The organism is Streptomyces sp. NPDC090741, assembly GCF_044769045.1.
GTDB lineage: Bacteria > Actinomycetota > Actinomycetes > Streptomycetales > Streptomycetaceae > Streptomyces.
The window spans coordinates 55,974-111,902 of record NZ_JBIVXF010000007.1; the positions used below are offsets into that span (position 1 = coordinate 55,974).

At 72.5% G+C, this 55,929-nt stretch carries 49 protein-coding genes (2 of these 49 running past the window's edge); 27 read left to right on the forward strand and 22 right to left on the reverse strand.

From position 1 onward, the window contains the following. Positions 1–2,071, reverse strand: partial view of a discoidin domain-containing protein gene (locus tag ACIQU4_RS20145; protein WP_403732262.1) — the 5' portion only. It extends 461 nt beyond the left edge of the window; the window shows 2,071 of its 2,532 coding nt (coding positions 1–2,071); the start codon lies at positions 2,069–2,071; the stop codon falls past the left edge of the window. 297 nt (positions 2,072–2,368) lie between these two features. Between ACIQU4_RS20145 and ACIQU4_RS20150 the strand changes: the two genes are divergently transcribed. The 5 genes from ACIQU4_RS20150 to ACIQU4_RS20170 all read left to right on the forward strand — a co-directional run bounded on the left by ACIQU4_RS20150 (position 2,369) and on the right by ACIQU4_RS20170 (position 6,443). Beyond that, positions 2,369–3,202: a hypothetical protein gene (locus ACIQU4_RS20150; protein WP_403732265.1), complete on the forward strand. Its 834-nt coding sequence runs from the start codon at positions 2,369–2,371 to the stop codon at positions 3,200–3,202. Further along, positions 3,199–3,870, forward strand: a complete 672-nt coding sequence (locus ACIQU4_RS20155) for a class F sortase (RefSeq protein ID WP_403732268.1) — start codon at positions 3,199–3,201, stop codon at positions 3,868–3,870. The genes ACIQU4_RS20150 and ACIQU4_RS20155 overlap by 4 nt, the downstream gene beginning before the upstream one ends. Before the next feature lie 170 nt (positions 3,871–4,040). Beyond that, positions 4,041–4,844 (forward strand): hypothetical protein, encoded by an 804-nt coding sequence (locus tag ACIQU4_RS20160; protein WP_403732271.1) that lies wholly within the window; start codon positions 4,041–4,043, stop codon positions 4,842–4,844. A gap of 262 nt (positions 4,845–5,106) precedes the next feature. Beyond that, the gene (gene thpR / locus ACIQU4_RS20165; RefSeq protein WP_403732274.1) at positions 5,107–5,703 is read left to right on the forward strand and encodes an RNA 2',3'-cyclic phosphodiesterase; all 597 of its coding nucleotides are present in this window, start codon (positions 5,107–5,109) and stop codon (positions 5,701–5,703) included. Positions 5,704–6,011: 308 nt separating this feature from the next. Continuing rightward, on the forward strand, positions 6,012–6,443 hold the full coding sequence (locus ACIQU4_RS20170) for a C40 family peptidase (protein ID WP_403733087.1): 432 nt from the start codon (positions 6,012–6,014) through the stop codon (positions 6,441–6,443). Between the two features lie 10 nt (positions 6,444–6,453). Here the strand turns inward: ACIQU4_RS20170 and ACIQU4_RS20175 are convergent, their stop codons facing one another. Next, positions 6,454–7,296, reverse strand: coding sequence for a DUF3626 domain-containing protein (locus tag ACIQU4_RS20175; protein ID WP_403733090.1), 843 nt, complete (start codon positions 7,294–7,296; stop codon positions 6,454–6,456). Between the two features lie 119 nt (positions 7,297–7,415). Here ACIQU4_RS20175 and ACIQU4_RS20180 point away from each other — a divergent pair, with 119 nt between their 5' ends. Next, positions 7,416–7,964: a DinB family protein gene (locus ACIQU4_RS20180; protein ID WP_403732277.1), complete on the forward strand. Its 549-nt coding sequence runs from the start codon at positions 7,416–7,418 to the stop codon at positions 7,962–7,964. A gap of 22 nt (positions 7,965–7,986) precedes the next feature. Here ACIQU4_RS20180 and ACIQU4_RS20185 read toward each other — a convergent pair whose 3' ends face one another. Further along, positions 7,987–8,424 carry a nuclear transport factor 2 family protein gene (locus ACIQU4_RS20185; RefSeq protein WP_403732280.1) on the reverse strand — a complete coding sequence of 146 codons (438 nt, stop codon included), beginning with the start codon at positions 8,422–8,424 and terminating at the stop codon, positions 7,987–7,989. After that, a complete protein-coding gene (locus ACIQU4_RS20190) occupies positions 8,421–9,281 on the reverse strand; it encodes an NmrA family NAD(P)-binding protein (protein ID WP_403732283.1) in 861 nt (286 codons plus the stop codon). The genes ACIQU4_RS20185 and ACIQU4_RS20190 overlap by 4 nt, the downstream gene beginning before the upstream one ends. A gap of 114 nt (positions 9,282–9,395) precedes the next feature. On the opposite strand from ACIQU4_RS20190, the gene ACIQU4_RS20195 reads away from it, so the two are divergent. Next, entirely contained in the window at positions 9,396–10,361 is a 966-nt protein-coding gene (locus ACIQU4_RS20195; RefSeq protein ID WP_403732286.1) for an AraC family transcriptional regulator, read from the forward strand. Between the two features lie 151 nt (positions 10,362–10,512). Here the strand turns inward: ACIQU4_RS20195 and ACIQU4_RS20200 are convergent, their stop codons facing one another. Further along, complete coding sequence (locus ACIQU4_RS20200) at positions 10,513–11,301, reverse strand: SDR family oxidoreductase (RefSeq protein ID WP_403732289.1); 789 nt, start codon at positions 11,299–11,301, stop codon at positions 10,513–10,515. 217 nt (positions 11,302–11,518) lie between these two features. Between ACIQU4_RS20200 and ACIQU4_RS20205 the strand changes: the two genes are divergently transcribed. After that, the gene (locus ACIQU4_RS20205; protein ID WP_403732292.1) at positions 11,519–12,121 is read left to right on the forward strand and encodes a TetR/AcrR family transcriptional regulator; all 603 of its coding nucleotides are present in this window, start codon (positions 11,519–11,521) and stop codon (positions 12,119–12,121) included. A gap of 61 nt (positions 12,122–12,182) precedes the next feature. Here ACIQU4_RS20205 and ACIQU4_RS20210 read toward each other — a convergent pair whose 3' ends face one another. Further along, complete coding sequence (locus ACIQU4_RS20210; RefSeq protein WP_403732294.1) at positions 12,183–13,535, reverse strand: M14 family metallocarboxypeptidase; 1,353 nt, start codon at positions 13,533–13,535, stop codon at positions 12,183–12,185. Between the two features lie 195 nt (positions 13,536–13,730). Between ACIQU4_RS20210 and ACIQU4_RS20215 the strand changes: the two genes are divergently transcribed. The 3 genes from ACIQU4_RS20215 (at position 13,731) to ACIQU4_RS20225 (ending at position 20,902) form a co-directional block, all read left to right on the forward strand. Continuing rightward, positions 13,731–15,341: an FAD-dependent monooxygenase gene (locus ACIQU4_RS20215; protein WP_403732297.1), complete on the forward strand. Its 1,611-nt coding sequence runs from the start codon at positions 13,731–13,733 to the stop codon at positions 15,339–15,341. Positions 15,342–15,543: 202 nt separating this feature from the next. Continuing rightward, positions 15,544–19,452, forward strand: a complete 3,909-nt coding sequence (locus tag ACIQU4_RS20220) for a Pls/PosA family non-ribosomal peptide synthetase (RefSeq protein ID WP_403732300.1) — start codon at positions 15,544–15,546, stop codon at positions 19,450–19,452. Positions 19,453–19,489: 37 nt separating this feature from the next. Then, on the forward strand, positions 19,490–20,902 hold the full coding sequence (locus ACIQU4_RS20225) for a M1 family metallopeptidase (protein ID WP_403732303.1): 1,413 nt from the start codon (positions 19,490–19,492) through the stop codon (positions 20,900–20,902). A 48-nt stretch (positions 20,903–20,950) separates the two neighbouring features. On the opposite strand, the gene ACIQU4_RS20230 is transcribed toward ACIQU4_RS20225, so the two are convergent. Further along, positions 20,951–22,012, reverse strand: a complete 1,062-nt coding sequence (locus tag ACIQU4_RS20230) for a saccharopine dehydrogenase family protein (protein ID WP_403732306.1) — start codon at positions 22,010–22,012, stop codon at positions 20,951–20,953. A 98-nt stretch (positions 22,013–22,110) separates the two neighbouring features. Here ACIQU4_RS20230 and ACIQU4_RS20235 point away from each other — a divergent pair, with 98 nt between their 5' ends. Continuing rightward, positions 22,111–23,058 (forward strand): helix-turn-helix domain-containing protein, encoded by a 948-nt coding sequence (locus tag ACIQU4_RS20235; protein WP_403732308.1) that lies wholly within the window; start codon positions 22,111–22,113, stop codon positions 23,056–23,058. Here ACIQU4_RS20235 and ACIQU4_RS20240 read toward each other — a convergent pair. From ACIQU4_RS20240 to argG, 3 genes are all read right to left on the reverse strand, one after another. Beyond that, the gene (locus tag ACIQU4_RS20240; protein ID WP_403732311.1) at positions 23,025–24,212 is read right to left on the reverse strand and encodes an epoxide hydrolase family protein; all 1,188 of its coding nucleotides are present in this window, start codon (positions 24,210–24,212) and stop codon (positions 23,025–23,027) included. The two genes, ACIQU4_RS20235 and ACIQU4_RS20240, sit on opposite strands and share 34 nt — an antisense overlap. 27 nt (positions 24,213–24,239) lie before the next feature. Beyond that, positions 24,240–25,958 (reverse strand): protein kinase, encoded by a 1,719-nt coding sequence (locus ACIQU4_RS20245; protein ID WP_403732313.1) that lies wholly within the window; start codon positions 25,956–25,958, stop codon positions 24,240–24,242. Between the two features lie 157 nt (positions 25,959–26,115). After that, complete coding sequence (gene argG, locus ACIQU4_RS20250; RefSeq protein WP_403732316.1) at positions 26,116–27,564, reverse strand: argininosuccinate synthase; 1,449 nt, start codon at positions 27,562–27,564, stop codon at positions 26,116–26,118. Positions 27,565–27,639: 75 nt separating this feature from the next. Between argG and ACIQU4_RS20255 the strand changes: the two genes are divergently transcribed. Then, positions 27,640–28,368, forward strand: a complete 729-nt coding sequence (locus ACIQU4_RS20255; RefSeq protein WP_403732319.1) for a TetR/AcrR family transcriptional regulator — start codon at positions 27,640–27,642, stop codon at positions 28,366–28,368. Between the two features lie 240 nt (positions 28,369–28,608). Further along, the gene (locus ACIQU4_RS20260) at positions 28,609–29,076 is read left to right on the forward strand and encodes a helix-turn-helix domain-containing protein (protein WP_403732322.1); all 468 of its coding nucleotides are present in this window, start codon (positions 28,609–28,611) and stop codon (positions 29,074–29,076) included. Positions 29,077–29,102: 26 nt separating this feature from the next. Here the strand turns inward: ACIQU4_RS20260 and ACIQU4_RS20265 are convergent, their stop codons facing one another. Further along, on the reverse strand, positions 29,103–30,044 hold the full coding sequence (locus ACIQU4_RS20265) for an NAD-dependent epimerase/dehydratase family protein (RefSeq protein WP_403732324.1): 942 nt from the start codon (positions 30,042–30,044) through the stop codon (positions 29,103–29,105). A gap of 59 nt (positions 30,045–30,103) precedes the next feature. On the opposite strand from ACIQU4_RS20265, the gene ACIQU4_RS20270 reads away from it, so the two are divergent. Both ACIQU4_RS20270 and ACIQU4_RS20275 read left to right on the forward strand, forming a co-directional pair. Beyond that, on the forward strand, positions 30,104–30,688 hold the full coding sequence (locus ACIQU4_RS20270) for a TetR/AcrR family transcriptional regulator (RefSeq protein WP_403732326.1): 585 nt from the start codon (positions 30,104–30,106) through the stop codon (positions 30,686–30,688). An 84-nt stretch (positions 30,689–30,772) separates the two neighbouring features. Further along, a complete protein-coding gene (locus ACIQU4_RS20275; protein ID WP_403732329.1) occupies positions 30,773–31,564 on the forward strand; it encodes an SDR family NAD(P)-dependent oxidoreductase in 792 nt (263 codons plus the stop codon). Between the two features lie 51 nt (positions 31,565–31,615). Here ACIQU4_RS20275 and ACIQU4_RS20280 read toward each other — a convergent pair whose 3' ends face one another. Both ACIQU4_RS20280 and ACIQU4_RS20285 read right to left on the reverse strand, forming a co-directional pair. Further along, positions 31,616–32,410: a DUF2993 domain-containing protein gene (locus tag ACIQU4_RS20280; RefSeq protein WP_403732332.1), complete on the reverse strand. Its 795-nt coding sequence runs from the start codon at positions 32,408–32,410 to the stop codon at positions 31,616–31,618. Further along, entirely contained in the window at positions 32,407–34,650 is a 2,244-nt protein-coding gene (locus ACIQU4_RS20285) for an MMPL family transporter (RefSeq protein WP_403732334.1), read from the reverse strand. The genes ACIQU4_RS20280 and ACIQU4_RS20285 overlap by 4 nt, the downstream gene beginning before the upstream one ends. Positions 34,651–34,726: 76 nt before the next feature. Between ACIQU4_RS20285 and ACIQU4_RS20290 the strand changes: the two genes are divergently transcribed. Further along, positions 34,727–35,365 (forward strand): TetR/AcrR family transcriptional regulator, encoded by a 639-nt coding sequence (locus ACIQU4_RS20290; RefSeq protein ID WP_403732337.1) that lies wholly within the window; start codon positions 34,727–34,729, stop codon positions 35,363–35,365. 28 nt (positions 35,366–35,393) lie between these two features. On the opposite strand, the gene ACIQU4_RS20295 is transcribed toward ACIQU4_RS20290, so the two are convergent. Beyond that, the gene (locus tag ACIQU4_RS20295; RefSeq protein WP_403732340.1) at positions 35,394–35,831 is read right to left on the reverse strand and encodes a hypothetical protein; all 438 of its coding nucleotides are present in this window, start codon (positions 35,829–35,831) and stop codon (positions 35,394–35,396) included. Between the two features lie 172 nt (positions 35,832–36,003). Here ACIQU4_RS20295 and nadE point away from each other — a divergent pair, with 172 nt between their 5' ends. The 4 genes from nadE (at position 36,004) to ACIQU4_RS20315 (ending at position 39,907) form a co-directional block, all read left to right on the forward strand. Beyond that, a complete protein-coding gene (nadE, locus tag ACIQU4_RS20300; RefSeq protein WP_403732343.1) occupies positions 36,004–36,834 on the forward strand; it encodes an ammonia-dependent NAD(+) synthetase in 831 nt (276 codons plus the stop codon). A 407-nt stretch (positions 36,835–37,241) separates the two neighbouring features. Further along, positions 37,242–38,408 (forward strand): serine hydrolase domain-containing protein, encoded by a 1,167-nt coding sequence (locus ACIQU4_RS20305; protein WP_403732346.1) that lies wholly within the window; start codon positions 37,242–37,244, stop codon positions 38,406–38,408. A gap of 123 nt (positions 38,409–38,531) precedes the next feature. Beyond that, a complete protein-coding gene (locus ACIQU4_RS20310; protein ID WP_403732348.1) occupies positions 38,532–39,251 on the forward strand; it encodes a hypothetical protein in 720 nt (239 codons plus the stop codon). 170 nt (positions 39,252–39,421) lie between these two features. Beyond that, the gene (locus ACIQU4_RS20315; RefSeq protein WP_403732351.1) at positions 39,422–39,907 is read left to right on the forward strand and encodes a hypothetical protein; all 486 of its coding nucleotides are present in this window, start codon (positions 39,422–39,424) and stop codon (positions 39,905–39,907) included. Positions 39,908–39,975: 68 nt separating this feature from the next. Here ACIQU4_RS20315 and ACIQU4_RS20320 read toward each other — a convergent pair whose 3' ends face one another. Continuing rightward, the gene (locus tag ACIQU4_RS20320; RefSeq protein ID WP_403732353.1) at positions 39,976–40,422 is read right to left on the reverse strand and encodes a MarR family winged helix-turn-helix transcriptional regulator; all 447 of its coding nucleotides are present in this window, start codon (positions 40,420–40,422) and stop codon (positions 39,976–39,978) included. A gap of 125 nt (positions 40,423–40,547) precedes the next feature. Between ACIQU4_RS20320 and ACIQU4_RS20325 the strand changes: the two genes are divergently transcribed. Then, the gene (locus ACIQU4_RS20325; RefSeq protein WP_403732358.1) at positions 40,548–42,110 is read left to right on the forward strand and encodes an MFS transporter; all 1,563 of its coding nucleotides are present in this window, start codon (positions 40,548–40,550) and stop codon (positions 42,108–42,110) included. Between the two features lie 55 nt (positions 42,111–42,165). On the opposite strand, the gene ACIQU4_RS20330 is transcribed toward ACIQU4_RS20325, so the two are convergent. The 3 genes from ACIQU4_RS20330 to ACIQU4_RS20340 all read right to left on the reverse strand — a co-directional run bounded on the left by ACIQU4_RS20330 (position 42,166) and on the right by ACIQU4_RS20340 (position 46,713). Then, a complete protein-coding gene (locus ACIQU4_RS20330) occupies positions 42,166–42,699 on the reverse strand; it encodes a hypothetical protein (protein WP_403732362.1) in 534 nt (177 codons plus the stop codon). Between the two features lie 101 nt (positions 42,700–42,800). Then, entirely contained in the window at positions 42,801–43,343 is a 543-nt protein-coding gene (locus ACIQU4_RS20335; RefSeq protein ID WP_403732365.1) for a DUF4232 domain-containing protein, read from the reverse strand. A 64-nt stretch (positions 43,344–43,407) separates the two neighbouring features. Next, entirely contained in the window at positions 43,408–46,713 is a 3,306-nt protein-coding gene (locus tag ACIQU4_RS20340; protein WP_403732369.1) for a CHAT domain-containing protein, read from the reverse strand. Positions 46,714–46,922: 209 nt separating this feature from the next. Between ACIQU4_RS20340 and ACIQU4_RS20345 the strand changes: the two genes are divergently transcribed. Next, on the forward strand, positions 46,923–47,318 hold the full coding sequence (locus tag ACIQU4_RS20345; RefSeq protein WP_403732372.1) for a hypothetical protein: 396 nt from the start codon (positions 46,923–46,925) through the stop codon (positions 47,316–47,318). A 2-nt stretch (positions 47,319–47,320) separates the two neighbouring features. Further along, positions 47,321–48,268, forward strand: a complete 948-nt coding sequence (locus ACIQU4_RS20350) for a hypothetical protein (protein WP_403732375.1) — start codon at positions 47,321–47,323, stop codon at positions 48,266–48,268. Positions 48,269–48,284: 16 nt separating this feature from the next. On the opposite strand, the gene ACIQU4_RS20355 is transcribed toward ACIQU4_RS20350, so the two are convergent. From ACIQU4_RS20355 to ACIQU4_RS20365, 3 genes are all read right to left on the reverse strand, one after another. Continuing rightward, complete coding sequence (locus ACIQU4_RS20355) at positions 48,285–49,301, reverse strand: zinc-binding alcohol dehydrogenase family protein (protein ID WP_403732378.1); 1,017 nt, start codon at positions 49,299–49,301, stop codon at positions 48,285–48,287. A 96-nt stretch (positions 49,302–49,397) separates the two neighbouring features. Next, complete coding sequence (locus tag ACIQU4_RS20360) at positions 49,398–50,378, reverse strand: hypothetical protein (RefSeq protein WP_403732382.1); 981 nt, start codon at positions 50,376–50,378, stop codon at positions 49,398–49,400. Further along, positions 50,375–51,685: an FAD-dependent monooxygenase gene (locus ACIQU4_RS20365; protein WP_403732390.1), complete on the reverse strand. Its 1,311-nt coding sequence runs from the start codon at positions 51,683–51,685 to the stop codon at positions 50,375–50,377. Before ACIQU4_RS20365 ends, ACIQU4_RS20360 begins: the two co-directional genes overlap by 4 nt. A gap of 444 nt (positions 51,686–52,129) precedes the next feature. Between ACIQU4_RS20365 and ACIQU4_RS20370 the strand changes: the two genes are divergently transcribed. From ACIQU4_RS20370 to ACIQU4_RS20380, 3 genes are all read left to right on the forward strand, one after another. Continuing rightward, positions 52,130–52,660 carry a hypothetical protein gene (locus ACIQU4_RS20370; protein WP_403732394.1) on the forward strand — a complete coding sequence of 177 codons (531 nt, stop codon included), beginning with the start codon at positions 52,130–52,132 and terminating at the stop codon, positions 52,658–52,660. A gap of 150 nt (positions 52,661–52,810) precedes the next feature. Beyond that, entirely contained in the window at positions 52,811–53,239 is a 429-nt protein-coding gene (locus tag ACIQU4_RS20375) for a tyrosinase family oxidase copper chaperone (RefSeq protein ID WP_403732397.1), read from the forward strand. Further along, positions 53,236–54,063, forward strand: coding sequence for a tyrosinase family protein (locus tag ACIQU4_RS20380; RefSeq protein WP_403732400.1), 828 nt, complete (start codon positions 53,236–53,238; stop codon positions 54,061–54,063). The genes ACIQU4_RS20375 and ACIQU4_RS20380 overlap by 4 nt, the downstream gene beginning before the upstream one ends. 69 nt (positions 54,064–54,132) lie before the next feature. Here ACIQU4_RS20380 and ACIQU4_RS20385 read toward each other — a convergent pair whose 3' ends face one another. Next, positions 54,133–55,929: the 3' portion of a protein kinase gene (locus ACIQU4_RS20385; protein WP_403732404.1), read on the reverse strand. It continues 33 nt past the right edge of the window; 1,797 of the gene's 1,830 nt are visible here — the last part of the coding sequence; the start codon falls outside the window, past its right edge; the stop codon is at positions 54,133–54,135.

Genomic DNA, 55,929 nt, shown 5'->3' on the forward strand with positions numbered 1-55,929 from the left:
GCGGGGTGAAGCGGCCGGTCGCCGGATCCCACAGCTCGGGCGCCAGCACCGACGTCGCGTCGCTGAAGGGCACCGGATAGGCCTGTCCGCCGAAGACGGCCACCTTGCCGTCGGGCAGGACGACGCTGTTGCTGAAGGCGCGGGCGTGCTCCATGTCCCCGGTACGGGCTGCCTGCACCTCCTGGCCCCCCGAGACGTTCACGGTGTAGGCGCGCCGGGTGGCCGGGGTCTTCTCGTAGGCGGGCGAGCCGCCGAGGGTGAGCAGTTTGCCGATGTCGTACGCGACGGCGTTGCCGGTCATGGCGTCCTGGCTGTCGGCCCGGGTACCGGCGGCCGTGATGCTGCCCTGGCCGCTGGTGGAGATCCAGTTCATCTGCTTGCTGGGGCCCAGCTGCAGTACCTTGCCGCCCGAAGTGGCGTACAGCCACATGTGGTTGTCGGCCCGGTAGGGTCCGGCCGGGTCGGCGGTCAGCGCCGGGACGGCCGAGACCCCGGGGAGCTTTCGCCACGTACGGGTGTCCGGAGACCAGGCCTCACCGGCCTTGTCGGTGTTCACGGTTCCGCTCCAGGAGCCGCCCAGGACGAAGGCCTCGCCGGTGGAGAGCAGGGTCATGGCCTGGTAGCCGCGGGCGATGTTCATACTGGTGGTGGCGGACCAGTCGTCGGTGGCCGGGTCGTAGATGCTCGCCTTCTCGGCGTTGCTCCCGCCGGTGACGAGCACGCGGCCGTCGGCCAGCATCGCTATGCCGGGACAGAACATGTCGTGGCCGGTGTTGTCGATGCGGCGCTGCGTGACCTTACCCGTCTTGAGGTCCAGGATCGCGGTCTGGGTGTAGCCGTTGCTGCCGCCGAAGCGGTCGGCCGCGTACGCGGACCAGGCGAGCAGCTTGTCGCCGGGCAGGGCGGCGGTGGCGACGGGTACCAGGGGGAAGCCGGTGATCCGGTCCCAGGAGCCGTGGACGGCCGGGCCGGCCGGTCCGCTGAGGCGTATCTCCCCGGCCGAGGTCCACGGGCCGCGGGCGCCGGCCTCGGTGGTCACGGTCAGCCGTATGTAGCGCGCCGTCTCGGTACGGATGAAGGTGGCGGTCTTGACGGTGTCGTCGTCGCGCCAGGTGCCGGCGGCGACCGGCGTGCCGAAGGCCGTGCCGTCGGTGCTGGTGGTGATGGTGTAGGCGCCGGCCCGGCCGTTGGCCCAGTCCGGACGGGGATGGTAGACGAGGGCGGAGACGGCCGTCGTGCGGTGCATGTCGATGGTGATGCTGTGCGGCAGGGGGGCGGGGGTGGCCGACCACTTGCTGTGCCAGATGGTGCCTGCGTTGCCGTCGAGCACGTTGGCCGCACGGCCGTCCTCGCCGCCGGTCTCCTCGTCACTCGCCGTGGCCGTCCAGCCGGTGCGGGGGAGGTCGACGGTGGCGGCGGGCGTGCCGGGGTCGCCGAGCAGGTTGATCTCGGCGGCGGAGGTCCAGGGGCCGCGGCCGCCGGCCTCGGTGAGCGCGGTCAGCCGTACGAACCGGGCCCCTTGCGGGGCGAACCCGAGCGTCTTGGCGCTGCCGTCGTCCGCGAGCGTGCCCGTGGCGACGGGGCTCGCCGCCGCCCAGTTCTGTCCGTCCGTGCTGACGCTGATGCTGTACTCGCCGACGCGGCCGTTGGCTCCGTCTGCGCGGGGGAGGTAGACGAGTGCGGAGACGACGGCGGTGCGGTGCATGTCGATGGTGATGGCATGGGGCAGGGGGGCGGGGGTGCCCGCCCACTTGCTGTGCCAGATGGTGCCGGTGTTGCCGTCGAGCACGTTGGCCGCACGGCCGTTCTCGCCGCTGGTCTCCTCGTCACCGGCGGTTGCCGTCCAGCCGGTCCGGTCGAGCACCGGAGCCGTGGGTTCCATGGCGTTCGCGGGCGCGATGCCGTGGTGCGGTGACTGCTGCGCGGTCTGCTGGTCGAACGGTACGGGCGCGGGCCGCGGCCCGGGCCCCCGCCCGGCCGCCGCCGGACCGCCGACCCCGAGCCACGGCATCAGACCGATCAGCAGCGATCCGAGGCCGAAGGCGATGAGCAGGTGGGAGCGGCGTAACACGCGGGAAAAGGCGAGGAAGCGTCGCCTGTGCTGCAATCTGACCTCCTGGGGTGAACTGGCGCATACCCCACAGAACATAGGCCAGAAGGGTGATAACTCACCGCAAAATAGGGAGAGTTGGCGCGAAGCCGCATACGCGGCGACCCTCCGCGCCACCCCTTCTCCAAGTTTTTCAAAGTGGCACCCATCCATGGGCGCCGGCGCTCCGAAGTAGCAGCGAGACCCTCTCCGGGAGCTCGCTTCACCACCGTACGATCTGCGGTTCCCTCTCCCGGGAGCCGCGGAACAGGAGCGAATGTGATAGCCAAGCGCACTGGTCGCCTCGTGGTGCTCGCCGCCGGGCCCGCCGCCGTGTTCCTGACCCTCGGGCTCTCCGGCCCGGCTCTCGCCGCGGAGGGCGGGAAGGCGTACCAGATCGACCTCGCGCAGCTCAACGACTCAGGATCCCGGGGTACCGCCATGCTGAGCATCAAGGGCAACCAGCTGACCGTGCAGATCGAGTCCGAGGGCATGGTGCCCGGACAGCCCTCGGCCCAGCACCTGCACGGCTCGACCAAGGGGCACGACTTCCAGTGCCCGGACGCCAGTGACGACACCGACCACGACGGAGTCCTCAGCAACACCGAGGCCACCGTCGACTACGGCGACATCAACATCTCGCTCACCACCTCCGGGGACACCAAGGCGGCCAGCGGTCTCGCCGTGGACCGGATGCCCGTCGCCGACAAGCAGGGCAAGGTCTCGTACAAGCGGACGATCACGGTCGCGCAGGACGTGGTCGACCACATCAAGGACCTGCACATCGTGCAGCACGGTATCGACCGCAACCACAACGGCACGTACGACGTCCAAGGGGCCGGCAAGAGCGAGCTCGACCCGAAGCTGCCCCAGGAGGCGACGGCTCCGACCAACTGCGGAATGGTCATGGGCGCGTCAGTGGGCTCCCTTCCGGTCGGCGGCATCGAGACCGGCGGCGGTATCGATACGGGCGGCGGCGCGCCGGAGAGCGCGGCGATGCCGGCCGGGGCGGCCCTCGCCGGATCCGCGGCGGTGGCCGGCGTGGTGTTCCTCGCACGGCGGCGCACCGCGTCTGCCCCGATCCGTACGGAAACCAAGGGTGCCGCCGCATGAATGCCGGCCGGACCTCCGCGGGGACCGCGCGCCGCGCCCTGGCCGCCGCCGCCCTGACCCTCGCCACGCTCCTCCTCGCGGGGTGCGGGGGCCAGGGCACGGCGGCGCCCCCCGCGCCGGCGCACAACGACGCGGGAGTCGTTCCCGCCCCGGCGGCATCCGCGAGCGGCCACCAAACGCCGCCGAAGGGCGGGGCGCAGGCCCAGCCCGCCCTGGCCCGCTCGGAACCGCAGAAGATCGCCATCCCGTCCCTCGGCCTCTCCAGCACCCTGGAGACGCTGCGCCAGAACACCGACGGCACGATGCAGACCCCGAAGAACCCCGGCCTCGCGGGCTGGTACGAGCCTGGCCCCACACCCGGCTCCCAGGGCCCGGCCGTGATCGCCGGCCATGTCACATGGAACGGAGCGGCGGCCGTGTTCGAAAAGCTGAAGACGATGAAGGCCGGTGACACCATCCAGGTGACCAGGCAGGACGCCAAGACGGCCACGTTCACGGTGGAACGCGTCGCCGAGTACCCGAAGGCCGAGTTCCCCACCCTCGAGGTCTACAAGAACCTCGACTACGCGGGCCTCCGCCTGATCACCTGCGGCGGCGACTTCGACCCGAAGAAGCACTACTACGACAGCAACGTGGTCGTCTTCGCCCGCATGACGAGCACCACGTAGGCACCACACAGGCACCACACGGGCACCTGGCACGCGCATCCGCTCTCAGGTCGTACGCCGCGAAGGACGGCACGCCCCGTGTCGTCCCGATCGGCTCTTCCGGAACGGCTCCGAAATCGTCATGTGCACCCCGAATGGCCCCATGGGCCGTGCTCGCGCACCCTGGAGGGGTGAAGACCGAAGGGCCCGCCACGGCCCGCGGTGCTGTCGCGGGATTCCTGGAGAATCCCGTCATCGGCATGGCGCCGTGGATCATCTTCTCGCTCGTGGTCGGGCCGGGCAGGTTCGAGATCGCGGTGGTACTCGCCCTCGCGACGACGATCGTTCTGGTCGCGGCCGGACGGATCATCAACAGGGGCAGTTCGTGGAAGCTCCTGGAAATCGCCGACCTGGTCTTCTTCACGATCCTCGCCGTCGTCGGCATCCTCGCGAGCGACGACACCCGCCGATGGCTGGAGACGTACGCCGGCGAGGTGTCCAACATCGCCCTCGTCGTGATCGCGTTCGGCTCCATGGCGGTCCGCATGCCGTTCACCCTCCAGTACGCGCGGGAGCGGGTCGATCCGGCGTACTGGCACAAGCCCACGTTCCTTCGGACCAACTACCTCATCACCGGGGTGTGGGGGCTGGCGTTCCTGGTGGCCGCCGTCGCGGGCGCGTACGGGGACCTGGTGCTGCACAATCCGAACAACATCTGGACCGGATGGATCATCCAGATCCTGGCCATCGTGGCGGCCGTGCGCTTCACCGCCTGGTACCCGGACGTCGCACGCGCCCGGGCCCTGCGCGAGGCGGGCCAGCCAGGCCCGGAGCCACCGCACCTCGCCGGGATGTTCGTACCCCTGGCCGGACTGCTGGTGCCGATCGGGATTGCCGTCCTGATCTTCGACGGAAACATGTGGTGGCTCGGCGTGGCGCTGATCGTCGGTGGAGGCGTGCTCACGAAGCGCTTGACGGCGACCGCACATCACTGACCCCCGGGCGCGGACACGGACACGTCAGATGTAGGCGATCAGCGCGTACCTCTCGTCGGTAACCGGTACGCCCCACAACTCGGGGTAACCACCGAGCGGTACGACGTGCAGGCGTGCAGCAAGGGGACGGACCGCGGCAGCGAGGCCCGCGGCAGTGACGCCGCCGTCCCACGGCGCCCGCCGCACGCGGGGCGGGGGGCGCGGGGCGCGGGGCAGGGGGCGGAAGATGACTGGATCGCCGGGGTGCGGTACGAAGTCCCTCGTGAACGATCAGATCCAGCCCCCGTCCGCCGCCGCGACCGTCCGCGTGTTCGTCGCCCTCGCCCCGCCCGACGACGCCAAGGAGGAACTGGCACGGGAGCTGCGGCCCTCCTACCGCGCCTACCCGGGCATGCGGTGGAACCGCATCGAGGACTGGCACATCACGCTGGCCTTCCTCGGCGAACTCCCCGTCGCCACGGTCCCGCTCCTGCAGCCGCCGCTCGCCGCCCTCGCGGCAGCGCACCGGCCCCTTGAACTGGCACTGCGCGGCAGCGGACACTTCGACCAGCGGGTCCTCTGGAGCGGTATCGACGGGGAGATCGAAGGGCTGCACCTGCTCACTTCCCAGGTCCGTACCGCCGTCAAGGAATGCGGCATCGTCTTCGAAGACCGGCCGCTGCGCCCGCACTTGACGCTGGCCCGCTCCCGCCGCAGCGACCCGTCCAGCACCTTGGAAGTCGCGGCCACGCTCACCGAGTTCACCGGCCGCACCTGGCCGGCCGAACGCCTGCACCTGGTCGGCAGCAACATAGGCCGCGGCCCCGGCCCGATCCACTACCGCGACATCCGGTCCTGGGAATTCACCGGCCGGAACTGATCCCCGGACAAGGGCGGTACGCCGAACGCCCCGCATGGAGTACTCCCCCGCCCGCCAATCCGGAAAATAACTCATGCGTATAAACTCGGACGATTTTACTCAACCGAGATCCTTGAAGGCGTGTCCGATGGCAGCAACTTCGCGCCGGTCGGACAAAACTGGTCCGCCATCGAGAGCCAAAACGCAATGTCACCGACACAGAACCTCACTCGGGGCTGTTTCAGCAACACAATGCGGAGGTATCACGATTGAGCTACATCAGGACGGACAACCGAAAACGCTCCACCGACCTGTTGACGACCCGCCGTATCGCGACAGTGCTCACGTTCTCCGTCATAATCTCCCTGGCCAGCTTCACCGGCCCCGCCGCCGAGGCCCAGGCGGCCTCGCCCTACGGCGCCAAGGCCGTCGTGATCGCCGCGTCCAAGCGGGGTGCGCCGTACGTGTACGGAGCGTCGGGGCCGGGGGAATTCGATTGCTCGGGCCTCACGCTCTACGCCTTCCGAAAGGCCGGCCGGGTGCTTCCCCGCACCGCCGACGAACAGTACGAACACACTCGCCACATCGGGCGCGTTCAGCGTGCACCGGGCGATCTCGTGTTCTTCCCCGCAGGCGCGACCATAGGGCACGTGGGTATCTACGCCGGTCACGACAAGATCTGGCACGCCCCGAGGCCGGGCACGCGCGTACGGCTCGAACGCATCTGGAGCGGAAACGTCCGCTACACCCGCGCCACCTGAGCGGCAGCGACTAATCCCAGGCCGCTCCGAAACGCGCGAGACAGTGCCACACCCGCTTGATCGCCTGCGGATCGTGGTCACCCGCCCGAGCGGCATCTCCGAGGATGCGGGGATCAAGGAAGCCGTCCACCGCGATCCGGGTGCCCAGATCGACGTACTCCTGGCCCCGGTAGTCGGGATGGACGCGGAGTTCGTCGACCGTGAGCCGGAAGCCGACGTGCCACTCCAAGGGGCAGGCAAGACGCCGGGCGCCCTCCTCCACGGCCGTGCCCCGGAAACAGGGGTCCAGGACCAGCGCCTCCACATCGCGGTCCAGCCGGACCGGCCCGTGCACCTGCGCCTCGACGTAGTCGTCGAGTGCGTCCTGCTTGTCGGCCCGGGCGAGCTCGATCAGCCGCATGCGGTCGGCGACGCCGAAGTCAGACGGTTCGAGGAAGCTGTCCGGGTAGCAGAACGTGGTCCGTATCAGCGTTTCGGAAGTGAGCCGGAAGTGAGCGGAACCGAAACGCGGCGCTGCGCCGACCGCCTTGTCGCGGAAGTTCAATGCCCCGTAGGCGGGCCGCTCATGAGCGGGTTCCGCATCGTAGGCTCCGTTGAAGATCCTGCTCTCCCAGCGCCATCGGTCTCCGCCGGGGTAGGCCGTCAGGCCGCCGTTGCTCGTTCCGGTGACGAACTGCGAGCGGTAGACCTCGTCGTCGGCCAGGGCGTCCAGCACCGCGCGACCGCGTGCCACACGGTCGGGGTGGAAGTTGAGGGTCACCCGCAGCGCCGGGTCGACCGGAGGGCCCGACGACAACCCTGCGACATGGCGAAGGGCCCGGTCCTGCGGCGTCTGGATGGCTTCGAAACTCATTCGGACAGTGTTTCCCGAACCGATCACCTGGTGCGCGTCGTTTCCCCCGCCGGGGGCTGGCAGTAGCGCCCCGCCCCCCGCCCCTAGACTCGCGTCGTCCTCGATCAGGAAGGCACACGATGACCGGCTCATCCGCCCCCACGCACTACTCATCCTTGTGGAGCGGCGACACCCGCCGCACTCCGCCCTTCGTGGGCAGCGAACGGGAGACGCTGGAAGCCACCCTGGACTGGTACCGCGAGACCTTCGATCTCAAGTGCGCCGGTCTGCCCCAGGAGCAACTGTCCGCGAAGGCCGTGCCGCCGTCCACGCTGTCCCTGCACGGACTGGTACGGCACCTGGCCGGTGTCGAGCGCTGGTGGTTCCGGATCCAGTTCGCCGGCGAGGACGTACCGATGCTCCACTACTCCGACGACGACCCCGACCAGGACTTCGAGAGCCTGGACGGTGACGCCGCCGAAGCCTTCGCCGTCTGGCGTGCGGAGTGCGAGCGGTCCCGGCAGATCACGGCCGCCGCGGCGTCGCTGGACGACACGGGGATCCGCAAGGCCACCGGCGAGCCGATCTCACTGCGCCGGATCATGGTGGACATGATCGCGGAGTACGCCCGCCACAACGGGCACGCGGACCTGCTGCGCGAATGCATCGACGGCGCCACGGGGAGGTGACCTGGCCGGCCGGCACCTCCCGTCAGGTGCGGTGAGCGGGCCGACCGAGGGCGTTGAACACGGCCACGGGGTCGAGGTAGTCGCGCCAGTGCGTGATCTTGCGGTCCTTGATCGTGACCACGGAGACGAAGTGGTTGTCGTAGGCACGCCCGGTGCCGACCGCTCGGCCGTGGACCGCGTACTCCAGGACGACGACCGAGGCCTCGCGGTCCCGGTGGACGGCCAGTTCGTCGGAGCGGTGCAGGACGATCGATTCCCCGTAGCCGCGGTAGAGGTCCGCGACGGCTTCCCGGCCCTCGACGCGCCGAGGGTATCCGGGGACGGAGACGACGTACTCGAAGACGGCGTCCTCGGCCAGCGTCTCGAAGAAGTCCTCTCCGTCGACGAGGCCGCTCAGGCCCTCCTCGACGATCCGGAAGAACGGGGCGAGCGCCTCGTAACCCGGTCGGGCGCCGGTCACGAGGTCACCGCCGGGAGGGCCCAGGCGTGGGCGTTGCGGCGTGCGAAGTCCGCGAAGCCGGTCGGCGGGGCTCCCGTGACCTTGAGGACGTCGTCGTTGGGGCGCGAGCCGTGGCCGGAGGCGATCGTCCCCGTCAGCCAGCGGAGCATGACGGCGTAGTCGGCGGGGACTACGCCGGCCGCCACGGCGCCGCCGATCCACGAGCCGCTGTCGATGTCGACGTGCCTGACCGGTCGGCCGGCGACGCGCGCGACGGCGGCGGCGACCTCGGCCACCGTGAGCGCTTCGGGGCCGGTGGGCTCGTACGTCGCGCCCGCGTGGGCTTCGGGGTCGATCAGCGTCTCGGCGGCGACCGCGGCGACGTCCGCGGCGTCGACGAACGCCTCCGCGCCGCCCGCCGTCGGCACCGTGATCGCGCCGTCCATGACGGGCAGGTGCTCGTCGGCGAAGTTCTGCATGACCCACGCGGGCCGGATGACCGAGGACGTGAAGGCCTGGCGGCTCATGACGTCGAGTTCGACGGCCCGGATGTCGACTTCCGGCGGGGCCTGCTCGGCGCCGTACGCGCTGAGGTACGTGACGTGACGTACCCCCGCCAATTCGGCGCGATCCAGGAAGCCGGACACCAGCGGGGCGTACGCGACCCGCAGGACGGGCGTGACGAGGTAGATCCGGTCGACTCCGGCGAGGGCGGGGCCGTGCGTGGCGGTGTCGTCCCAATCGAACGGCACGTCGGCGCCGCGGCGCGCAGCCGTTCGCGCGTGACGGTCCCGTTCGGCGAGCTTCCTCGCGAGGAGCGAGCCGGTCCGGCCCGTACCGCCCAGTACCAGCGTGGTCTGCCGTGAGATGTTGGTCATGACTCCCACGATCCGATCAAGGAGGGAGGGAATCAATGCGCACATCGCGCGTTTTCTTTGTGCCAGACGCTCATTTTCTTGACCGAGGAGTCAGTATCGGCTGACACTCGTCCTATGGACCTCCTACAGGATCACCTGACGAGGGCGCGTGCTTCCGGCGGTGTCTTCGCCCGGACGGTGGCCGAGCCCCCGTGGGGGCTGCGGCTGTCGGGCACGATCCAGCTGGCGCTGCACGCCGTCGTCCAGGGGCGCGCGTGGCTCTGGCTCGACGATCCGCAGGATGCTCTCGAACTGGCCCCCGGCGAGCTGGCACTGGTACGGGGCGGGATCGATCACCACATCGCACATGAGCCCGGGGCGGCGTGCCTGGAGCCGGAAGAGTTCAAAGCACGGCACGCCGACGGGGAGCACTCCGATGACCGGCAGGCGCAGCGGAGCACCGTGTTCCTGTGCGGCGCCTATCAGTTCTCCGGTGACGTCGGGGAAGGCCTGCTCGGGGCGTTGCCCCAGGTCCTGCCGCTGTCTGCGGCCGTCGGCGATCCCCTGCACGATGCCATCGGCATGGTGTCGCGGGAGCTGGCCGCCGCGGAGCCCGGCCAGCAGACCGTACTCGACCGGCTCCTCGACGTCCTGCTGGTCCTCGCGATCCGTACGAGCTTCAGGACGAGCGGCAGCGCGCCCCGCTGGTTCCGGGCTTCGTCCGATCCCCGGCTGGGCGCGGCGCTGCAGGCCATGCACGACGATGCGACCCGCCCGTGGACGGTGCCCGAACTGGCGGCGCTCAGCGGACTGTCGAGGGCGGCGTTCGCGCGGAGCTTCCAGCGCGCACTCGGCCAGGCCCCGATGCAGTACTTGACCGACTGGCGCATGACGCTCGCGCGTGACTACCTGCGCGCCGGTCAGCCGACGCTCGCGGAGGTCGCCGAACGCACCGGCTACGGCTCCCCGTACGCCTTCGCGGCGGCTTTCCGCCGCCACCACGGGCAGCCGCCCGGGGTGTGGCGACGGCAACAGGAGGAGCAGACCGCCCTGCTGGGCGCCGGCCCGGGACCGGGCGGCGACGGCGTCCACTTCGTCTGAGAACCGGAGGCCGGGGTGAGGTGCCGCTCGGGCTGCCGGGCGAACCGTTCCCGGAGGGCCGCCAGGCCCGTCGCGTACGTGCCGTCGCCGATGACCTGCCAGACCTCGGCGGGAGCGGCCGGCACGACGGCGGTGCACAGGAGCGTACGGGTCACCATGCCCCGTCACCCCGCAGCGTGGCGTCGGCGCCGCCGTCGATGAAGACGACCTGACCGGTGACGTGGGTGTTCTCGGGCGAGGTCAGGAAGTCGAGGAGCGGGGCTATCTGTTCGGCGGCGGCGTGGCCGTGCAGGGGCATGGGGATGGCCGAGTCGAAGACCTCGCGTATGCCCGGGGTGGCGAGCATGGGCTCGGTCATGGGGGTGCGGACCGTGCCGGGGGCGATGGCGTTGAGCGGGATGCCGGCGCCCGCCCATTGCGCGGTGGCGGCGGTGCGGCGGACCCAGCGGGCGAGGGCGTTCTTGGACGAGCCGTATATGACGTGGCCCTCGCCGCGCCGCACGGCGGTCTCCGCGGCGGCGGTCGCGGCGGTCTCGTCGCCGGCGAGGGCCGCGTCGGCGATGGCCGGGTCGTGGGGGTGGATCGCGGTGACCGACGAGATGACGACGGCGCGCGGGTCGGTACCGGCGGCGAGCAGGGGGCGCAGCCCCTCCAAGGTGGCGACCGCGCCGAAGTAGTTGACCTTGACGGTCTGCGGGTCGAAGAGCTGCACGCCCGCAGAGGCGATCACGGCGTCGAGGCGGCCGCCGGTCAGCTCCCGCGCCCGGTCCACGAGCCGCGCACGCCCCTCGGGCGTGGACAGGTCCGCGTCGATGTCCGAGCCGGCGAGGTCGGCGCCGAGTACGGCGTGGCCATGGGCTCGGAGGCGGGCGGCGGTTGCTTCGCCGATACCGGAGGCGGCTCCGGTCACGAGGTAAGTGCGGGGCCGGGCAGGGGACATGCGCACGCTCCTTGACTCGTATCGCTCGTCGGTGATCTGCGATCTGCGATCCGGCGACGTGCGAGGGTTTGATCAACATACATTTATTGGCACGATGCGCCAAGTAGCGAGTTCGTGCCGCAGTGGGTGCCGCAGTTGGCTCCCGGCCCCCGGCCGGGCAGCATGGGCCCCTACGAAACGGACGCCTGTGACCAGGGATGCGGAGGGGGATACCGGGATGGCGACAGAACGAGGCCGGCCGCCTCTGACCGAGCGGCGGCGGCAGGAGACCCGCGTCGAGATCGCGGAGACGGCGGCGGCGCTCTTCGCCGAGCGCGGGTACGAGGCGACGACGGTCGAGGACATCACCGCGGCGGCCGGCGTCTCGCTGCGCACCTTCTACCGCTACTGCGCCTCGAAGGAGGACGCGCTCACCCCCCTCGTCACGTCCGGCGTCGGCCAGCTCGTCGACGCCCTGGCGGCCCAGCCGGCGGACGAGCCGTTGATCGCCGCCGTGGAGCGGGTGTTCACGACGCCGATGTCCGAGCGGCGCCTCGCGGACGCGGAGCCCGGCCGCGCCCTCGTCCGCCTCATGGGCGGTGTCCCCGCGCTCCGGTCGCGCTGGCTGGCGGCCGTACAGGAGATGCGGGACCGGCTGCTGCCGGTGCTCGCCGCCCGGACGGGCCGATCTGCCGACAGCCTGGAGGTACGGCTGCTGGCGGGCTCCGTGCTCGACGCGTTCACTGCGGCCGTGGAGCGCTGGGCCGGCCAGGACGAGCCCGAGGACCTTCTCGTCCTCACGCGCCGGGCGCTCACGTTCCTGCGGCTCGACGAGCTGTAGCGGGGCGGACCCAACTCTTCGCGCCCGGGCCGGGATTCGAACCCATGCCAGCGAGCGGTCTTCACGGCAGCCGTCCTACCTCGATGTCCGTTCGGGCCGCCGCCGTGCAGTACCGCACCGGCTCTCCCTCCGTGAGGCGGTACGGGGCCCGGGCGTCGAGCAGCAGGGGGACCAGGGCGCGCAGGGGTTGGCGCAGCGGGACGAACGCGCCCCCGTCGGAGCGTGTGACCCGTACGCCGTGGAGAGCGAGGCGGCCGCCGACTTCGGTGTACTGGGCGGGCGTGAGGCGGTAGCCGCAGGGTGGGTCGGTGAGGGTTTCACCTTCGGTCGGGGGTTGGTTGTCCGCACCGCCCAGAGCGATCGGGCCCTGGTCGCGGTAGCCGGTCAGGCGGGCCGATGCGGTCGTCGCCGCCAGCGTGCCCGCCCGCTGGGAGACGTACGCGAACAGTCCACGCAGGCCGGTGAGCTGGGAGTTCACACGGCGTCGGCGGTTGACGGCGGGGTCGGTCGTCTCCGCTGCGCCGGCCGCCTCGATGCGGCTTTCGATCAGCAGCGTGACGGCGTGTTTGATGCCCGCGGTATTGCGCAGGATGCGCTCCTGGCCGTCGCCCGCGGCCTGCTTGACGGGGGCGCCGGTCACGGGGTCGGTCCAGATGCCGTAGGTGCCGGTGGAGTACCCGGCGGCGTGCGCCGCTTTCCGTACGAACGCTCCGGACAGCGCGCGGGCCTGCGCGTACACGCCGGGGTCGGTGTTGAGGTTGCGCGGCCAGAGGTCGAAGAGGTCCTTGTCGTACGTCCTGGGCGTCGCCCGGTACTCGTGCAGGTCGTAGACGAGGTCCGGACGCCGGTCGCGCAGCACGGCCGCGACGGCCCGCGCCTCGGGCGAAGTCAGCGCGAGGTGATCGCGGTTGATGTCGATGCCGTCCGCGTTGCCCCGGGTGTCGGCAGCCCGCCCGTCCGGGTTGGCGGTCGGGACGACCAGGACCGTGGCGCGCTCCAGGAGGCGTCGGGTCCCCGGGTCGCGGGCGTACGCGAGCTCGCGGATGGTGGTCAGACATGCCTCGCGCCCGGCCGGCTCGTCGCCGTGCTGGCTGCACACCAGCAGGATGGTGACGGGTACGGGCACGGGTGCGGGTGCGGGGCGGGTGCTGCTTACGCTCACGAGCCACAGCGGGCGGCCGCGGGTGCTGGTGCCGATCCGCTGCCGCCGCAGAGCGGTCCGTTCGCCGCCCTGTTCAACGGCGTCGAGGAAGGCCCGCTCCTCGGACTCCGTGGTCCAGCGTGCCCCGTACGTGGCCTCGAACCCCGTACGGGGCACGCCGTCGGCCGCCCGGGCGGCGCCGGCCGTCAGGGGCGCGGCGAGGAGGACCCCGGCGGCTACGCCCACGGCCCGGACGAGACGGTGGAACGACATGGAAGGCTCCGGCGCGGTCGAAGGATGACGACGTGATGACAACCGCCCCGCAGCCCAAAAGGCACGCAGGAGGACACGCCGTGACCGTCGACGGCACGACCCGCCGACGATGCCTGCCGCCGGGGCCGAGGGGCTCCGGCGCCCTACTGTGCACAGTGCGGTCAACCAACCTGCGGCGAGCACGAGGAGCGAGGCTTGTCCGGAGCAGATGCCGAGGTGGCGGTGCTGATCGTCGGGGGCGGGCCGGTCGGGCTCACGGCCCGGGCGCTGCTGGCTCGCTGGGGCGTGTCGACGCTGCTCGTCGAGAAGCACGCCGAGCTGTCGCCGTTCCCGCGGTCCCGGCTGGTCAACGTGCGCTCGATGGAGATCTTTCGCCAACTCGGGCTGGCCGCCCGGGTCACGGCTGCCGCGTTCGCACCCCAGTACGGACGTGTCCGCTTCCGCGACACCCTCTACGACGAGGACTTCGCCACGGCGGCGATGGTCGGGCTCGACGCGCCGGTACCCGAAAGCCCCGTGACCGGCGTGCTCACCTCGCAGGACCGCCTCGAACCCACCCTCCTCGCCGCCGCCGACGGCGACGCACCCCTGCGGTTCGGGGTCGAGCTGATCGGCCTGGCCGAGGGACCCGACGGCGTCGTGGCCGTACTCCTGGACCGCCGAAGCGGAGAGGAGACACGCGTCCGCGCCCGCTACGTGATCGCCGCCGACGGCGCCAACTCCACCGTCCGGGAGCGCCTCGCCATCGGCACCACCGGCCCGGGCGCGATGGGCGACTTCACCACCGTCGTCTTCGACGCCGACCTGGGGCGGTGGAGCGCCCATCAGCCCGCCGGGGTCTACTTCACCGCTCACGGATCGTTCGGACCGGTCCACCCCGAAGGGGGCTGGCTCTGGTTCGGTCCCACACCCGGGGACGGCGCCCGCACCGACTGGTCCGGCCTCGTCTCGCGGGCTCTCGGCACCGGCGCCGACGTACGGGCCGACGTACGGCGGGTGCAGCACTGGGTGATGAACGCCTTCGTCGCCGAACGCTTCCGCCACGGCCGGATCCTGCTGGCCGGCGACGCCGCGCACGCGATCCCCCCGATCGGCGGCCTGGGCATGAACACCGGCATCGCCGACGTGCACAACCTGTGCTGGAAGCTGGCGGGCGTGCTCCGCGGGTGGGCCGGGCCCGGCCTCCTGGACACGTACGCGACGGAACGGGAGCCCGTCGCCCATCGGACGCTGCGCCAAGCAGTGGCCAACGCCCAGCTCATGGTCCAGGTACTGCAGCGGCGCCGCGACCAGCTCCGAGGCGGCGCACCGGTGCAGGACCGGATCGAACTGCCCTGGTCGGAGCGGTACTTCGCCCAGCTGGGCCTCGTACTCGGCACCGCCTACCGCTCCGCCGCCGTCCTCGACGGCGACGGCACCCGCCCCGAGCCGTCCGGCCGAGGCAGGGACACGGACACCGACACCGACACGGATACCGGTACCGACTATGTCCCCACCCCGGAGCCCGGCCATCGTCTGCCGCACCTCTGGCTCGCAGACGGCCGCTCCACACTCGATACCTGCGGCGAGTGGTTCACCCTGCTCACCCCGGACCCCGCCCACTGGGAACGCCAGGCCGCCACGCCGTGGCCGGTACGCATCGAGAGCCTGCCCGCGGAGCACGCCGACCGCTGCGGCCTCGGCCCGCACGGAGCACTGCTCATCCGCCCCGACGGCCACATCGGCGCCCGCTGGACCGACCCCTCACCGCGTGACTCCACCCTCCGCCACACCGTCACCACCATCACCGGCTCGGCACCCTCCTGACCGCCCCGCAGCCCTCCGAAAGCCATGATCAGCACGCCCGGCCGGACCGGTCCTTCTCCGCCACGGCCCAAGCCTTCAGCAAGAAAACTCTTGATGCCGCAGTAGAATGGCCGGTTGTTCGACGCCGGACCGGAACAACCCGGGCAGACCTGGGCTCCGCCGGCGACCCGGATGTCCCCCCGGGAGCGAGACGCGAGGGCCGATGGCAGCCACACATGAGCGCGGTGACCTGACCTTGCTCGACGACGGCGACCTGCACGAGGGGTCCGGCAAATCCGCCCGGTTCTCCGCCGGGCCCGCCGCCCCCACGCGTACCCTCGTCGACATCTTCGAGGCCTCCGTACGGGCGTACCCCGACGAGCTCGCCCTCGACGACGGCTCCGCCCAGCTGACCTACCGGGCGCTGGCCGTCGAGGTCGAACGCCGCCGGCGCGCCCTCGCCGCCGCCGGCGTGGGGCTCGGCGACCGGGTCGGCGTCCGCGTACCGTCCGGGACGAATGAACTGTATGTGGCCATTCTCGCCGTGCTCGCCGCAGGTGCCGCCTACGTCCCGGTCGATGCCGAGGACCCCGACGAGCGGGCCGAGCTGGTCTTCGGCGAGGCCGGCGTACGGGCCGTGCTGGGCGGCGGCCAGCGCGTCGACGTCACTGACCTGCCCGACGTTCCCGTGTCCGCCGCCCGCCCCGGGCCCGAGCACGACGCGTGGATCATCTTCACCTCCGGCTCCACCGGCAAGCCCAAGGGCGTCGCCGTCAGCCACCGCAGCGCCGCCGCGTTCGTGGACGCCGAGGCCGCGCTGTTCCTCACCGAAGAGCCCATCGGCCCCGGCGACCGGGTCATGGCCGGCCTGTCCGTCGCCTTCGACGCCTCCTGCGAGGAGATGTGGCTGGCCTGGCGCTACGGCGCCTGCCTCGTGCCCGTCCCCCGCTCCCAGGTCCGCAGCGGCGCCGACCTCGGCCCCTGGCTGGTGGAGCAGGAGATCACCGTGGTCTCCACGGTGCCGACCCTGGCCGCGCTCTGGGAGCCGGAGACCCTCGACGAGGTCCGGCTGCTGATCTTCGGCGGCGAGGCCTGCCCGCCCGAGCTGACCCAGCGCCTGGTCACCGAGGGCCGCGAGGTCTGGAACACGTACGGGCCCACCGAGGCCACCGTCGTCGCCTGCGCCTCTCTGCTGACGGGCGAGGAGCCGATCCGGATCGGCCTCCCGCTGAACGGCTGGGAGCTGGCGGTGGTCGACGAGTCCGGCGAGCCGGTGCCGATGGGTGGCAGCGGCCAGCTGGTGATCGGCGGGGTCGGCCTGGCCCGCTACCTCGACCCGGAAAAGGACGCCGAGAAGTACGCCCCGCTGGAATCCCTCGGCTGGGAGCGCGCCTACCGCAGCGGCGACCTGGTCCGCGCGGAACCGGAAGGCCTGATCTTCCTCGGCCGCGGCGACGAGCAGATCAAGCTCGGCGGCCGCCGGATCGAGCTGGGCGAGGTGGACGCGGCGCTCCAGGCCCTGCCCGGCGTCGCCGGCGCCGCCGCGGCCGTCCGTACGGCGCGCAGCGGCAACCAGCTGCTGGTCGGCTATCTGGTCGCCCAGGAGGGCTGGGACCACGCTGCGGCCGTCGAGCGGCTGCGCGCCGAGCTCCCCGCGGCCCTCGTGCCGCTGCTCGCGCCCGTCGACGAACTGCCGACCCGCACCTCCGGCAAGGTGGACCGGAACGCCCTGCCCTGGCCGCTGCCCGAGCTGGAGACCACCGGCCCCACCGAGCAGCTGTACGGCACCGAGGCCTGGCTCGCCGAGCAGTGGACCGAGACCCTCGGGGTGGCAGTCACCGGCGCCGCCGACGACTTCTTCGCGATCGGCGGCAACAGCCTCGCCGCCGCCCAGCTCACCACCCGTCTGCGCACCCGCTACCCGCGTGCGGCCGTCCTCGACATCTATCAGCAGCCCGTCCTGCGCAAGCTGGCCCGGCGGCTGGAGAAGTCCGTACGGGACGACGAGGCGGCCCGGGTCGTCGCGCCCGTTCCGCTGCGGGCCAAGGTGGTGCAGTCGCTCCTGCTGCTCCCGCTGTTCACCCTGGTGGGCTTGCGCTGGAGCGTGGCCCTGCTGGCGCTGGGCAACGCGCTGCACTGGTTCGGTGCCTATCCGTGGGCGCCGACCGCCTCGTGGTGGTTCGTCGTCCCCGGTGCGGCGCTGCTCTTCAGCCCGCCGGGCCGCCTCGCCATCGCGGCCGGCGGCGCGCGCCTGCTGCTGCGCGGCGTGAAGGCGGGGCGCTACCCGCGCGGCGGAAGCGTGCACCTGAGGCTGTGGACGGCCGAGCGGCTGGCCGAGTACGTGGGCGCGACCTCGCTCACCGGTTCCTGGCTGGAGCGGTACGCGCGGGCCCTCGGCGCCAAGGTCGGTCCCGAGGTGGACCTGCACTCGCTGCCTCCGGTGACGGGCATGCTCAAGCTGGGCCGCGGCTGCGCCGTGGAGTCCGAGGTGGACCTCTGCGGGCACTGGCTGGACGGCGACCGGCTGGTGATCGGCTCGGTCAAGGTCGGCGCGGGCGCGGTGGTCGGCACGCGCAGCATGCTCTTCCCCGGGGCGCGGGTCGCCAAGCGGGCCGAGGTGGCCCCCGGCTCCGCCGTGGTCGGTACGGTGACCACCGGGCAGCGCTGGGCCGGCGCGCCCGCCGTCAAGCTCGGCAAGGCCAAGCGCAACTGGCCCAAGCAGCGCCCGCCGCGCGGGCTCTTCTGGCGGGCCGCTTACGGGGCGGCCGGCATCGGCCTCAGCGCGCTGCCGGTGCTCGCCACCGTGCCCGCCCTGCTCGTGCTGAGCCGGTTCGTGCCCGCCGACGCCGGACTGGCCGAGGCCCTGCGCGGGGCCCTGATCGCCGTGGTGCCCGGGGCGCTCGCGTACGGGTTCACGTACGCGGCCCTGCTGCTGGTCTCCGTACGCCTGCTCAGCCTGGGCCTGCGCACCGGAACCCATCCGACGCACAGCCGGGTCGGCTGGCAGGCCTGGACGGTCACCCAGCTGATGGACCTGGCGCGGGAGACGCTCTTCCCGCTGTACGCCGGTCTGATCACCCCGGTGTGGCTGCGGCTGCTCGGCATGAAGATCGGCCGGGGCGCGGAGGTCTCCACCGTGCTCGCGCTGCCGAGCCTCACCACTGTCGGCGAGGGCGCGTTCCTCGCCGACGACACCCTGACCGCCCCGTACGAGCTGGGCGGCGGCTGGATGCACATCGGGCACTCCGAGATCGGCCGCCGGGCGTTCCTCGGCAACTCCGGCATGACCGCGCCCGGCCGCAGCGTGCCGGACGGCGGGCTGGTCGGCGTCCTCTCGGCGACCCCGAAGAAGGCCAAGAAGGGCAGCTCCTACCTGGGCCTGCCGCCGGTCCGGCTGCCCCGGTCCGCCGAGTCCTCCGACCAGAGCCGTACGTACGAGCCGCCCGCGCGGCTGCTGTGGGCGCGCGGTCTGGTGGAGCTGTGCCGGCTCCTGCCGGTGTTCTGCTCGGCCGCGCTGGCCGTACTGATGGTGGCAGCGCTGTGCGCGCTGGCCACGGTGAGCGGCGGCCCGGGGGTCTGGGGCACCGCGCTGCTGTCCGGGGTGGTCCTGCTCGCCGCCGGTGTGGCCGCGGGCGCGGTCTCGGTGGTCTCGAAGTGGCTGCTGGTGGGCCGGCACCGGGCGGGAGAGCACCCGCTGTGGAGCGGCTTCGTGTGGCGCAACGAGCTGGCCGACACCTTCGTCGAGGTACTGGCCGTGCCGTGGCTGGCCGGATCGGTGCCCGGTACCCCGCTGCTGAACCTGTGGCTGCGCGGACTGGGGGCCCGGATCGGTCGGGGCGTATGGTGCGAGAGCTACTGGCTGCCCGAATCGGACCTGGTGGAGCTGGGTGACGGGGTCACCGTGAACCGCGGGTGCGTGTTGCAGACTCACCTCTTCCACGACCGGATCTTGAGGACGGATACTGTGGTCCTCCACGAGGGCGCCACCCTGGGCCCGGGCGGCATCGTCCTGCCCGGAAGTTCGGTCGGGGCCCACAGCACACTGGGTCCCGCCTCTCTCGTGATGGCCGGGGAATCCGTCCCCGCCGACACCCGTTGGCTGGGCAACCCGATCGAGGCATGGCGGGCCTGACAAGGGCCCGGGCACAGCGCAGGGAGCGGAAGCGGTAATGAGCGGCCAGAGAACAGCGGCATCGGACCCGTACTTCCCCGACAACGGAGACTCCCGTTACCGCGTGCACCGGTACGAACTCGCTCTGGAGTACCGGCCCGGCCCCAACCGGCTGGCCGGTACCGCCCGGATCAGCGCGATCGCCGGGCGGGCGCCGCTCACCGAGTTCCACCTGAACCTGGCCGATTTCAAAATAGGCCGGGTCATGGTGAACGGCCGTGTCCCGCACTACACCCACCGGGGCGGCAGGCTCCGCATCCGCCCGGCCAAGCCGCTGTCCGCCGGCGCCGCCTTCACGGTGGAGGTGCACTGGGCGGGCAATCCCAAGCCGGTGCGCAGCCCCTGGGGCGGGCTCGGCTGGGAGGAGCTGACCGACGGCGCGCTGGTGGCCAGTCAGCCGGTCGGCGCACCCTCCTGGTACCCGTGCAACGACCGGCCCGCCGACAAGGCCTCGTACCAGATCTCGATCAACACCCCGTCCTCGTACACGGTGGTCGCGGGCGGGCGGCTGCTCACCCGGACGACCAGGGCGAGCACGACGACCTGGGTGTACGAGCAGCCCGCACCGACCTCCAGCTACCTGGTCGGCCTGTCCATCGGCGTGTACCAGACGGTGCTGCTCGGCGACCCCGGGCTCGGCGGCGTGCCGATGAGCGCCCACGTACCGGCGCACCTGCTGCCGCAGTTCTCCCGCGACTTCGCCCGGCAGCCGGCCATGATGCAGCTGTTCGAGGACCTGTTCGGGCCCTACCCCTTCGGGGAGTACGCGGTGGTCGTCGCCGACGAGGAACTGGACGTTCCGGTGGAGGCCCAGGGCCTCTCCCTGTTCGGCGCCAACCACGTCGACGGCGCCCGCGGGTCGGAGCGGCTCGTCGCCCACGAGCTCGCGCACCAGTGGTTCGGCAACAGCGTGACCATCACCGACTGGCGGCACATCTGGCTGAACGAGGGGTTCGCGAAGTACGCCGAATGGCTGTGGTCGGAGCGCTCCGGCGGCCGCACCGCGCACGAGCAGGCGGCCGCCGCGCACCGGCTGCTGGCCTCGCAGCCGCAGGACCTGCGGCTGGTCGACCCGGGCCGCAAGCTGATGTTCGACGACCGGCTGTACCAGCGCGGGGGGCTCGCGGTGCACGCGATCCGCTGCGCCCTGGGCGACGGCGCGTTCTTCCGCATGCTGCGCGACTGGACCACGGTGCACCGGCACGGCGTGGTGAGCACCGCCGCCTTCACCACGCACGTGGCCCGGTACGCGGCCGAGCCGGTGGACGAGGTGTTCTCGGCCTGGCTGTACGAGCCCTCCCTGCCACCGCTGCCGGTGCCCCCGCCCGTACGGCCGTCGGCTTCGACGCCCGCGAAGCCCGGGTACCCGCCCACGAACGGCCGGCCGAGCCGGGGCCGCACGTCTGCCTGAGGCCTGCCGGGCGGGGTCTGGCTCCGCCGGGCCCGGCCGGGGCCTCGGTCAGCCGCGCGTCTCGGCGGCGCCGAGCTCGTACGAGAGGTGCTGCGGGGCCAGCGCGGTCAGGAAGGCGTGCGCGTCGAAGATCTCGCCCGGCGCGGCGACGAGGCCGACCGTCTTGACCCGTCCCGCGAGGATCCGGCTGACCGCTTCGACGACGAGCGGCGCGGTGACGGCGTAGATGTCCTGCCCGCGGGCCACCGCACGGCGCCGGGTCGAGCCCGTGCGGACGGTGACGTCGACGAGGAAGGTCTGCGCCGACCGGCCCCGCTCGTCGACCGGCTCCGGCGCCACGGCGTCCGGGGCCAGCACGTCCTTGACCGCCTCGACCGTCATGAAGGTCCGGATGTCCGGGGCGGACAGGTGGTGTGCGATGGTCACGCTGTCCGTGGTGGTGAACTCGCCGATCACGGACTGGTCTCCGACCGGGGCGGGGAAGGACCACTGCCCGGTGGGTGCCGCGTCGGTGCGCAGCTCCAGCCGGCCGTTCGCGTAGACGAGCCGGCGGCCCTCGCGCCGGCGCCGCGAGACCTGACTCGACCCGCGGGTCCCGGCCGTGGGCTGCCAGCTGCTGAGGGCGAACGCGATGTCGATCTCGTCGGCCGCCGGGGCGTCGCCCAGAGCGGCGGTGGCGAGCAGGTCGCCGAGGCCCCCGTAGAACGCCATCGCGGGCATGACCACGATCCCGGCCTCGCGGGCCCGGTCCGCGAAATCGGCGAAGGTGTCGGCGACGGCCTCCACTTCGCCCGCGACGTCGAGGTAGGCGATCCGTGCGCGCAGGGCCGCCTCGATCACCGGCGCGGAGGTCTCGGCGAAGGGCCCGGCGCAGTTGATCACGGCGGCCGCTCCGGCCACTGCGCGGTCGAGCGCCTCCGGATCGCCGGCCGACGCCGGCCGGACGTCGAGTCCGGGGAATTCGGCGGCCAGTGCGCGGAGCTTGTCGCCGTCGCGCCCGGACAGGATCGGGGTCAGCCCCCGGTCCAGCAGTTCGGAGACGACGAAGCGTCCGGTGTGCCCGTACGCGCCGAAGACCGTTACCGCCGCCGCCACTCGATTCGATTCCATGAGGCTCCCCCGTTCGAACGATCACTTGGATGCCATCGTGCCCGCGAAGGCCGTCGGCCGGGAGTAGCGGTAATGCCATGCCCCGTACACTTTCGGACATGAGCCTTGTCGCGCTGGCCGTCACGCCCGGGGTACCCCACTTCGAACTGGCCGCGGCCTGCGATGTGTTCGGTGTCGACCGGTCCGATCTGGCGGACCCCTGGTACGAGTTCGCCCTATGCGGCCCGGACTCCGTGCCCGTCGGCGGCCGTTTCCGGGTCGAACCCGACGCGGGACTGGACCGGTTGGTGCACGCGGACACCGTGATCGTCCCGGCGATTGCCGACCTGGACACGGATCCGCCCGCGGAACTGGTCGCCGCCGTACGCGCGGCCCACGAGGCGGGCGCCCGGGTGGCCTCCCTCTGCACGGGCGCGTTCGTACTGGCGGCAGCGGGTCTGCTGGACGGGCGCCGGGCCACCACGCACTGGCTTCACGCCGCCGCGCTGGCCGCCAAGTACCCCCGGGTGGACGTCGATCCGGACGTGCTCTACGTGGACGACGGCAGCGTGCTCACCTCGGCCGGGAAGGCCGCCGCGATGGACCTGTGCCTGCACCTGGTCCGCCTCGACCACGGCTCGGCCGTCGCCAACCAGGTCGCGCGCCGCCTGGTCGTCCCGCCGCACCGGGCCGGCGGCCAGGCCCAGTTCGTCGCCACTCCGGTGCCCGAACCTCGCGATCACCCCCTGGGCGCGCTGCTGGCCTGGACGATGGAACGGCTCGACCAGCCGCTCGGCGTGGAGGACCTGGCCCGCCGGGCGAACATGAGCTCGCGCCACCTGGCGCGGGTGTTCACCGACCTCACCGGCACCACTCCCCTGCGCTGGCTGCTGACCCAGCGCATCCACCGCGCCCAGGAGCTCCTGGAGACCACCGACGACACCATCGGTACGATCGCCACGGCCACCGGCATGGGCACCGACGCCACGCTGCGCCGCCATTTCAACCGGACCGTCGGTGTCCCGCCGGACGCCTACCGGCGCACGTTCCGCGCCGCCGCCCGGTAGGGGCGGAAGAACGCGCGGAGTTCCTCCGCGTACAGCTCGGGCTCCTCGAACGGTGCGAAGTGGCCGCCGCGCGGGGGCTCGGTCGCGTACACGACGTTCGCCGTGCGCTCCAGCCACGCCCGCGGCGGGCGGACCACGTCGCCGTGGAAGATCGAGAAGCCGGACGGCACCTCGACCCGGCGGGCGTGCTGCGCGGGCGGGATCGCGGCGTTCGCGCGGTACATGCGCATGGAGGATCCGATCGTCCCCGTGAGCCAGTAGAGCGTGACGTTCGTGAGGATCTCGTCCTTCGTGAAGCTCCGCTCGATGTCGCCGTCGCAGTCGCTCCACGCCCGGAGCTTCTCGACGATCCACGCGGCGAGTCCGGCCGGCGAATCGGTGAGCCCGAAGGCGGCGGTCTGGGGTTTCGTGCGCTGCATGGCGACGTACCCGCCCTCGGTCGCGCCCCAGGCCGCGGTGGCCTCCAGCCAGGCGCGCTCCTCGGGGGCGAGTTCCGCCGGGTCGCCGGTGAAGAGCGGCAGGCCCGCGTCCGTACGGTGGACGGCCACGACCCGGTCGGGGTGGTCGAGCGCGAGGTAGCGGCTGACGTGGCTGCCGACGTCCCCGCCCGCCGCGCCGAACCGCTCGTACCCGAGCACCTCCATGAGCTCGGCCCACAGCCCGGCGACGGCGATCGCGTCGAGGGGCGGTCCGGTGGGGCGCTCGGAGTACCCGTAGCCCGGCATGTCGGGGACGACCACGTCGAACGCGTCGGCGGGATCGGCGCCGTGCGCCGCGGGGTCGGTCAGGAGCGGGACGACCTTCGAGTACCGCCAGAACGAGTCCGGCCAGCCGTGGCCGAGGACCAGCGGCAGTACGGGCGCCCCGGCCGGGGCGACGGCGCGGGTGTGCACGAAGTGGATGCCGAGTCCGCGCAGCGGCACGCGGAAGTGGGGCAGCCGGGCGAGCGCCGCCTCCTGCGCCGGCCAGTCGAACCCGTCCGCCCAATAGGCGACGAGCTCGCGCAGATAGGCGAGGTCGGTCCCCAGGGACCAGCCGGCGCCCTCGGGTGCGTCCGGCCACCGCGTGGCCCGCAGCCGCGCGCGCAGGTCGTCGAGCGCCGCGGGGTCGGTGTGCGGGGTGAACGGCTCGGGGCGGGGGGAGGCGTCCGGCATGGGCCGCATCTTAGGGCACCCCATATGTCAGCAGCGGCTCGACGACCCGTTCTGGCGGGTGAGGTTGTCGTTGGACATCCAGCCGGACGCGTTCGTGTCGGTGGCGCGGACGTAGGTCCACTTGTTGCCGTGCGCGTTGACGATGTAGCACTGGTACATGAGCTTCGTACCGGACTTGGCCACCGCCACGGCGGGGCATTCCTGGTAGGGCCCGGTGGTGATGTGGTAGGTGCCGGACATGTAGCCGTAGGTTCCCGGGTTCCGGTCCTGATGGTTCCAGCCGGTGCAGCCCGTCGACACGGGAGTGGGCTCGGCCGGCGGCGGGGCCGATGCCTTCGGCGTCGAGCCGCCGCCCTTGCCGCTCGGGGTGGGCGGCGGTGACTTGCCGGGCTTGCCGGAGTCCTTGGACGGCTTCGGGGACCGGGAGTTCTGGCTCTGCTCGCCGGAAGGACTGAGGGTGGTCTGCGGTGGCGCGGCGTGGGCCTGCGCCTCGCCGCCCTTGCCGCCGTGGTTGCCCACCGCGGCGTACGTGATGCCGCCTCCGGCCAGGACGACGGCGACGGCCGCCGCGATGACGACGCGTCCGCGGGAGATTCCTCCCGTGCCCGAGGCGTGGGGCGCGGTCGGTGCGCCCATCGGAGCGACGGGCCCCGGGTGCCCGGGGGCGGGGACCGGGTGGCCGGTGTACGGCGGTTGCGGGGACGGCTGGGGGTACGGGACCGGGGCGGGGCCGTAGCCGGGCGGAGGTGTCGGTACGGAGGTGGGCGGTACGGAGGTGGGCGGGGCGGCGGGCGGGGCGGCGGCCGGCGGCGGAACGGCGGCGGGCGGGGCGGCCGCAGACGGCGCCATCGGCGGGGCGGCCGCCGCCGGAGCCGCGTCGTGCGCGCTCCTGCCCTCGGCCACCGCCTGCAGCATCTCGCGCGCCCGGCCGGCGGTGGGCCGGCTCTCCGGCTCCTTCGCCATGAGGGCGCGCAGTACGGGCGCGAGCGCCCCCGCCCGGCGGGGCTCAGGCAGCGGCTCGCTGACGATCGCCGACAGCGTGGACCAGGCGGACGTACGGCGGAACGGATACGCGCCCTCGACCGCGGCGTACAGCGTCATGCCGAGCGACCAGATGTCCGAGGCGGGGCCGGGTTCTTGGCCCTGTGCGCGCTCCGGCGGGAGGTAGTCGAGGGAGCCGATGATGTCGCCGCTGCGGGTCAGCTTGGCCATGTCCTCGTCGCCCGAGGCCTGCACGGTGGCTATGCCGAAGTCGGTGAGCACGATGCGGCCGTCGCGCTCCAGCAGCACGTTGGCCGGCTTGACGTCGCGGTGCAGGACCCCGGCCCGGTGCGCGGCGTCGAGCGCGTCCATCAGCTTGGCGCCGATCGCCGCGGCCTCGCGCGGTTCGAGCGGGCCGCGCTTCTCCAGTACGTCGTCGAGCGAGGGCCCGTCGACGAGTTCCATCACGATGACCGGGAGGCCCTCCTCCTCGGTCACATCGTGCACGGTGACCACACCGCCGTGCCGGATGCGGGCGGCGGCCTGGGCCTCGCGCTGCATCCGCGTGCGCAGATCGGCCAGTTCGACCGCGGAGGCGTCGGTGTAGGCCCGCATGACCTTGACGGCGACTTCCCTGCCCAGCAGTTCGTCCACGGCGCGGGCGACCACGCCCATGCCGCCGCGTCCGATCATCGCGGTCACCCGGTACCGCCCGCCGAGCATCCTGCCGACCAGCTCCGCGCCGTTCGCCTCCCCCGCCGTCACCACACGCCCCATTCATTGCCGTTCGTCAACTCGCGTACCGAGCAGGCCCAGCGTAATGGCACGCGCATTCGGATCGGCGCAGGACGCGGACAACACCTCGGGCGGTCCGCACGTCGTCCACGTGTCGAACCGCCCGAGGCCGGGGCCGGCCCACCGGTCAGTCGGTGCCGAACTCCATCGCCGCGCGGTCGAGCAGCTCGTCGTCCTCGGAGACCTCGCCACGGGAGGCGATGGCCTCGGCGCCGCCCTCCGGCATGGCGCCGATCAGGCCGGTGGCCGCCGCCTGCGCGGCGCCGATCAGCTCGGGGTGCGCGGTGCCGACGATGCCGAGGCCCGCGTACTGCTCCAGCCGGGCGCGCGAGTCGGCGATGTCGAGATTGCGCATGGTGAGCTGGCCGATCCGGTCCACCGGGCCGAAGGCCGAGTCCTCGGTGCGCTCCATCGAGAGCTTGTCCGGGTGGTAGCTGAAGGCCGGGCCCGTGGTGTCGAGGATCGAGTAGTCCTCACCGCGCCGCAGCCGCAGGGTGACCTCGCCGGTGACCGCCGAGCCGACCCAGCGCTGCAGCGACTCGCGGACCATCAGGGCCTGCGGGTCCAGCCAGCGGCCCTCGTACATCAGCCGGCCGAGGCGCCGTCCCTCGTTGTGGTAGTGCGCGAGGGTGTCCTCGTTGTGGATGGCGTTGACGAGACGCTCGTACGCGGCGTGCAGGAGCGCCATGCCGGGCGCCTCGTAGATGCCGCGGCTCTTGGCCTCGATGATCCGGTTCTCGATCTGGTCCGACATGCCCATGCCGTGGCGGCCGCCGATGGCGTTGGCCTCCATCACCAGGTCGACCGGGGAGTGGAACTCCTTGCCGTTGATCGTCACCGGGCGGCCCTGGTCGAAGCCGATGATCACGTCCTCGGCGGCGATCTCGACCGACGGGTCCCAGAACCGTACGCCCATGATCGGCTGCACGGTCTCCACGCCGGTGTCGAGGTGCTCCAGCGTCTTGGCCTCGTGGGTGGCGCCCCAGATGTTGGCGTCGGTGGAGTACGCCTTCTCCGCGCTGTCGCGGTACGGCAGCCCGTGGGCGACGAGCCACTCGGACATCTCCTTGCGCCCGCCGAGCTCGTGGACGAAGTCGGCGTCGAGCCACGGCTTGTAGATGCGCAGGTGGGGGTTGGCGAGCAGGCCGTAGCGGTAGAACCGCTCGATGTCGTTGCCCTTGAAGGTCGAGCCGTCGCCCCAGATCTGTACGTCGTCCTCGAGCATCGCCCGGACCAGCAGGGTGCCGGTGACGGCGCGGCCGAGCGGCGTGGTGTTGAAGTACGCGCGGCCGCCCGAGCGGATGTGGAACGCGCCGCAGGCGAGCGCGGCCAGGCCCTCCTCGACCAGCGCCGCCCGGCAGTCGACCAGGCGCGCGATCTCGGCACCGTAGGTCTTGGCACGGCCGGGCACCGACGCGATGTCGGGCTCGTCGTACTGGCCGATGTCGGCGGTGTAGGTGCAGGGGACGGCACCCTTGTCGCGCATCCACGCGACCGCGACGGAGGTGTCGAGGCCGCCCGAGAAGGCGATGCCGACGCGCTCGCCGGCGGGCAGGGAGGTGAGAACCTTTGACATGGGAAGAGTATGCACTTAAACGCATGGCTATGCAAACGCGTCCCGGCCCGGTAGCCGACAGGTACGGTTCGGCCCATGGATGTTTCCACGAGCGTCGATGACGAGAACGCCGTGCGGCCGGAGGCCCTCAAGGCCGCCGCGCGCCAACTGCTCGTGAAACTGGGCGCCTCAGGGCTGTCATTGGAGGCCGTCGCCGAGGGCAGCGGGCTGGCCGTCGCCGACGTGGAGGGCGTCTTCCCGCACCGGGACGACCTGTTGACCGCGCTCGTGATCGACGCCTATGACGAGTCCGCCGCCGCGATGGAGGAAGCCGACCGGAGCGCCGGCGCCGCCGGTGCGCCGGCCGGGGCGCGGCTCCTCGCGGTGACGCGCGCACTGCGGACGTGGTCCTTCGACAACTCCGCGGAATTCACCCTGATCTACGGCTCTCCGGTAGCCGGCTACCACGCCCCGCAGGACACCGTCCCGGCCGCCTCACGCACCCCCGCGGTGCTGGCCGGCATCGTGCGTTCCGCACTGGCGGCCGGTGAGCTCACCCCGCCGCGGCGGGCGGTGCCCGGGCCGCCGCTGCTCCTGCCGGAGGCCGTGCAGCTCTTCGGCGGCGCGCCCGAGGCCCCGTTCTCGGACCTCGTCGAGCGCGGCATGGTGCTGTGGAGCAATCTGATCGGGCTCCTGGTGTTCCAGGTCTTCAGCCGTACGCACGACAGCGTCCGGGACGAGTCCGCGTACTTCGACTTCGCCATCGCCGTGGCGGCCGAGAGCATCGGGCTGACCGTTCCCCTGGAGGAGACGGCAGGCCGCTGACGCGTCCTTCCCGCGCAGGACCGGTCGAGCGGGCCGGCCCCCATCCCCCGAGGGCCGGCCCGAGCCGGGTCGATACGGCCGGCAACTCACTCGGCTACCCCCGTGAAGCAAAGTTAGCTGTCAGCTATCGACGGGGTACACGGTGGCGGACTCAAGCCAGATTGTCAACTGACCGCTAATCTGCAAAACTGGAAAATAGCTGAGAGCAATACCGGGGAGGTGACGGGAGGGAAACGCGCAGTGTCCGAGACCGACGACCGGCCCGTACTGGCAGTGCGTCTGGACGACCTTTTCAAGACGGCTCGCCCCAGGGGCAGGCGCTGGACCAATGCCGAGGTGGCCGAGGAGCTGAAGCGGGTCAACCCCGAGCTCAAGGCCGGCGGCGTGTACCTGTCTCAGCTGCGGACGGGCAAGCGATCCAACCCGTCACCGGATCTGCTGGCCGCCCTCGCCCGCTTCTTCGGCGTATCGGTCTCCTACTTCTTCGACGACGAGGTGGCCGAGTCGGTGCTCGGCGAGATCGCCGCCGTCGAGGCCCTGCGGCAGGCGGGAGTGCGCTCCGTCGCGATGCGCGCGGCCGGCATGAAGATGGAGAACCTCCAGGCCATCATCGCCATCATGGACCAGTACCGGCAGTTGCAGGGCCTTCCTCCCGTCACCGACCCCGCAGAGCCCCCGGGGTCCGCGGGCGCCTCGAATCCGGACTGAGAGCCCGCCTTCTTCCGACGCGGGCGTCACCGGGTGGCGGCCGATCGCTCGCGCCACCAGTCCACCGTCGCCTTGATCTGCTCGTCGACGGGAGTGGCGCGTGCGGCGAACTCGGTTTCGTACGCCGTCGAATCGACGATGAACGGGCCGTCGAACTGGTAGCGGATCTCCCTCAGTTCGCGGAGCAGCGGCGAGAAGAGCGAGGCCGCGCCCAGTACGGCGGACGGCAGCCGGCGCACCGCGACCGGTCCCGTTCCCGCCTGGGCGGCGAGCCGGTCCACCATCTCCCGGACGGACAGCGCGGGTCCCGTCGGGGCGTGCCAGGCGCGTCCCCAGGCCCGCTCCCCGCCCGCGACCTCGACCAGGGTCCGGGCCACGTCGGGGAGGTAGCTCCAGCTGTGCGGGGCGTCCGGGTCGCCGAGGGTGGAGACGGCCTTGCCGCGGAGCAGCGGCGGCATGACCCGCCCGGCCAGGTGCCCGCCGTCGGTCACGCCGGGCCCGAAGAAGTCCGAGGCCCGCACCTCGACCGCCCTGATGCGGCCCTCCCCGTGCAGCTTGTGCGCTGCCGCCCAACCGGCGGCGCGTACCCGGCCCTTGGTCCCGGTGGCCGCCAGGGGCAGCCCCTCGGTCAGGGGGCCGTCGACGGGTCCGTAGCCGTAGAGGTTGCCCAGCATGACCAGGACGGCCCCGCTCTCCTCGGCCGCGGCGCATACGGACGAGACCAGCGGAGGCCATTCGCTCGCCCAGCGGTGGTAGGGCGGAGCGGCGCAGTGGTGGATCGCGGCCGCGCCCCGGGCCGCTTCGGCCAGCCTCCCGCTGTCCGTGGCGTCCAGTGCGACGTGCTCGATGCCGGGCTCCGCGCTGCGGCCCGACCTGGTGACGACCCGTACCGCATGCCCCTCCTGCGCCAGGAGTCGAGCGGTGGCGGCCCCTGCGGGCCCGAATCCGATGACGACATGAAGGCTCACAGGCGAACACTAGCGCGACCGGACGGTATGCGGATGAGCCATCCAGTTACCATGTCCGCATGACGACGACGCCACTGCGCAAGGACGCGGCCCGCAATTGGGACCGGATCATCGCCGTCGCCCGTGCCCTGGTCGACCAGGGCACGCCGCTGCAGCTCAACGACGTCGCCCGGCGCGCCGGACTCGGCGTCGGCACCGTCTACCGGCACTTCGCCACGCCCGAGGCGCTGCTGGAGACCGTCGCCACTCCCTGTCTGGAAGCCCTGACCGCCCACGGCGAGCAGGCACTGTCCGACCCCGACCCCTGGCACGCGCTGGAGGGCTTCCTGACCCGCACCATCGAAGCGCAGGTCACCGACGCCTCGCTGGCCCCGGTCACGGCCGCACCCGAAGACGCCCTGCCGCGCACCACGGAACTCAAGACGGCGCTGTGGTCGACCGGCCGGGTACTGCTCGACCGGGCCCGCGAGGCCGGGGCCGTCCGCCCCGACCTGGCCTCGGGCGATCTGGTCCCGCTCATGTGCGGCATCTCCTACGCCGTGGAGGTCCACGGCGGCGATCGCGCCGGCCGGATCGACACCGCCCGCCGCTACCTGGCCACCCTGCTCGGAGGCCTGCGCGCCGCCACACCCCCGAGCGCGTGATCCGCTGAGTTCGGTGAAGCGCCTGGTCTCCTCGGCCACCGGGCTGCCACTGTTCGTTCGGACGAACAACAGGGAGGGTTTGGGATGCGCATCACCGGATCGACCGTTCTCCTCACCGGGGTCACAGGCGGAATAGGCCTCACACTGGCCCGTACGCTCGCCGCGAAGGGCGCGAAGCTCGTGGTCACCGGGCGCCGCGAGGACGCGCTCAAGGCCGTGGCCGACGAGCTCGGCGCCCGGGCCGTCCTCGCCGATCTCGCCGACGCGTCCGATGTCGAGCGGCTGGTCTCGCAGTGCGCCGAGACCGACATCCTCATCGCCAACGCCGCGCTCCCGTCGAGCGGCGACCTGCTCGACTACACCCCCGAACAGATCGATCGGGCCCTCGCCGTGAACCTGCGGGCACCGGTCATGCTGGCCCGGCTGCTCGCGCCCCGGATGGTCGGTGCGGGGCAGGGCCACATCGCGCTGATCGGCTCCATCTCCGGAAAGGCCGCCACGAAGTCGTCCTCGCTGTACGACGCGACGAAGTTCGGGCTGCGCGGCTTCGCGCTGGCGTTCCGTCAGGACCTGCGCGGCACGGGCGTGGGAGTGTCCATCATCCAGCCGGGATTCGTCCGCGACGCGGGCATGCACGCCGCGACCGGCGCCAAGACCCCCGGCGGCGCGCGGACTTCCTCACCGGATCAGGTGGCGCGGGGCGTCATCCGGGCCGTCGAGCGCAATCTGTGCGAAGTCAACATCGCTCCCGCCGAGTTGAAGGTGCTCATCGCGATCGCCGGGCAGTTCCCCGCCTTCTCGGAGTGGGTGCAGAGCCGCGCCGGGGTGGACGACACGGTACGGAGCATCGTCGAAGCCCAGAAGAAGAGCCGCTGACCGGGTCCGGGCGAAGGGCGGCCCGGGCCGCCCGCCGGGGACGCCCCTTCCTCATGCCTTGCCGGGGAGACTCGGGAGACTGACGTCCTTCGCCTCACCGTGCACCGTGACGGCGCCGGCGTCGACGGAGATTCCGGACGGGACGAGGCCGAGCGGCAGGGCCGGTATTTTGCGTTCCGCCGCCTTGAACGCGGCCACGATCTGCGGATTGGCCGGGTCGAGGGGACGCCCGGCCAGGGACGCCGCCGTCGGTTCGAGCGTGACGGTGTCGCCGGTGAGCGTGAGCGCGGCGGTCACGACCAGCGGTACTCCCATGACGGTCCGGGCGATCTCCAGCCGCCCGCCGTGCCCGGTCAGCCGGACACCGGGACCGCGCTTCGCCCCGAGCGCGTCGAGGGGGACCTTGAACTCCGCCCGCGCCCCGGCCGCCGAGTACCCTCCCGCCGTCTCGGACACGTCGTGCAGGTCGACGGAGGCGGTGACGGGCAGCCCGTCCTCCGTCCGCGCCCGGCCGTCGACCTCCACCTCCGGGTAGGCTCCCGCCGCCGCGTTCCAAAGGAACGGGAATCCTCCGATCGAGACGCTCGGCGCCGCCACCAGGGCGCTCTGCCGCGCGGCGATCCGGTCGGCCATCCGGTCCTCGGCGACACCGGCGGCGACGCGGTCGGCGAGTACGAGGCCGGCGAGCAGCGCGCATACGCCGGCCAGCGCCCACCGCCGGGTGCGGCGCGGGCGGCGCGCGGCAGCGCCTCGTACGGCAGCGCCGCGGCCGGCAGTCCCTCGTACGGCAGTCCCTCGTACGACGGCCTTTGCGCGCGCGTCGGCTCGGGCGGTGCGGTGGTTCATGTGTTCCTCGCGGGTTCGGGGACGGAGGAGGTACGGACGACTTCCCCTGCGCCGCCCTCGATGTGCATCTGCGGCAGCAGCCGGTCGAGCCATGACGGGAGCCACCAGTTGGCTTTGCCGAGCAGGACCATCGTGGTGGGGACGAGGAGCCCGCGGACGACCGTGGCATCGAGCGCGACCGCGGTGGCGAGGCCGATCCCGAACATCTTCACGACGGGGTCGTCCCACAGGAGGTAGCCGAGGAAGACGCACACCATGATGAGCGCGGCGGAGGTGATGATCCTTCCGGTCCTCGCCAGCCCGGTGATCACCGCGGCGCGGTTGTCGCCGGTCGCCAGCCATGCCTCGCGGACGGCGCTCAGGAGGAAGACCTCGTAATCCATGGAGAGCCCGAACAGGACCGCGAACATGAGCAGCGGTACGTACCCGGGGATCGGCACGGGTCCGCCGAGCCCGAGCGGTGCCGCTCCCCATCCCCACTGGAACAGCGCGGTGAGCACGCCGTAGGCGGCGGCCACCGAGAGGAGGTTGAGCACGGCCGCCTTGGCTGCGACGAGCGGGGAGCGGAAGGCCAGCAGGAGGAGCAGACCGGCGATGGCGAGGACGACCCCGATGACGGCGGGCAGGCGCTGCGCGAGCCGGTCGCCCAGGTCCAGCTGGGTCGCGGGGATGCCGCCCACGTGGGCTTCCCGGCCGGTGTCCTTCGTGACGGGCGGGAGGGTGCGCTCGCGCAGGCGGTGCACCAGGGCGGCGGTGCGCGGGTCGCCGGGCGCGGTGGTGGGGGTGACCTGCCAGCGCACGGTCCGGCCGTCGCGGCTCAGCTGGGCGGGTCCGACCGCGGCGACGCCGCTGGTGTCCTTCAGCGCTTCGCCGACGGCCGTGACGGCCGGGTCCGCTGGTCCGGACGCCGGCTTCGGCAGTGTGCCGGTCACCTGGAGCGGTCCGTTGACGCCCGGGCCGAATGCGGACGCGAGCCGGTCGTAGGCCGTACGGCCGGCCGTTCCCGGGGACTTGTCGCCGCCGTCGAGCTGCCCGAAGGAGAGCTGGGCCGCGGCGAGCGCCGGCAGGACGAAGAAGGCCAGGCCGGCGAGGAGGTACCGCCACGGCCGGTCGGCGACGTGCCGGGCGATGCGCGCCCAGCCGCGGGCGGGCGGCGGGGAGGTCTGCGACCGGTCCGCGGCGACGGGGGCGGGAGCGAGACGCCGTCCCAGCAGGCCGAACAGAGCGGGGAGGAGGGTGAGGGTGGCCGCCATGGCGACCAGGACGGCGATGCCGGGGGCGAGCGCCAGCGCGCGGAGCAGCGGCAGGCCGCCGAGGGCGAGGCCGGCGAGTGCCGCGATGACCGCGGTGCCGGCGAAGGCCACCGCCTTGCCCGAGGCGCCGATCGTGAGGGCGGCGGCGTCCTCGAACCGCTTCCCGGTGGCGAGGAGTTCGCGGAAGCGGGTGAGGCAGAAGAGGCTGTAGTCGATGCCGACGCCGAGGCCGATCATCGCCGCGATGGTGGCGCCGGAGGACGGCATGTCCATCAAGTGGCCGGTCAGGCCGATGACTTCGAGCGAGATGCCGAGTCCTACGACGGCCGTGGCCAGCGGTACGGCGGCCGCGATCGGCTTGCGGAATCCGAGGCAGAGGACGGCGAAGGCCGCGACGAGCCCGATGATCTCGCTGCGCCGGGTGGACTTCTTGTCGGCGGCTTCGGCGAGGTTGCCGCCGGGAGTGACCTCGATCCCGGCCGCTTCGGCCGGTGCGGCGGCGTCCAAGAGGTCGTGGACGACGTCGGCGGTGATGTCCCGGCCCGCCAGGTCCAGTTCGACCGCGAGGTAGGCGGTGTGCCCGTCGGGGGCGAGGGCCGCCCTGCCGGCCGGCTCGTACGGGGTGGTCACGGCGAGGACGTGGTCGCGGGCGGCAAGGGCGCGGGCCGCCTCCTGGACGGCGTCGCGCGCGGGGTCCGAGGTGAGGGGCGGGCCGTCGGGGGGCGTGCGCAGGACAAGGGGCTGGCGGCCGGAGGCGGAGTCGGCGAACGCACGGGCGGCGTCATGGGCGGCCTGGCTGTCGCTGCCGGGTATGGAGACCGTCTCGGTGGTGGCGCTGCCCAGCACGCCCACCGCCGCGGCCAGGCCCATCAGCAGCAGGAGCCAGGCGGCGACGACCCGCTTCGGCCGTCGGGCGCACCAGCGCCCCAGCGTGACGAACATGCGTACGGGATCCCCCTCGTCCGGCGCGGCTTGTTCCTTCATCATTGCACTCACGGTGCAATTAAATCAACGCGCGCCCTATTTGCGACAATGGCGACGAGTGAGACCGGGAGGGGTCAACGTGCAGCAGTCGGCGGGGCAGTCAGAGGAACGGCGCGCGGACGGCCGCGCGGAGCGCAGCCGCCAGTCCCGGGTGAAGATCGCGGACGCGGTGCTGTCCCTGCTCGACGAGGGCGAGTCGCACTTCCCCGCGGACCGCGTCGCCGAACGTGCGGGAGTCTCCCGCCGCCTGGTCTTCCACCACTACGCCGACATGTCCCAGCTGGTGGAGACGGCGATCGCGCGGCGCCTGGAGCAGCTCATGGAGCAGACCAGGCCCCTGCCGACCGACGGCCCGCGAGCCGCACGGGTCGCGGCGCTCACGGAACAGCGCTCACGGATCCTGGAGTGGATCACACCGGCCCAGCTCGCGCTGATGCGGCTGGAGCAGAACGGGGACCGGATCAGGGAGGTCACCCGGCAGGTCCTGGACTTCGCCCGGGGCCGGCTGGCCGACATCTTCCGCGAGGAGCTCGACCGGCTGCCCGCGGAGCGCAGGACCGAGGTGCTCCACGGGCTGGACGCGGTGACCACCTGGGGTGCCTGGTACCACTGGCGCAGCAGCGGTCTGAGTGTCGAGGCGGCCGCCCGGACGATGGAGACCGCCGTACACGCCCTACTGGCCAGTACGGATCCGGCCGGGCCGGGCCACCGGCAGTAAGGCGCCGGCCTGATCCGAATGACACGGCCTAGTGCGCGTCGGCCCCGGCCAGGACACGGCGGTCCGACGACGGCGCGGGCCGCAGGCCCCTCGTACCGCTTCCTTCCCGCGCGAGCCGCCGGTGCAGGGCGGGGCCGCCCGCCGCGATGGTCACGAACAGGACGACCGCGGTGATCAGGCTCGGCTCGGAGACCCACAGGCCGAGCAGCTGGTCGAGGAGCAGGGCCCCCGCGACCAGCAGCACCTTCCCGAGCAGCAGGCCGGAGTGCAGGCGGCGGTGGACCGGCCGGCCGAGGCGGGCCCGGCGGCGGTGCGCCAGCGCCATCGCGGCTCCGGCGCACGCGACGAGCGCGAGGAGACGCAGTGCATGTTCCCAGGCGGGGGTGTCCGAGCCCCACGCCCAGACCACACCCATGCCGGCCCCCGCGACGACGTAGACGAGAACGTGGATCCGGCGCTCCGGCATGACTGCCTCCTGACCCTCAAGGGTCATACGACACACAAACAACTTGCACTTCGAGTGTCATAACTTCGGGCGCATCCGTCAAGCCCGGCCGCTTTCGAGCCGCCGGAGGGGTTCGACTAGGGTCGGCAGGGCAGCGCACCCCATGAATCACCATCGACCACGAGGAGCAGCCGTGAGCCGGCCGGCGTCCACCGTTCTGCAGCAGGAGATCGCCCGGGACCTCCAGGTGTCGGAGACCTTCGACGCACACCGGGAGATCGAGCGCCGGGTGGCCTTCCTGGCCGAGCGGCTCACCTCCACCGGCCTGCGCTCCCTGGTCCTCGGCATCAGCGGCGGCGTGGACTCCACCACGGCCGGACGGCTGTGCCAGCTCGCCGTGGAGCGGGTCCGCGAGGCCGGCCACGAGGCGACGTTCTACGCGATGCGGCTGCCGTACGGCGTCCAGGCCGACGAGAAGGACGCCCAGCTGGCCCTCGGCTTCATCCAGGCGGACCGGGTGCTGACGGTGGACGTGAAGCCCGCCAGCGACGCCGCGCTGGAGGCCGCCCTCGCCGGCGGCACCGCGTTCCGCGACGCCCACCACCAGGACTTCGTGCAGGGCAACATCAAGGCCCGCCAGCGCATGATCGCCCAGTACGCGGTGGCCGGCGCCCACGACGGCCTGGTCGTCGGCACCGACCACGCGGCCGAGGCGGTCTCCGGCTTCTTCACGAAGTTCGGTGACGGCGCGGCCGACCTGGTCCCGCTGACCGGCCTGACCAAGCGCCGGGTGCGCGCCGTGGCCGACGTCCTGGGCGCCCCCGCGGAGCTGGTCTGGAAGACCCCCACGGCGGACCTGGAGACCCTGGACCCGGGCAAGGCCGACGAGGACGCGCTGGGTGTCACGTACGACGACATCGACGACTTCCTGGAGGGCAAGCCGGTCGACGAGCGCGCCTTCGACACGATCGTCCGCCGCTACCGCCTGACCGACCACAAGCGCCAACTCCCGGTCGCGCCGTAACGACCACCCGTCGGCACGTCGAGCATCCGACTCGGGACAGGGGGACAGCGGTGCCGCGACAGGTCTGGCGTCGGGGCGTGGCGGGCTGGGTTGCCCTCGCACTGGCCGGCGGCGCGTACACGCTGTACCTCCACGACTCGCCGGGCGCCACATCGGAGCCGAAGCGGTGGGAACGTGCCCTGTCACCGAGTGACGAGCCGGTTCCGTGTCCCATGCGGAGCGGCACGGTGGCGCCCACGGCGCACTCCTGCGCCTACTGGCAACGCGGCTAGCGGGCTGCCCCCGGGACGGGGAATCGCGGCGGGTGCGGGGCGCTCCTACGATGAAGGGGTGCGCCTCGGGGGCTTGGGGAGCCTTGTTTGGTCGATCCTGGGCAGGGGTGACCGGTCATGGGCAGGTGCCGTCCGTTGCGTGGGCGCCGGGTCCGGCGGGCGGGTGTGCCCGCCGCGGTGGCGCTGCTGCTGGCCGCTCTGTGCGCGGGTACCGCCCCCGCCGCCGTGCGCGAGGACTTCGATCCCGCCACCGTGCAGAAACTGGACGCGACGATCACGGGGATCATGAAGCAGACCGGCATGCCGGGCCTCGACATCGGCCTGTGGATGCCCGGCCGCGGCGTGTACGAGAAGTCCTTCGGCATCGCGGACAAGCAGACCGGCACGCCCATGAAGTCCGACCTCTACTCGCGGATCGGCAGCGTCACCAAGACCTTCACCATCACCGGTGTCCTCCAACTGGTCGACCAGGGAAAGGTCGGTCTCGACGACCCCGTCTCGCGGTACGTCTCCGGCGTCCCCGGCGGGAACTCGGTCACGCTGCGCCAGCTGGCCGAGATGCGCAGCGGCCTCTTCGACTACACGACGGACAAGAAGTGGCTGGTGGGCCTGCGCGCCGACCCGCACCGCGCGTACACCCCGCGCCAGCTCGTGGACGTGGCCTTCCGCCATCCCCCGAACTTCAAGCCCGGCGCCAAGTGGCAGTACAGCAACACGAACACCGTCCTGCTCGGCATGCTGGTCGAGAAGGTCAGCGGGCAGAGCCTCGCCGACTACCTCCGCGATCACGTGTTCGCGCCGCTGAAGCTGAACGACACCTCCCTGCCGGGCGACGGCGCCATGCCCGACCCGCACGCCCACGGGTACACCGACTTCACGCCGAAGGGCACCGTCGCCGACGCCACGAACTGGAACCCCTCCTGGGCCTGGGCCGCCGGCGGGGTCATCTCCGACCTCGACGACCTGCGCACCTGGGCCCCGGCGCTGGCGGACGGCCGGCTGCTGACCCGCAAGACGCAGGCCGAGCGGCTCCGGACGCTCCCGATCGAGGGCGTCCCCGGCGCCTCGTACGGCCTCGGCATCCTCGACTTCAACGGCTGGCTCGGCCACAACGGGGAACTGCCCGGCTACGAGACCATCGCCGCCCAACTCCCCACCGAGAAGGCCACCCTGGTGGTGCTCGTCAACAGCGACATCGACTACCGGGGCAAGAACCTGTCCGGCATGATCGGGAACGCGGTCACCTCCATCGTGACCCCCGGCCACCTCTGGCCCGCGCCCGTGGCCACCGAGGCCGAGTAGCCCCCGGACGCAGTCCCCAGACGCCCGCACGGGGGCTCGCGGCAGGGGCGGGAGGGGTCCGTGTGACCATGGCCTCCTTCGGCACATCCGCATTTCCGCATTTCCGCATTTCATGGGGGGACCATGCGCACCCGTACCACCACCGTCTCCGCCGGCCTCGCCGCCGCGCTCGCGGCGGTGCTCCTGCTGGCCGGCTGCACCTCGTCCGGCGCCGCCCCGAAGGGCAAGGGCGGCGGTAGCAGCGCCTCGGCGCCCGCGCCCGTCGCGCCGGGCACCGGCTCCGCGTTCGAGGGCCCCCGGCCGCAGGACCAGAACCTCCTCGCCTGGACGGGCGACCCCAACGACGCGGGGCACGTGACCGCGCAGTCCGCCGCCGCAGTCGGCGGACGGGTCACTCTCGTACGGATCGTGCTGCGCGAGCAGATCACCTGGTCCAACATCTGGCTCGGGCTCGCCGGCATCGACCCGGGCGCCCAGCTCTCCCAGAACTACCTCGGCGTGTACGACGCGAACGGCACCCTGCGCGCGTCCACCGCGGACATCTCCCCGCTGCTGATGACCGACGCGATCGCCAAGCCGTTCCCCCTCGCCAAGCCCTTCACTGCCGCCCCGGGCACCTACTTCATCGCCCTCCTCCTCAACGGCACCTGGGCCACCAACGCCCTCACCCTCAAGTCCACGGGCGCCGGGATCTCGGTGAACGCGGGCCTGACCCCGCCGAACCTCCGCTACAGCACCCTCCTGACCGGCCAGACCTCCCTGCCGGCCACCGTGAACCTCGGCGAGCAGTCCACCAGCACCATCAACACCGGCTGGGCCAGCCAGTGGTACGCCATCTCCTGAGCCGGGCCACCACGCCCAGCCGCCACGCCCAGCCGCCACGCCGAGCCGCCACGCCGAGCCGCCGCGCCCCCGGCTCAGCGGGTGCGGGGTTCGGCCGGATGAGCGAAGCTGGGGAAGGTTGTAGCCACGAGGCGGCGCCGGAGCCGGGCCGCCGATGCGAGGAGGGCTGCGTGGACGCTTCACGAGTCGGTGGGCCCGCTCCCGCGACCCGAGTCCGGGTGCGGGTGCGGACGGCCACCCTGCTGTGCGCGGCCGCGGCCCTCGCGGCAAGCGCCGTACCCGCTTCCGCGCAGACGCCCCGGGCCGTCATGGATCCTAATCCGGTCGTGGTGGTCGACTGCTTCTCCCAGGCCCAGGTGCGCCCCCAGGAGTACCTGCTGGCCTGCGGCGACGGGAACAACCGCCTCGTCCGGCTGCGCTGGGACGGCTGGGGGCAGCGGACCGCGACGGCCACCGGCACCGACATGGTGAACGACTGCACCCCGTACTGCGCGGCGGGCCGCTTCCGGGCGTACCCGGTCAAGGTGACCCTGAGCCACCCGCGGCCCTGGCCCGACCACCCCGACGTGCAGCGCTACACCAGCATCCGGCTCCTCTACACCGACACCGCCCCGTCCCCGGTACCCAAGGACGTGACGTACAAGCTCGTCTACTGATCGGTGCGATCGGCCGATCGGTGCGATCGGCCTGTCCGCCGAGGCGGGCGCCGGCTCCCCCGACCGGCTCAGTGGCCCTCCCCCGGCGCCTGGCAGGCGGTGGAGATCGACGACATCCACGCGATGACCGCATCGCGCTGGTCCGGGGCCAGTCCGGCCTCCAGCTCGGCCTCCCGCCGCTGGACGGCCGGGAGCGCGTCCGCGTAGCGGGCGGCCCCGAGGTCGGTGAGGTGCAGCTGGTGCGTCCTACGGTCGGTGGGGTGCGGGGAGCGCGTGATCAGGCCGTCGCGTTCGAGCGCCGCGAGCATCTCGTTGGCGGCCTGGCGGGTGCTCCCGACGGAACGGGCCAGCTGGGCGACCGACTTGCCCGGGGACTCCTTGACCATCATCAGGGTCGCGAACTGCGGCACGGTGAGCCCGAACTCCTCCAACTCGGCGCCGATCGCCGCCCGCATGCTGAGCCAGGTGTGGCGGACCAGGAAACTCAGCACTCGGTCGTGGCTCTTCTCGCCCACGAGGCGACCTCCGAACTCTTGTTGATTGACAGGAACTTGACGAGTTTGCCAGGATGACGCCGCATTGGATCGTCAGGTCCCTGTCGATTCTAGCGCCGACCCCTCCTGACCGAAGGTAGTCACGTATGTCCTCCGCCATGCCACCGAGGGCCCGCCAACGGCTCATCCTGGGCGTTCTCGTCTTCGCCCAGGTCCTCATATGGCTCGACGGCACGATCCTGTCCACCGCCTTCGAGACGCTGACCGACCCCGTCCGCGGCCTGGGTGCCACGCCCGGCCAACTCCAGTGGGCCACGGGCGCGTACACACTGGCCTTCGCCGGGCTGATGTTCACCGGGGGCGCGCTCGGCGACCGGTTCGGGCACCGCAACACACTACTGGCGGGCATGGCCCTGTTCGGCGCCGCCTCGGGCTTCGCCGCGTACGCCTCCACGCCCGGCCAGCTCATCGCGGCGCGCGCGGTGATGGGCGTCGGGGCCGCCTTGCTCGTTCCCGCCACCATGGCGGTGGTCAGCTGGACCTTCGAGCCCGCGCAACGGCCGGCCGCCTTCGGTACGTTGTCCTCGTTCGCCGGGGTCGGGATCGCCGCGGGGCCGATCCTGGCCGGCGGGCTGCTCTCGCGTTTCTGGTGGGGCTCGGTGTTCCTCGTCAACGTGCCGGTGGTCCTGCTCGGCCTCGGCTTCATCGCCCGGTACGTGCCGAACTTCCGCAGCCCGCAGGTCCGTCGCCTCGACCCGGCCGGGCTGCTCCTGTCGACCGGCGGCCTGGGGCTGCTCGCGTACGGCCTGATCCGCGCGGGCCAGGAGGCCTCGTTCACGGAGCCGGGCGTCTGGGGAAGCACCACCGCGGGCATCGCGCTGATCGCGGCGTTCGTCGTCACCGAACTACGGATCGCCGAGCCGAGTTTCGACCCCCGGCTGCTGACGCAGCGCCGCTTCGCCGCCGGGAACGTCGCCCTGATGACGGTGTTCCTGGCGATGACGGCGGGCTCCTTCTACCTCGCCTTCTACCTGCAAGGAGCGCGCCAGTACTCGGCGTTGGACGCCTCGCTCCTCGGGCTGCCGGGCGCGCTCGGCGTGGTCGTCGGCTCGCCGATCGCGGTGCGGCTCACCCGCAGGACGTCGGTCCGGCTCGTCGGCGCGATCGCGCTGACCACCGCGGCCCTGGCGATGGGGGCGGTGGCGCTGTTCGACACGAGCACGCCGATCGCCTGGTACCCGGTGGTCATGCTCGTGCAGGGGACGTCGATCGGCATGGTGATCGCTCCCGTCACCGGCGCCGTACTGGGATCCCTGCCCCTGGAGCGGGCCGGCGCGGGCAGCGCGGTCAACAGCACCCTGCGCCAGACCGGCAGCGTACTGGGGATCGCGGCGGGCGGCACGATCACGTCGATCGTCTACCGGCACGCGATCGAGGGCTCGCTGACGGGCCTTCCGGATCCGGTGCAGGACCAGGCCCGGGTCTCGGCGGAGCTCGCCCGCCATGTCGCGGCCGCGACGCACGACCCCCGACTCGCCCGGGCGGCCGATGCCGCCTTCATCCACGCCATGCACGTCGGCGCCCTCTGGACGGCGGGATTCGCCCTGATCGGCGTGGTGGTCCTGCTGGTCGGATTCCGCCCGACCCGCCGCCCGGACCCGGTCGAGGAGGCCCGCCCGACCCTGGCGACGAGTTCGACCGGGGCATGAGAGCGCCCCCGAGCCGCGGCCCGTCGGTGGGCCGCGGCTCGGGGGCGGGGCGGGGTCAGGGCTTCTTGAGCTCGTCTATGCAGAGGACGAACCGCTTGCCCGAGCTGCGCCGGGAGCCGCGCATCTGCTCCTCGTAGCCGATGTCCGACACGCCCTTGCACTGGTTCGTGTCGAGGGAGTCGGAGATCACCTTGACCACCTTGTACTGGGCGTTCGCGCCGCCGCACTTCACCACCTGGAGGTCAGGGCTCACGGTGTTGCCCTTGTTCGTCAGGCAGTCTCCGACGTTCGCCTTGTCGGCGTCGTCGCGGCTGGCGTAGTAGCCGACCGCGGCCGCGATGACGACGACCACCGCGACGATGATCTTCAGGATCTTCATGACCCCCATGCGCCTGCGCGGCGGCGCGGGCGGGGCGGCGAACTGCTGCTGCGGGTAGGGGTACTGCTGCGGCGGGGCGCCGTACGGCGGCTGGCCCGGCTGCTGGGGCTGTCCGTATCCCGGCTGGGGCGGGTAGCCCTGCGGCGGCTGCTGGGCATGCGGGGCGGGCTGGCCGTACGGGCCGGGGCCCGGCTGGGGCGGGTAGGTCATGCGGGAATCCCCCGAGAGCGTGTGCACTGTACGTTGTTTGACGTGCGCACGCTATAACAACGCACTGACACGAGCCTCATCGAGCTCCGGCGTCCGGAGCCCTACCCGCGGAAGGCGGTCGCGCGAACAGTGGTGCCGCAGAGTGCGAACTCACTGCCGTCGCTGGGCGCCAGCTGGTAGCGCCCGCCCGCCACACCCACCACCATCGACGGCGCGACGAAGGGGTCCGCACCGGAGGCGCAATAGCCCGCCCCCTCGCCGAGCACGGGCGTGAAGGTGAGCTGCGCCGAGGCCCGGCCTCCGGCCGCCAGCTGCACCCGCCCCGACTTTCCGACCCGGATCACCTGGAGCGGCTTGTTCTTGTCCGGCGAGCCTTGGCCCGCGAGCGCCACGGTCGGGAAGCCGTTCAGTACGCACGGCTTCTTCCCCTTGTTGGTCACCGTGATCCGCACCTGGGCGGGACCGGTCGGCTGCGCGCTGTTGGCGACGACCTGGGTGCTCGTGCACGGGGCCACCGGTGCCCGGCGCGGCTCGTCCGCGCCGACGGCAGCCCCGGAACCGGCCACCAGCGTTCCGGACGCGAAGCCCGCCAGCAGGAGTACGGACGAGGCCTTGATCGCGACGCATCGCGTTGAGCGTTTCATGGGTTGTCCTCCACGGTTCGCCCCTCCCAGCGTCCCACCAACCCGCGCCATCGGCGCGGGCTGCTCACGCCCCCGCGTGGAGGTGGGCGGCCCACAGGAGCGGGGCCCGCCTGCGGTCGTATCCGGGCGGCAGGTCGTGGCCGTCCCGGACCTGGCGTACGGCGGCGTGCAGTGCGCGGGCGGCCCGGTCGGGGTCGATGGCCCCCGAATCCGTCGCGAGGCCGTCGTAGAAGGCCCGGGCGATGCGGACGGCGGTCTGGTCGTCGATCTCCCACAGTGTGCCGATGACATGGGGGAAACCGGCGAGCTGGAACGCGGACGTGAGGTGGATGGCCTCGTCGAGCAGGTCGACGGTCTCGATGGCCGCCGTACGGCAGGCGGACAGGTAGGCCAGTCTGGCGTGGTCGAGGGCGAGCGGGTCCAGGCTCTTGACGGTGAGCGGGTCGTCCGCGTGGTCGCGGAGCAGCAGCCGGCTCTGCGAGGGGTCTGCGGGATCGCTCGTTCCGTGGCAGGCGAAGTGCGCGATCGCGCAGTGGGGCAGGTGCGCCAGTACGTTGGCCTTCGTGGGGGCGGCGTCGCCCTCCGCCGGCTCCTGCTCCCTCAGGAGGACGCGGTGCGGAAAGCGGGCCTCCAGCATGGCGGCCTCGGCGTCGACGAAGCGCAACCGGCCTCCACCGGGCAGACCGGGCGTGGTCGGCATGGCGACGATCAGCGCCCGCCCGGCAGCGGCGGTGGCAGTGGCGCCCGCACCCACGGGCCGACCGCGTTCGCGGGCGTGGCGCAGCGCGCGTACGGTCGGGGTGTAGGAGGAGACGACCCGGTCCATCACGGTGCGCCGGTACGGGTCCTGCGGCGCGTCGGCGTGATGACCGGCGGCATGCAGCGGCAGGAGTCCCAGCAGTCCGCCCGGCGCCCACCACACACGGGGCAGGGCCTCGGCACCCTCCGCGCCGGCCGGAGGCGGACCCTTGTGCCCCAGGGCCTCCAGTACGGGGCCGGCGGCGGCGTCCCACAGCCATTCGAGGACGTCGACGACTACGGCCTGCGCCTCCTCCCGATCGGCCGGGTCCGCCCCCGACGACGCGGTGTGCTGCGCCTGCCGGAAGGCGTTGATCCGGTCGACCACCGTGGCCTGGCCGAGCCCGGGCAGCGCGAGGCCGGTGAGGCCCTCGGCCGTGAGCAGCAGCGCGTCGCTGCGGTAGCCGCTGACGTTGAACACCACGATCGGCCCGTGGGACGCCTCGGCCCTGAGTTCGCCGACGGTGGGCGGAAGGGCGAAGGAGGTGAAACCCTCCAGGTCGCGGATCTCGGTGAGGAGCGCGGTGAATTCCTCGGCCAGTCGGTGCCGGTCGTGCATCGCCGTGTCCGCGGGCCGGTCGAGGGTGTCTCGCAACTCGGCGAATCTGAGTGCCAGTTCAGGGTGCAGGGCGCGCAGGTCGGTCAGGTCGCCGCGACTCTCCAGTGCCTGGCCGAACATGACGGCGCGGCCCACCTCCAGCAGACCCAAGGCGCGCTCCGCCCGCCCCGTCGCGCTCCCGCCCGGGGCCGCGAGCGCGAGTGCGGCGGCGGTACCGGGCAGGCCCGCCACGTCCCCGAGCGCGTCCTGCCGGTCCTGGCGCTCCAGTCGGCGCCCGGTCATCTGCGGCATCAGGCGCACGGCCGCATCCGCTGCCTGCGCCGCGCGTTCCGCCTCACCGGACTTCGCCAGCAGACGGGCCGCGGACAGTCCCGCGTGGATCCGGACGGACACCGTTGACTGCACCGTCGTCGACGCCGCCGACCAGGCCTTCACCGCCGCGTCCCGGTCTGCCACGTCCGCGTCGCGGTCGAACCGTGCGAGCAGCGCGTCTGCGAGGTTGTTCAGGTGGACCGCGCACTCGGGGTGGTCGGCGGGTGCCGCCTCGACGGCCTGGCGGCCCACGGCGATCGCCTCGTCCAGGTCCGGGCGGACACCGGTCCGGCCGAAGCGGAACCGCAACGCCGGCCCGAGGTTGGACAGGTACCGCGGGCGGTGCGGATGGTCGGGCGCAGCGGCCTCCACCGATTGCCGGTGGCGGTCGATCGCCGCGTCGAGGTCTGCGAGGACGCCGAGCCGCCCGAACCGGAGCTGGAGTGCTCCCCCGAGGTTCGACAGGAACATCGCGCGGTCGAGATGGGTGGCGGGCGCCGTGTCGACCGCCTTCCGGCCCACCTCGATGGCGGCGTCCAGGTCCCCTATGTCATCCAGCCGCGCGAACCTGGCCCGCAGCATGTTCCCGAGGTTGGAGAGGTACCTCGCGCGCTGGGGGTGGTCGGCGGGGACGACCCGCACCGCCTCCTGAAGCCGGTCGATGGCGGCGTTCAGGTCCGCGAGGGCTCCGATCCGCTCGTACCGGGCCCACAGCCCGCCCCCCAGGTTCGACAGGCACATCGCCATTTCGGGGCGGTCGGGACGGTCGGGACGGTCGGGACGGCCCGCGGCTGCCGCCTCCACCGCCTGCCGGCCCGCGTCCACAGCATCGTCCAAGTCCCCGATGGCGCCGGTCCGTTCGGAGCGGAGCCTCAGTACGTTCCCGAGGTCGGACAGGATCTGGGCTCGGCCGGGCTGGTCCACGGGGAACATGGACGCCCCTTCCCGGTACCGGGCGATGGCGCCGTCCAGATCCGGCAGCGCTCCGGTCCGCTCGTAGCGGGCGCGCAGCGCGCTTGCGAGGCCGGTCAGAACGAGCGCGCGGTAGAGGCCGTCATCGAGGGTCTCCCGCACCGCCTCCCCGAGCAGGGCGACGGCGCTTTCGAGGTCCTCCGTCGCTCCGGCCCGGTCGAAGCGGGCGTTCAGCGCGTCTCCGAGGTTGTAGAGGTACATGGCGCGGCCGGGCTCCTCGGAGACCGCCGACAAGGCCTCCCGGAAGCGGTCGATCGCGCGGTCGAGGTCGGCCGGCGGGCCGCCCCGCCGCCATTTGACCCGCAGCACGTTGCCGAGGGCGGTCAGGTGGACGGCACGGTGGGGATGCCCGACGGGCACGGCATCCACGATGCGCTGCCACAGGTTCGCCATGCCGGAGAGCCGCGCCGGGTCGTCCGACTCGTCCAGGTCCGCGAGCAGTTGCACGGCGTACCCGGCAGCGCTCTCCGCGAGGACGGGCAGCAGCGGCTGCGGCAGATTGTCATCACCGGCGAGGAAACACGCGGTGAGTGCCCGCACGGCGATCCTCAGGTCCGGTCGGTCCTGACCGTTCCCCAGCTCCTGGTCCGTCCGTGCGGCCATCGCCTGGTGACGGAACCAGTGGAACCAGCCGAGCAGATGGTGGACGGCGAGGGCGTCCTCGCCGGGCAGCAGCTCCGCGAGTCGCCGCGCCTCACGCAGGGCTTCGGCTTCCAATACCGGTGTCACGTCCCGCAATTCCACAACACGCCGCAGCCGCGCCTTCATTGCGTCCATCGCCGACTCTGCGGCCAGTCGTACGGTGCGCGCTTGGTCCCCCGGATGGCTCACGTCGGGTGATGCTAGTCCTACGATCCCTACGCCGGCGGGTAGTTCCTCGGATACGCTCCGCGACAGCGGCAACGACGCGACAGTGGGGCACCGGGCCGGGGGAGAGCATGGCCGAAGCCGAGGAGACGGCGCGGGAGCTGGGGATCGTGTGTGCGAACGCGGACGCGATCCGCGGGCGCCTGCGCCGCGGTCCGGCCGGCGACGACGCCGCGCTGGAAGACCTGCTCACCGCGGCGCGGGGCGGACTGGAGACGGGGTACGCGTTCGAGGTCCTGCACGCCGTGCTCCAAACCCTCGGCGACCCCCAGGGCCTCCACGCGTACAGCGAGACCGGCGGCTCGGCGGGGCGCGGCGTGCATGCCGCGGGCATTGCCCGGGACCGTTCCGGCGAGCCGGTGTACTTGTGCCCGGCCCACCGCTGTACGCGCTACGGGTGGCCGGACCGCGCGACGGCGCCGCTCTGCGCGATCAGCGGGGACCGGCTGCGCCTGGATCGGCTGTAGCGGTGGGGACCCTGCTCGGAGAACTGGGCAAGAAGCTGGCCGAACGCTGGCTGACCCTGCTGGTCCTGCCCGGGGCCCTCTACCTGGCGGTCGCGGCCCTGGCCCGGACGCTCGGCCAGGCCCACCCCTTCGCCGTGGGCCGCCTGACCGGCCAGGTCACCGCGTGGGCCGGTGCACCGGCCGCCCGCTCCGTCGGAGGTCAGGTCGTGGTGCTGGCCGCGGTACTGGTCGGCGCCGCGGCCGTCGGGGTCGTCGCGCAGGCTCTGGGCTCCGCCGTCGAACGGGTCCAGCTGGCCGCCGACTGGCCCACCTGGCCGGCTCCGGCCCGCGGGCTCGCGTACCGGATCACCGTCCGCCGGCAGCGCCGCTGGCGCACAGCCGCCGAAGCCTGGCACCGGCACCGGGAGGAAGCCGCGGCCGCCCGGACCCGCGGCGAACGCGCGGATCCCGGCGGGCGGCATGCCGCCCGGGCCGCCATGGTCCGGATATCCGCCGAGCGTCCCGACCGCCCCACCTGGAGCGGCGACCGTATCCATGCCGCGTCCGTCCGCGTGGAACGCGACCACCAGCTCGATCTGGCCGCGTTGTGGCCCCACTTGTGGCTGGTCCTGCCCGACACCGCGCGCGGCGAGGTCACCGCCGCCCGCCAGGCCCTGACCCGGGCCGCCACGCTGACCGCTTGGGCCCTGCTCTACCTGCCGCTCGCCGTGTGGTGGTGGCCCGCCGCCGCGATCGCGGCGGCTTTGGCCCTCACCGGCCGCCGGCGCAGCCGTTGCGCCGCCGACACGTACGCCACCCTGCTCGAAGCTGCCACGCGCCTGCACGCCCGCGACCTCGCCGGCCCCCTCGGCCTGGACCTGCCCGGCCCGCTGACGCCCGAGGCCGGTGGCACCCTCGGCCTCCATCTGGCGCCGAGCCCGCCGCCTCGACCGTACGACGGGGGCCCGTGACGCGCAGCGGGTCCGGTCAGACCGTTTCCCGGTCCCCGACGGCCTCCCATGCCCCGGAGGCCGGTTCGCCACCGCCCGCGGGGACGAACACGAGCCGGGTGCCGGACGGCATCGGCGAGTCCCAGGCGGTCTCCACGTCGGCCATCGGCACGGCGACCGACTCGGTGGTCGGCGCCAGGGCCGGCAGCCGGGCGAGCAGTTCGCGCAGGGCCGCATCGCGGCGTGCGCCCGAGATCGAGCCGAGTCCGCTCCCGCAGACGCTCACGTCCGCCTTGCGCAGCCACGCGGACGGCACGGTCATGTCGGGCCCGGCCGCGGAGCCGACCTGCACCCACCGCACCGTACGGGTGAGATCGGCACGGTGGCGCAGGATTCCGTCGAGCGCCAGCTCGGCGGGGCGGTCCCACAGGTAGTCCAGGACGACGTCCACGTCGGCGGCCGCCGCGCCGAACGCGGCCGCGATCTCCTCGTCCGGGCCCGTGAGCCGCACCGTACGGTGGGCGCCCAGCTCCGTCGCGACCCGCAGCCCTTCCGGATCGCGCCCGGCCGCCACGACCGCGCCCGCGCCCTGGTCGAGGGCGAGCCCGATGGCGGCCCGCCCGGCGTTGCCGGTGGCTCCGAGGACGAGTACCGTCTCGCCCTGGCGCAGCCGGCCCCGTTCGCGCAGCCCGATCCACGCGGAGGACGCGGGGTTCATGACGGCGGCGACGGCGACCGGATCGAGCCCCTCCGGTACGGGCATCAGCGCGGCGGCCGGTACGGCGACCCGCTCGGCCATCGTCCCGTGCGGGGGCTCCAGCCCAGGGATGTAGACGAGTTCACCGGCCGCGGTCCGGCCCACCCCGTCGAATCCAGGAATCAGCGGAAGCGCGTCGCCGCCCGTGTAGTGGCCGCCCGAGGCGAACGAGCGCACCAGCGGGTACAGAGCGGCCGCCACGACCTCGACGACCACCTCGCCGGCCGCGGGGACGGGCTCGGGCACGGACTCGTACCGGGGCGGCCGCCCCAGGGCGTGGACCAAGGCTGCGTACATGAACTGGCCCCCATACGGGTGATAAGGCGGCATGACGGACAGCCTGATTGTGACGGCTGCCTGCCGGGCTCGCCGGCTGCGCCACGCGGCAGGGCTTCAGCGGACCGCCGCGGCCAGGCGGTGCGCGCCGCCCGAGTGCACGAAGTCCGTCAGGGAGACCGTGTAGTCGCCCTCGTCCGGGCGGTACGCGGTGCAGTACTGCGTGGGATACCAGCCGGGGATCCGCCAGGCGGCCGGCTGGGGAATGGCCTCGCAGGTCCGGTGGGCGGGCGCCGTGCGGTGCCGCTGGAGGAAGTCCCGGGTGAGCATGGGCTCCATGAAGATGAGGTCGCCCGCGTACGCACCGTAGATGAAGGTCTGGCCGCTGAGCGTGCCGGTGGACGGGGGGCGGCTGTCCAGGTGCGCGCCCATGGCGCCTTCCGCGGTCTGCGGGCTGCTCGCGGGGTAACCCGCCGGCAGGTACGCGGCCGGGACCGGCTCGCCCGCCGCGGCCAGTTGGTCGCAGGCGATCAGCAGGGCGCAGCCGCCGGTCTTGATCGCCGACCGGACCCCCTGGGGGGCGAGGTAGAAGTGCACGTCGAAGTGGGCGACGTCGTAGCGGCCGTGCGGGTTGTGCCCGTGCGGGTTCCAGTTGAACAGCACCCACTGGAAGGGCACTTGGGCCGCGGCGGCGGGGGTAGCCGGCAGCCCGAGTTCCAGGCTGTGGCCGCCGACGCATTCGTGCATGCCGTCGACGTGCCCGTCGGCGTCCGCGTCGTAGCAGTGCTTGCCGTCGGTGGCGGCGGAGGTGGGCAGCCCGGTGACGGCCGCGGTGGTCAGGGCTATGCCGAGGGTTCTGGGTATCCCGCCCTGGTACTCGCTGTACGTACGGACCGTGCCGCCGCCGAGTCGGGCGGCGCGGCCGTACACGGAGCAGGCCGCGCTCCCGGTGTTCTCGGCACAGGCGGGCATGCGCGCGGCGGAGCCGGAGGGCGGCGGCGGGGCCGCGGGCCGCCCGGTGGCGGACAGGAGCGCCGCCAGCAGTGCGGCGGAGCCGAGCGCGGCGAAGGCGGTGGAACGCATCCGGGAGACGTTCATACGGCGACGCTCCAGGAAGTGCGTGCGTTGAGCGCGGTGGCGTCCACGCCGGTGACCTGGCGGGTACAGGACTTGATGCCGTCCAGGCTGTACTCGGGCAGGACGTGGCGGATGTCGTGGAAGCCTTCCGGGGCCAGGGCTTCCACCTGGCGGAGCACGGGGTCGGGTTCCAGCCGGCGGTGGGCCGCGAGGAGTTTCGTGGTCTGCGGCCTGCGGTCCGCCTCGTAGCGCGCCGTCGCCGCGTCCAGGCCGTGGTGGGCCAGTTCGTACGCCAGCACGCGGGCGTCGACGATCGCCTGCGAGGCGCCGTTGGAGCCGGTCGGGTACAAGGGGTGCGCGGCGTCGCCGAGCAGGACGACCCGGCCGTCCGTCCAGGTGGGCAGCGGGTCCCGGTCGATCATCGGGTACCGGCCGATGCGGGGTGCCCGGGTGATGATGCCGTGGAGATCGAGGAAGTCGCTGCGCCAGCCCTCGATGTGGGTGAGGACCTCCTGCGGGGGGACCGCGCGGTCCCAGTCGGCGCCGCCGCGCGCGTCCTCCTCGCCGAGGCCGTCGCCGGTGCGGCTCTCGACGACCCAGTTGAGCAGGCACCGCCCGCTCTCGTCGGGTCGGGTGACCGGGTAGGCCACGGCCTTCACCCGGGCGTTGCAGCCGAGGATCACCATCGTGCTTCCGTCGAGGAAGGGCGGGCCCTCGGTCACCCCGCGCCACATGCATATCCCGTTGCCGAGGGGCGGCCCTTCGTGCGGATGCATGGCCGTGCGCACGGCCGAATTGATTCCGTCGGCGCCGATGAGCAGGTCGCAGGCGTACGGGCCGGGGCGGTCCGTCACGTACGCCCGGACGGGGGGCCCGCCCGGGTCGCGGCCGCCCGTCCGGTCCTGCTCGTACCGTATGAGGCGGCCGCCGGTGACCAGGGCTTCGGGACCGAGCCGGTCCAGGACGGCGGACAGCAGGATGTCCTGGAGGTCGGCCCGGTGCACCGAGTACTGCGGCCAGTTGTAGCCGGCGGCGCGGCCGCGCGGCTCCGACCAGATCAGGCCGCCGTAGCGGTGGTGGTACTCCAAGCGGGCGGTCGCCACGGCGACTTCGTCGAGCGCCGGCGCCAATCCGAGTTCGGTCAGCTCCCGGACGGCGGCGGGCTGGAGATTGATTCCCGCTCCGACGGCGCGCAGGTTGGGGCACGCCTCCACGATGAGGACATCGTCCAGCCCTGCCGCGTGAAGGCTCAGGGCCGTCGTCAATCCGCCAATTCCGGCACCGGCTATGAGGATGCGCGGGGAATTCCTTCGGCCGTACGGAGACATGCCCTCTACCTCCTGGGAAAGACGCCTTCCGTCGAATGTGCGGTGTTGAAAGCGGGGTGCTGAAAGCGGGGCGCTGCAAGTGAAGTGTTGAAAGTGCAGGTCAGGCGCTGCTGTTCACTCGATCAGGCTACGGCCAAGTGCCGCCTGATGGGTGACGTGGCTTTAATCGGGTGTCGGCAACAGAAAGGCTGCGACATGCCTGAAGTGACGTTCGAACCGTGCGACGTCCAGCGCCTCCAGCATGCTGTTGACTACGCCCTCCACGCCTCCAAGAAATCACTGGACGCTCTCCTGCCACCCTGGATGCCGGGCGATCTCAAACGGGAAATCAAGAGCGGATGCGTTGTATCGCATTGTGCAACGCTACTGTTCCCGGAAACAGTGGAATCCGCTCTCGCGTACTTCGGCGAAAACGGCTGGCCCGCGTCGACCACCATACCGAGCGTGCTGGTCAAGCGCCGTCTGGTGGAGCGCCACTGGCTTCCGGACGATGCGGACATACGGGTGACGCGGCTGCGCGTCACGAGCGGTCTGGCGCCGGAGGTCGAGGTCTTCCTCTTCCCCCGGTGCAGTCCCGGGTACACGGACGCCGTGGGTGCGCAGGAGCGCGTCCACGGTTTCGAGAACCACGTCGGCCTGTTCATGGACCGGCCCGACGAGAGGGCTCTGACCCGGCTGGCGGACCGGCTGGAGACCAGCGGCCGGATGGTCTACGAGGGTTCGGCGCACAACCCCCACGAGAACACCACGATGCTGTACTTCGCCCCCAGTGCCGCCGTGGCCACGTCGCGCCGCCGCTTCCCGCGATGGGAGCTGCAGTGCGCGGGAGATCTGACGGCGTGCGCGGACCGGCGCCCGGTCCGGACGGACGCGGTGTGCAGCGCGTACGCGGCGCTCAAGGCGAACCACGTGGACGGCGGCGGCACGGCGCAGCCCGCCCGTCGGCCCGTTCCGGTGGCGGCCCGCGAAGGCTGACCGTCGGCGCTCGGGCTCCCCGCCCGCGATTCCGGTTCCGGACGCGGCGGGGAGTCCCTTCGCGTTCCGCGGCGGCCGATACGGATCCGGTGAATTGGATGGATGGGGCACTGATCAGGCGTTCCGGCCCTTCTGATACCTCTTCAGGCCATGAAGAAGATCACCCGCCGACAGGCTTTGGGTACTGCTGCCGGCGCGCTCACCGCCGTCGGAGTGACCGCGGCCGTCATCAAGGTCTCCGACCCGTCCTCGCCGGGCGCAGACTCCAAGGGGGCGGCCGCGGCCTCGTCGCCCGGCCCCATACCCACCGGCACCATCGACGAGGTCTACGAGGGCCGCCGCATCCAGATCGGTTTCGGCGGCGCCGAGCACCAGGGCGGCCACCACTCCCCCGGGCTGCCCACCGTCCGTATCGACGGCAACGAACTGCACGTGATGCGCAACGCCGACGGCAGCTGGGTCAGCGTCGTCAACCACTACCAGACGTTCCCCGATCCGGTCGCGGTCGTCCGCGCCGCCGTACGGGACCTGCAGGGCGCCGCCCTCGCTCCGTTCGGCCCCGCGGGAGGCACGTCGTGAGCGTCCGCAAGAACCAGGCCAAGCTGACCGCGGACGAGAAGCGCGCCTTCACCAACGCACTCCTCGAACTGAAGCGGAACGGCACGTACGACCGCTTCGCCGCCGTCCACAACACCTTCCTCATGACCGACAGCGACTTCGGCGACCGGGTCGGCCACCGCTCCCCCTCCTTCCTCCCCTGGCACCGCCGCTTCCTGCTGGACTTCGAAGCCGAGCTGCAGAAGGTGGACCCCAAGGTCTCGCTCCCCTACTGGGACTGGACGGAGGACCGCACCGCGGCCTCCTCCCTCTGGGCCGCCGACTTCCTGGGCGGCACCGGCCGGGATCGTGACGGGCAGGTCGTCGACGGTCCGTTCGCCTACGGAGGAGGCAAGTGGGCCGTCACCGTGGGGGTGGACAGGCGCACGTACCTGCGCCGCACCCTGGGCGCGGGCGGCACCCAGCTGCCGACCAAGGCCGAGGTGAACGCCGTACTCGCCATGCCCGTGTACGACGCGGCCCCCTGGAACAGCGCCTCGGACGGCTTCCGCAACCATCTGGAGGGCTGGCGCGGCGCCAACCTGCACAACCGGGTCCACATGTGGATCGGCGGTCAGATGGCCAGCGCGGCCTCGCCCAACGACCCGGTGTTCTGGATGCACCACGCCTTCATCGACCTGCTGTGGGCCGAGTGGCAGCGCCGGAACCCGAAGTCCGGCTACCTGCCCGCCGCGGCCACGCAGGACGTCGTCGACCTGCACAAGCCGATGCGGCCGTGGAACAACGTGACGCCCGCCGACCTGCTGGACCACCGCAAGTTCTACACGTTCGACACCGAGCGCTGACCGCGGCGGCGCGCCGACCCGGTCCGGGGCAGGCGCGCCGGGGCGTGGCACGTGGCGCAGGGGGTGGTGTCAGCCGAGCCGCCATTGCTGGGCCTTGCTCCCGGAGCAGTCGACGACCGTCAGCTGGTTGCCGGCGCCGTTGTCCGTCAGGCATCCGCCCTGGAACGCGATGTCCTTGATGTAGTAGGCGCCCGCCGTGGGTGCCTTCTCCAGGTTCCACCACACGTCCCCGGCGAAGGGGCCCGCGAGCTCGACGCGCACGGTGTCCCCGAACTGCGTCAGCGCCCGCGACATCGCGATGCCGGACGGGCCGCAGGTCTTGAAGCTGTCGTAGCTGTTCTTCTCGTGGAACCAGCCGAACGCGGTGGTGCCTCCCATGATCACCTTGGCGTTCCCCTGCGGGGCGGAGCCGCTCAGGCCGATCTTGAGCCCGTCGCCGACGTTGGTGATGGCGCTCCAGCCGGCTCCGCCGCAGCCCTGCGGCGGGTTGGTTCCGCCGTTGCCGGAGCCTCCGGGGGTCGAGCTTCCGCCGCCGGGCGCGGTCCCGCCTCCGGCGGCGCCGCCGCCCGGTCCCGAGCCGGGCTTGCTCCCGGGGTTGCCGGAACCGCCCCCGGCCGGCGGGGGGTTCGGTACGGGTGCCGCGCCGCCGACGCCGCCCGCGGCGGCTCCCGCGCCGCCCTGCGCGCCCGCGCCCGCGTTCTCGCCCGCGTTCCCGCCCGCGGGCGGGGCCGAGGCATTGGGCGTACCGGCCTGCGCGCTCTGCGCGGGGTCCGCGCCGGGGTTCTGGCTCCCGCCGCCGGACGCCGGTGCGGACGCGGAGGTGGAGGGGTGCTGTCCCGGGGCGCTCGCGTCGGTCTGCCGGGCACCGGCGTCGATGTAGAAGACGGTGACGGCCACCGAGACCGTGATCGTCACGCTGAACCCGATCGCGAGCGGTGCGGAGACGGACGCGGGAATGCGCAGCCGGTCCCGCCACGACCGCCGCAGCTCGGTGGCGGCACCGGCCGGCTCGCGGCCGGCCCCGGCGACGACCGGTCCGGCCGGGGCGTCGAGCTCGCCGAGCGGCCGGCCGGCCGCCGCGCGCCGCGCCGCGGCGGCCATCACCGAGGCGTCGGCGTACCGCTCCTCGGGCCTCTTGGCCAGCGCCCTGGCGACGAAGGCGCGGACCGGCGCGGGGAATTCGGCGGGGAGGTCGGGCACCGGCTCCCTGATGTGCTTGAGCGCGATCTCGACCACCGACTCACCGGTGAACGGCGGTTCGCCGGTGAGCAGTTCGTAGCAGACGACTCCCATGGAGTAGAGGTCGGACGCCGCGACGGCCCCGAGCCCCTCCGCCTGCTCGGGAGCCATGTAGAGCGCCGTGCCCAGTACGGCGTGCGAGTCGGTGATGCCGGTGCTGGCCGCGCTGGAGCGGGCTATGCCGAAATCGGTGACCGTCACCCGGCCGTCGTCGCCGAGCATGAGGTTCGACGGCTTGATGTCTCGGTGCGTGACCCCCTGGAGGTGCGCGGCGTGCAGCGCGTCCAGGGCCTGGCCGGCGATGTCGAGTGCCTGCTCGACCCCGAGGGGCCCGCCCTGCGCCCGTACCTCGGTCAGCGTCCGTCCCTCGACGAGGTCCATGACGATGTACGCGACCTGCTCACCGGAGTCGATCCGGCTCTCCCCGTAGTCGTGCACGTCGACGATGCCCGGGTGGCTGAGGGAGGCGAGGACCGTGGCCTCCCTGCGGAAGCGCGCGGCGAACGAGGCGTCGTCGAGCAGCGCGGGCAGCAGGACCTTCACCGCGACCTGCCGTCTGAGCACGTCGTCGTCGGCGCGCCAGACCTCGCCCATGCCGCCACCGCCGATCCGCTCGGCCAGTGTGTA

Excerpts from the sequence above, each read along its gene's own strand:
- ACIQU4_RS20360 (WP_403732382.1), bottom strand. The coding sequence starts at position 50,378 with ATGAACGTCTCCCGGATGCGTTCCACCGCCTTCGCCGCGCTCGGCTCC.
- ACIQU4_RS20255 (WP_403732319.1), top strand. The coding sequence starts at position 27,640 with ATGGATGTTTCCACGAGCGTCGATGACGAGAACGCCGTGCGGCCGGAG.
- ACIQU4_RS20365 (WP_403732390.1), bottom strand. The coding sequence starts at position 51,685 with ATGTCTCCGTACGGCCGAAGGAATTCCCCGCGCATCCTCATAGCCGGT.
- ACIQU4_RS20195 (WP_403732286.1), top strand. The coding sequence starts at position 9,396 with ATGGACCTCCTACAGGATCACCTGACGAGGGCGCGTGCTTCCGGCGGT.
- ACIQU4_RS20180 (WP_403732277.1), top strand. The coding sequence starts at position 7,416 with ATGACCGGCTCATCCGCCCCCACGCACTACTCATCCTTGTGGAGCGGC.
- ACIQU4_RS20345 (WP_403732372.1), top strand. The coding sequence starts at position 46,923 with ATGGCCGAAGCCGAGGAGACGGCGCGGGAGCTGGGGATCGTGTGTGCG.
- ACIQU4_RS20235 (WP_403732308.1), top strand. The coding sequence starts at position 22,111 with ATGAGCCTTGTCGCGCTGGCCGTCACGCCCGGGGTACCCCACTTCGAA.
- ACIQU4_RS20175 (WP_403733090.1), bottom strand. The coding sequence starts at position 7,296 with ATGAGTTTCGAAGCCATCCAGACGCCGCAGGACCGGGCCCTTCGCCAT.
- ACIQU4_RS20275 (WP_403732329.1), top strand. The coding sequence starts at position 30,773 with ATGCGCATCACCGGATCGACCGTTCTCCTCACCGGGGTCACAGGCGGA.
- ACIQU4_RS20355 (WP_403732378.1), bottom strand. The coding sequence starts at position 49,301 with ATGTACGCAGCCTTGGTCCACGCCCTGGGGCGGCCGCCCCGGTACGAG.
- ACIQU4_RS20310 (WP_403732348.1), top strand. The coding sequence starts at position 38,532 with ATGCGCACCCGTACCACCACCGTCTCCGCCGGCCTCGCCGCCGCGCTC.
- ACIQU4_RS20200 (WP_403732289.1), bottom strand. The coding sequence starts at position 11,301 with ATGTCCCCTGCCCGGCCCCGCACTTACCTCGTGACCGGAGCCGCCTCC.
- ACIQU4_RS20375 (WP_403732397.1), top strand. The coding sequence starts at position 52,811 with ATGAAGAAGATCACCCGCCGACAGGCTTTGGGTACTGCTGCCGGCGCG.
- ACIQU4_RS20295 (WP_403732340.1), bottom strand. The coding sequence starts at position 35,831 with ATGCCGGAGCGCCGGATCCACGTTCTCGTCTACGTCGTCGCGGGGGCC.
- ACIQU4_RS20270 (WP_403732326.1), top strand. The coding sequence starts at position 30,104 with ATGACGACGACGCCACTGCGCAAGGACGCGGCCCGCAATTGGGACCGG.
- ACIQU4_RS20190 (WP_403732283.1), bottom strand. The coding sequence starts at position 9,281 with ATGACCAACATCTCACGGCAGACCACGCTGGTACTGGGCGGTACGGGC.
- ACIQU4_RS20330 (WP_403732362.1), bottom strand. The coding sequence starts at position 42,699 with ATGACCTACCCGCCCCAGCCGGGCCCCGGCCCGTACGGCCAGCCCGCC.
- ACIQU4_RS20225 (WP_403732303.1), top strand. The coding sequence starts at position 19,490 with ATGAGCGGCCAGAGAACAGCGGCATCGGACCCGTACTTCCCCGACAAC.
- ACIQU4_RS20335 (WP_403732365.1), bottom strand. The coding sequence starts at position 43,343 with ATGAAACGCTCAACGCGATGCGTCGCGATCAAGGCCTCGTCCGTACTC.
- ACIQU4_RS20205 (WP_403732292.1), top strand. The coding sequence starts at position 11,519 with ATGGCGACAGAACGAGGCCGGCCGCCTCTGACCGAGCGGCGGCGGCAG.
- ACIQU4_RS20280 (WP_403732332.1), bottom strand. The coding sequence starts at position 32,410 with ATGAACCACCGCACCGCCCGAGCCGACGCGCGCGCAAAGGCCGTCGTA.
- ACIQU4_RS20155 (WP_403732268.1), top strand. The coding sequence starts at position 3,199 with ATGAATGCCGGCCGGACCTCCGCGGGGACCGCGCGCCGCGCCCTGGCC.
- ACIQU4_RS20325 (WP_403732358.1), top strand. The coding sequence starts at position 40,548 with ATGTCCTCCGCCATGCCACCGAGGGCCCGCCAACGGCTCATCCTGGGC.
- ACIQU4_RS20210 (WP_403732294.1), bottom strand. The coding sequence starts at position 13,535 with ATGTCGTTCCACCGTCTCGTCCGGGCCGTGGGCGTAGCCGCCGGGGTC.
- ACIQU4_RS20220 (WP_403732300.1), top strand. The coding sequence starts at position 15,544 with ATGGCAGCCACACATGAGCGCGGTGACCTGACCTTGCTCGACGACGGC.
- ACIQU4_RS20240 (WP_403732311.1), bottom strand. The coding sequence starts at position 24,212 with ATGCCGGACGCCTCCCCCCGCCCCGAGCCGTTCACCCCGCACACCGAC.
- ACIQU4_RS20285 (WP_403732334.1), bottom strand. The coding sequence starts at position 34,650 with ATGATGAAGGAACAAGCCGCGCCGGACGAGGGGGATCCCGTACGCATG.
- argG (WP_403732316.1), bottom strand. The coding sequence starts at position 27,564 with ATGTCAAAGGTTCTCACCTCCCTGCCCGCCGGCGAGCGCGTCGGCATC.
- ACIQU4_RS20230 (WP_403732306.1), bottom strand. The coding sequence starts at position 22,012 with ATGGAATCGAATCGAGTGGCGGCGGCGGTAACGGTCTTCGGCGCGTAC.